Origin of the sequence: Pseudoalteromonas sp. BSi20439 (genome assembly GCF_000241165.1) — a bacterium.
Lineage (GTDB): Bacteria > Pseudomonadota > Gammaproteobacteria > Enterobacterales > Alteromonadaceae > Pseudoalteromonas.
On sequence record NZ_BADW01000064.1, the window covers coordinates 1 to 57,671 of the forward strand.

Below are 57,671 nucleotides of genomic sequence, written 5' to 3' on the forward strand. Positions count from 1 at the left end.
CTTTTTTTGGTTTGGAATAAGCCGTCAGGTTGCGGGCGGCGAGCTTCGGGTTGCGGGCTTAAAACCTAAACTCGACGCGAGACTAACTATCGCCTTCAGGCATAAAAAACCTTGTAATGTTAACCGCAAGGCTTTTAAATTTCTCGAACCTCGAACCTCGAACCTCGAACCTCGAACCTCGAACCTCGAACCTCGAACCTCGAACCTCGAACCTCTCTATATAATATTTTTTCCTTGCTCCGGATCGCGTGATTCATCGGCTTGCTCGCGAATATCATCCGTATCACTACTTACATCATCAATACTGTGTTCGTGCTCTGTGGTTTTATGTTTTTGAATATGTGATTGCTCGTTAATTTCTTCTGTTGTCTCTGTTGTCTCTGTTTTAGCTTCGCTTGCTATGGGATAAATATCTTCACCTTGGCTATTGAGCAATATACGCTCTCTGGCATTGTCAGGCATGCTTATATTATGTTGCGTAAAACTATTGATTAACTCTCGCATAAGCTGTGAGGATACTTTTACCGTGCTGTATTGTTCGCCGTTGACCCAAAAGTAAACGGTAAAGTTAATAGTGGCGGAGCCTAAGTTATCAATCAATACTTGGGGAGGTGGATCGCTAAGCACAGAGGTTTGCTGCGATATTATACTAATTGCCAAACTTTGTGCGTCGCGAATGTCATTATCGTAGCCAATACCGATTGAAAAATGACCGCGCATTTTTGGATTAGCGGTTAAGTTTTTAATGGTATTTTTATACACAGTCGCATTGGGTATTTGAATATGATTGCCATCGTAGTCAACTAAAGTGGTTGCCCGTGCAGTTACTTTTTTAACAATACCAATTCTGCCATCAACTTCTATTACATCATCTATTTTAAATGGACGCTGTACACTTAAAAGTAAACTGGCAATAAAGTTCTCAGCAATATCCCGAAAGGCAAAGCCTAAAATAAGCCCAATTAATCCGGTGCCACTCATAATTGCGACCGCGAATTCGGTGAGTCCTGCCAAGCGTAAAAATAGATAAAACCCGAGTAAAATAATTAAGGTGCTAATACCTCGCCTAGCAACTAGGTGTACTAATTTACTCTTGGTCATGTAAGTAACAGGCTTTATTAACAAGCGTGATAATGGTGTGGCAATTAAATAACTAATCACCAAAATAACAATCCCTAATAATAAAGTGGGCAGTAATTGCATGAATGTGTGTAGTAATTGCACGCTTTGATCTTTTAAAAAGCTCCAGGAAATAGAGTTTGGCTTAACGGTGTCGATTGCTGGAATTGATGTGTTATTAGCGAGTGTTGCAATTAAAGCACTGAGCATAGAGGTCATCCGTGTTAGGTCGAAGTAATTAGGGTCTGTGTTAAACAATAGCAGCAAGTCTAGGGTCTGTTGAACCTTTGCGGATTAATATTTGTTCAAATTAGGGGCAATTTAATCGCGGCGCGAGGTTTGTAACCTAGTGGGCTAAGTAAAAACCGAGCAAACCTTCCGCGTCCTGCTCACGCCCCTTACCTACATCCATGTAGGCAACAAAGAGTTAATTGCCCCTAGGCAGAACCCTTCGGGCAGCGCCTGTTTGGCATTAATGCTACGTTATCGCCTATTTATGGGGAATACCACACCACATAGGCGCTGCCTTGCCTAAATACCAAACAGACTGCTGCAAATTAAACCTTGAAAGGTCAACAGACCCTAATACCAAGCAGTATTTGTTTGGCAAACATTTTGCTACTTAATTAGAAAAAGGGAGTTAACTATGAGTGACTTTAAGCGTGGCCAAAGAGCCAAGCAGCCTAACCATATCCCTCTGCGTGGCTGGTGGGATATTACAAGGCGAATAGTAAAACAAATGAGCCGTGATAATTTATCTTTAGTGGCGGCTGGCGTGGCATTTTATGCGTTACTGGCTATTTTTCCCGCCATTGCGGCATTGGTGTCTGTGTATGCTTATTTTGCATCACCGAATGATATTAGTGTGTATTTAAGTCAGTTTATGGCGTTATTACCACAAAGCACTCAAGAAATTATTTTATCTCAAGTTTCAAGTCTTGCGCAAAAGTCACAAACTAGTTTAAGCCTTAGTGCGCTGGGTACTTTACTGTTAACTATCTGGAGTAGCTCTAAGGGCAGCCAAGCGTTGATCACAGCATGTAATATTAGTTATCACGAATACGAAAAACGCTCATTTTTAAAGGCGCAACTTGTGCGTTTGTTATTTTCAGTGGGTGCAATTGTGGTGGCTGTAATAGCACTGGTAATTATAGGTATATTACCGCTAGCGCTTAATTTACTCGGAATTAAAGAGAGTATTGATTTTTTAATCATGCTTATATCATGGCCGTTGCTGGCATTGACCTTTAACTTTGCATTATTAATTTTATACCGTTATGCGCCTCACAGAAAAGCAGCTAAATGGCGCTGGGTTACCGTGGGCTCATTCACCGCCACCGTATTATGGATTGTGGCATCTTTTGGCTTTTCATTTTATGTATCTCATTTTGCTAGTTACAACGAAACATATGGCTCTTTAGGTGGAGTGGTTATTATGCTTATGTGGCTATTTATTAGCGCTTATATCATTATTTTGGGAGCCACAATCAATGCTGCGTTAGAGCAGCAAACCGCTCAAGACAGCACCATTGGACCAGATAAAAAAAGAGGGCAGCGAGGTGCGTATGTAGCAGACCACCTCGACACAAAATAACCAGTATTAGGGCTAAATGACTTTTATTTCAAACTAATTACTTGATTTGTTGTTATCAGCTGCATAAACGAGGCTTTGTGCAGCGGCTTTGAAAACAAATAGCCTTGGCCATAATCACAACCGGCCTCAAGTAATAAATCCATTTGTAATTTTGTTTCTATGCCTTCGGCAATTACTTTTAAACCAAGCTGGTGAGCCATCATAATAATTGCTTCACATAAGGCCAGCTCTTGGCTGTTTTTTTGAATATTATCAACAAAGCGTTTATCGATTTTTAGGTAGTCGGTATCCATTTCTTGTAAGTAAGCAAGCGATGAGTAACCGGTGCCAAAGTCATCAAGGGCCAATTGCATCCCTGACTTAACCAAGGCTTTTAGGCGGCTTTGGGTCAGTTCTTCAGGATTAACCATCAAGCCTTCGGTAATTTCTGCCACAATACTCGATGCAGGTAAATTTGCTGTCTCAAGCATGCCATACCAATCGTCTATACCACTGTCTGTGGTTGCGAGCTGCACCGGCGATACGTTAATGCTTATTTGAAATTCATCTTGAATGTGTTTTTTAATATCATTAAGTGTTTGCAGTGCTTCAGTAAATACAAATTGACCGAGCGCATTTATTTGTCTAGTTTCTTCAGCTAAGGGAATAAAGTCAGCGGGGCTGATCAGGCCTTTTTCTGGGTGTTGCCATCGAATAAGCCCCTCAGCTTTATGAACGTGTAAATCATCAAGCGATACGATAGGCTGGTAATACAATTCAAACTGTTCTAGTTCTATAGCTGAGCGAAGATCTTTGAGTAGTTGCATTCTTGCGTTTGCATCTTCACGCATATCATGTGAGAAGAACTCAAAGCCATTGCGGCCGCTATTTTTGCTTTATACATAGCTTGGTCAGCGGCTTTAAGTAATTGCTCTGGATTTTGGCCATCATCTGGCGCGCAGGTAATACCAATACTGGCACTGATATACACTTTTTCATCTTCAATAAAAATAGTGGAGGCAAGGCTAAGTAGCAGTGATTTTGCTATTTTTTTGATGTTATCGCTGCCATGTAAATCACTAAATACAACAACAAACTCGTCTCCGCCAATTCGTGCTACAAAGTCAGCCTCTTTGGCCGTTTGCACAATTCGCTCAGACACTAACTTAAGTAATCTATCGCCGTAATGGTGGCCCAATGTGTCGTTAATATCTTTAAAATGATCAATATCTAATAGCATAATGACCAGTTTTTGATCTGCATTGGTAAGGTTTGCGAATCGTTGGTTTAAGCGCTCTTTTAGTTCTAATCGATTAGGCAAATCGGTTAAATGATCAAAGTGCGCTTGTCGCCAAATTAATTCATCTGCTTGTTTTTTCTCGGTTAGGTCGGTAAAAATAGCAATACGACTAGTCGGGACTTTATTTTTATCGTAAATAGTATCGATGGTTAACCATTCAACATACAGCTCGCCATTTTTACGACGATTGGTTATTTCACCTTGCCAGCGGCCTGTTTTATTTATTGACTGCCACATGTAATTATAAAACTGCTTATCGTGTTTACCCGATGATAAAATACCCACCGTTTTATTGAGTACTTCATTCCGAGAATACAAAGTTGTTTCACAAAACGCAGGGTTCACATCATAAATAACCCCATTTTCATCCGTGATTGCCATGCCTTCACTGCTGTTGTTGTAAACTAATGACGCTAAATGCAACGATTTTTGATTTTGCTTTCGTTGTGTGATGTTACTAATAACGATAATAAACTCATCGGCTTTTTTCATTGGGCTAATTTTAGCTTCATAAAACTGATTGTCTTGTTCTTGTTCAAGCTCAACAGTGACAGGGGCGTTCAGGGGTATTAAGTACCCTTGCACTTGTTTTAAATTAGCATCAGAGAATAAACACGATAATTTTTTAGGGGGTGTTGAATGGCTATAATTTAACGATTTAGTACGTCCACCGGTATCAAGAATATTGCCATTGACATCTACGCGTAAAAAAGCATCGGGTAATGCATTAAGCAGGCTATTGAGCTCGTCATGCTTATGTTTAAGGGATGCTTCAGCCGTTAAGCGAGTTTCGGCCATGTATTTAAAACGATGGTAAAGTCTATTTAGCTCAGGACTATTGGGCTGCTCATCGTCATGAGGCATATTACCGGCCGCTAAGCGGTTAACAGCCTGCGTTAAACTTTTAATCGGGGTTAAAATGCTTTTATTGACTAATCGTCTAGCCAATACGGCTAAAAGAAGAGTGGCAATTAAAAAACCTAAAACCATTCTTACAAAGTTAATATCTATCCGCTCAAGTGTTTTATCTATTGGTTGAGTAATATAAATAGAGAGCTTATTGTCATTGCCATCTCGATAGAGAGTCGTTTGATGAAAAACTCTACGGATACCATCTTTTCCTTTAAAAATGACACCTGCTTGTAAATTATGTTCTAAATCAAACTCTTCCAATTTATAACCTAATCTATCGGCTGAAAAAGGGGAGTTGGCTAAAATAAGATTATTAGAGTCAGTGATGGCGACTCGAACTTCTGTCGGTAAATTCAAGCTATTAAGTGCCGAGCTCCACCAGTCTAAAGCAATTACAGTTACTATCACGCCTTCAATATCATTGTTTTCATTAAGAATAGGGGAAGCAAAGTTAATGCTCTGGGCTTCAAGGCTGCGATCGTGCTGGAAATGGCCAATACTAAACTCTTTACTGGCGAGTGCGTTTTTAAAGTAGGGACGATCACTAACGTTGATATTAGGGGCATCATTATTTGAGGAACAAATTAAATCGCCGTCTTTGTTTACTAAACCAATATTCGCGATATTGCCATTGAGTGCCTTAACATCTAAAAAATACGAAGGGCAGCGAGAAGATAAAGACTTAATGTCTTTCTGCTTTTTTGCTAAAAACTCAGTAATATGCTCTACATCATTAATCATGCTTTGCTGCTTGATAATTAGGTACTCAGTGATAGAGCGCACTTTTTTCTCGTGCTCTTTAATAGCCGCGTCACGACTAAACCACAAGGTTACTAAAATGACAGCAGCTACAGGCATGCAAATTAGCATAAGTAGTCGATAAAGCTGATGTTTTAATGATGCAGTAAAAATAATCGTATCCAAATAAATATAGGGTAAAACTCTAACCAATAATTATACCATAAATAACCTTTAATGTACTAAGGTTATATCGCAAATATTAAATTTACTTTTATTGTATATAACTGAAATTTATTAATTAATTTTCGGGTAAAGTCATAATAATAAATTAATATTTTATACTTTTACTTAACCTATTTTAGGCAAAAAAAATGAAAATAACCAAAGTACTAACTGCTTATGCTACCCAAGATGGGGATGGTGTTAATATTCGTCGTATTCCGGGATTTGATGGTAAATATTTAGATCCATTTTTAATGATAGATGAGCTTAAATCTGACGATGAAAGTGATTATATTGGTGGCTTTCCTCCTCATCCTCATAGGGGGATCGAAACCTTTACCTATATTTTAAAAGGCGGATTTGAACATCAAGACCAAATGGGTAACAAAAAGGCGATTCGTGCGGGTGACGTACAATGGATGAGTACCGGTAGCGGTGTTATGCACAGTGAAATGCCCCTTGCCGATGCTGAACAAGGCTTACATGGCTTTCAAATTTGGCTCAATATGCCAAGTGCTCAAAAAATGCGTGAGCCGCAATACCAGGATACCACAGAGCAACCAGTACCGAGTTTTACTAATCAACAAGGTATTAGTCTTAAAGCGCTAGCAGGGACATGGCAATTTGAATCACACCAATTGGCTGCAAGCTTACAAAATTTAGCTGCTAATGGCGCTATAGCCGATGTAGTTTTGCCTGCGGGTGAAGGGCTTAATTTACCGGCTTTAAAACAGCAAAAAGTAATGATTTATATTTATACAGGCTCATTAATATCTCAGACAGGTGACGTGTTTAATGCGGGTAAGTTACTTATATTAGAACCATTGAGTGACATTGCATTACAGGCACAGAAAGCGGCGGGGGTTCTTATTTTAGCAGGTGATCCGCTTAATCAGCCAATTGCACATATGGGACCGTTTGTAATGACCACTGAAGCTGAAATTCGCCAAGCGGTTAGCGATTATCAAAATGGTTTTTTTGGCTCATTGTCGTGATAAATCGATGCGCGAATGACTTTTAAGCAAGTAGCTTTAATAACCAAGTGTATTTTTTTATCGTGTTTGCATCACCTTTAGCAGACTCAACTACAGCGCCAGCTGCAAACGCACTGGCGAGCCCCACTTTTGTTGCTGCAAAGCGTTTGGCTCTGTATTTTATAGCTGCAAGATGCTGACGTTTTAGTTCTGATCGCATAACAACTTCTTTATCTAGCTGTTGCACGCGAGCGTTCGGTGAGTTGATCAAATAATTGATTAACATAATAGTGTGTGCCTTATAATTTAAGCAGCTGCCTTAGGCTATTTAGCGTTTTAGTAAAGCCAATTTTTTTGCTTAGATAAACGGCGTTTCGCCACAGCCAAACTAAACATAAAATTTGTAGGCTGATCACCATTGCAATGCTCAGCCAGATAGAGCTAAACAGATCAAAGGTGGCAAAGCCTACAATACCTAAAAACCCCACCCACAGTAACACCAAGCCACTGGCAAAACATCCTAGTAGAATGGTGATCAGTGCTAAGGATCTTAGCGATAGCTTCCACTCTGCTATTGCCAGCTGATGTGTCAACTTTCCTTGTTGATGATAATCATCCTTGAGCTGCGCTGCATAGTCAGCAAGCTTAGCAACGTGATCTTGCCAGTCATCGGCGTGTTTTGCCGATGACGGCGAATCTGTCCCTTGTGATTCACTTGGTGTTGAGTGTTGGTTTTGCATTAGTATTACTTACGACGAAACAGTGCTGTAACTAACATACCAGCAGCAAACGCCAGACCCGCCGTTGCTAATGGGTTTTCTGATGCGAGTTGACGCGTTTTAGACGAACACTCTGCTAGTTTCTCACGAGCGGCTAACTGCTTTTCATTAAGCGTTTCAGCTGAGCTGCTTGCGCCTTTACGAACGCCACTTTCTGCCGCCGCCGCTTTGCTTGATAATGCATCAACTGCGTCATGCGCTGCTGATGTCGCTTTATCTGTTAGCGGTGCTTCAATCTCTTGTTTTGCATCAATAGGAGTTTTGCTCTTCGTTGCCGTAGCCATAATCAATCCTTAATAGTTTTTTAAAAGTAATTATTTAGATGCAATGATTAAACCAGTCTTTAACCTGTTGTTTTATATAAATTGTATTTTATTTACGAATTTTGAGTGGGTTTATAGCTGTAACTATTGCGACAATAGTTTGTAATTTTTACAAACTAGGACGTGTTGAGCATTCGAGATTGATTTTTTCTTTGTCCACTCGATTACAAACCTCGCGACACGATTAAACCGCATCTAGTTTGACCAAACTCTAATTCACAAAGGTCAGCAGGGCTCAAATAAATTGTAATTATTCACTGTTTATTCATTAAGCAAATAATGCCAACAAGCTAATAAAAAGAACGATAAAAAATTTTTTACTGGCTGATCAGATTTTTTATTTAAACAATTCAACCGCTTTAATCGGAGCCTTATTTTTTCAAGCTTCGCGGGGTGCTAAAGCTGGGTGACTTACTTGACAAAAAGGCTTGTCAAGCCCTAAACTGGAGCACTGTGGTAAAAAGTGGTGTTTAGTGGATCAAACTGGATCGGGTTAATCAAAAAGTTGATTAAAATAAATTTACAATAGGCTTTTTATGTTTCGTGGCGCAAGTTCACTGAGTTTGGATGATAAAGGACGTTTTGCGGTACCGACTAAGTACCGAGATACGCTATTGTCTGAAGATCAGGGAACGGTAATTTGCACCGTTGCACTCAATGAGCCTTGCCTTTGGTTATACCCTCTTGCTGAATGGTTAGAAATAGAAAGCCGTTTAGCAAAAATATCTAATATGAATCCTAGAGCACGACGGATGCAACGTATGTTGTTAGGTAATGCGACAGAGTATCAGCTTGATAAAAACGGTCGAATTTTGTTGGCGCCTTCATTGCGCTCACATGCAGAACTTGGCAAAAAAATTATGCTGGTGGGTTTAATGAATAAATTTGAAATTTGGGATGAAGCACGTTGGCACGAGCAAATGCGCCAAGACACTGAGCTTGAAAGGCTCGGTGATTTTGAACCGAATGACGATTTAGATAACTTCACCCTCTAGCAGCAAAATAAAAGGCAAATAACAGCTAATGACAGCGCAATTTGAACACGTATCCGTATTAATGGACGAAACCATAGATGCACTTGCAATTAAGCCCGACGGCATATACATGGATGGTACCTTTGGACGTGGCGGACATTCAGGGCAAATATTAGCGCGCTTAGGTGAAAGCGGTCGTTTGCAGGCCATTGACCAAGATCCACAAGCGATAAAGTCTGCTGAAAAGTTTGCTGATGATCCACGTTTTTCAATTGCTCATTCTCGTTTTTCAAAGTTATACGAGGTAGCTGAGCAAAACGATCTTATTGGTCAGGTTGATGGCATTTTACTTGATATTGGTGTGTCGTCGCCGCAGCTAGATGACGCAGCGCGTGGCTTTAGCTTTATGAAAGATGGTCCGCTCGATATGAGAATGGATCCAAGTACAGGTCGCAGCGCAGCGCAGTGGTTAGCTGAGGCTGAATTAGATGACATTACTCATGTGATCAAAAAGCTAGGTGAAGAAAAATTTGGTAAGCGCATTGCGCACAAAATTTTAGAAGTGCGTGAACACACGCCAATCACTACCACTAAGCAGCTCGCAGATTTAGTTGATGAAGCCGTACCGGTGAAAGATAAGTTTAAACACCCTGCAACGCGGACTTTCCAGGCTATTCGTATTTATATCAATAGCGAATTAGAGGAAATTCAAACGGCATTACAAGCGGCGATTAAAGTTCTTAAGCCGGGTGGTCGCTTAGTTGTTATTTCTTTTCACTCTTTAGAAGATCGCATTGTAAAACAATTTATTAAAAAACAGAGTAAGGGAGAAGCGATACCCAGAGGTCTGCCTTTAACCGACGCACAAATAAATAAAAACCTGACGTTAAAAGCAGTGGGTAAAGCTATTAAACCAAGTGCTGATGAAGTGGCTCGCAATCCACGCTCTCGTAGCTCAGTACTAAGGATTGCACAGAGGTTGGGATGAGTAAAAAAGCGAGCTATCGCCAACCCAATTTATTTCTTGAAATAATTAAAGGCCTAGGTGCGAACAAGATCACCTTGGCCTTGTTGGTTGTGATATTCGCATCAAGCTTGAGTGTGGTGCAAGTAACTCATCTCTCTCGAGCGCAATTAATTGAGCAAGATTCGTTGCTCCAAGAGCGTGACGAATTGGATTTAGAATGGCGTTATTTTTTAGTTGAAGAAGAGTTTTATTCACAACATGCGCGCATTGAAGAAGTGGCAACGTCACAACTCGAAATGAAGCGGCCAACCAGCCAAGATGAGCAGGTAATTATATTACAATGAGAATGCGAGGCAAAAAACCAGTCAATAACCTAATCGCATGGCGCTTTATTTTAGTGTGCGCGGTGATTTTTTTAGTGTTTGTGACCTTGGTATCGCGTGCTGCGTACTTGCAAGTAATTGAACCGGATAAAGCGCGCTCTGAAAGCGATAAACGTACGGTACGGATTGAAAAACTGCATGTGCAACGCGGGATGATTTTCGATCGTAACGGTAAAGAGCTTGCCGTTAGTGTGCCTGTGGTAAGCGTGTATGCAGATCCTAAAGCCCTGCATAAATCACTGGTTAGTAAAGTACTTAGGCAAGCACGCAAAAACGGTGAAGATCAGCAAACGCTTCGTGAAAATGTTGCTGAGTTAAATAAGCGTACCGCCCTGTATTATAAAAATGATTTACGCTGGCGTGAATTGGCTGATGTGTTGCGCATTGAGCCTAGTAAAATTAACACGCGATTACTTGATGATCCTACTCGTCGCTTTGTGTATTTAAAACGCCAAGTGACTCCCGCTGTGGCTAATTACATCGGTGATTTACGCCTACCTGGTATTCATTTATTAGATGAATCAAAACGTTATTACCCTGCTGGTGAAGTAAGTGCGCATGTTATTGGGTTTACCAATATTGATGGTAAAGGCATTGAGGGCATAGAAAAGCTTTATGAAAACGCGTTAACCGGTGAAGAAGGTCGCCGTACCATTCGCAAAGATGCGCAAGGGCGTGAAGTTGAAGTGCTTGATGAACGCGAGCGAGTAGAGCCTGAAAGCATTCAGCTAAGTATTGATCAGCGAATTCAAGCCATTGCTTATAAAGCAGTTAAATCAGCGGTATTAACTTATAAAGCGACCTCAGGTTCTGCCATGGTAGTAGATGTTAAAACCGGTGAAGTCTTGGCCATGGTCAATAGCCCATCATTTAATCCTAACAACTTAAGCGGGGCGGCTCCTCATAAACGTCGTAACCGCGCTATTACCGATTTGTTTGAACCCGGCTCAACTGTTAAGCCTCTAGCCATTTTAGCTGGATTAGACTACGGCACAATCCAACCGGATGACAAAGTTGATACCTACCCAGGCTGGATGCGCTTAGGGGGCAGCTTAGTACAAGATACCCGTAATCATGGCGAAATGACGCTGCGCGAAATTTTAAAATACTCCAGTAATATGGGAGTAACCAAAATAAGCCAAACAGTACCCAAAGAGTACTTTGTGGGCCTGTATCAAAAAGTGGGGTTTGGCAGTGATAGTGGTACTGGCATGGTAGGCGAAAGTAGTGGCTTATTTTACCCTAATCGCCGTTGGTCAGATCATGAAATTGCAGCGCTCTCGTTTGGTTACAATATTGCCGTGAGTACCGCGCAAATGGCACGTTTTTACGCCATGTTAGGGGCAGGCGGAGTTAATCGTCCGCTTACTGTACTAAAGCAAGATTCTATACCTGAAGGTGAGCGTGTCTTTCAACAAGAAGATGTTGAAGCCGTTGTCCATATGATGGAAAGCGTATTTGAAGAAGGCGGTACCGCACGTCGCGTTAAAGTGGATGGTTACCGCGCTGCTGGTAAAACAGGCACCTCTAAAAAAGCCGCCGCAGGGGGCTATGGTGACGAATATGTAGGTTATTTTGCGGGCATTGCCCCTGCCAGTAACCCGCGATTAGCCGTTGTGGTATTAATCAACGAGCCCGGTGGAGATGTTTATTATGGCGGCGCAACAGCAGGTCCAGCGTTTGCCGAAATAATCTCTAATTCATTAAGAATTTTAAACGTTGCCCCAGACAAAGACTCGGTGGCATACGTGAAGGGCAAAGATGATGGTGCGTGATTTACACACAATTTTAAAACATTTAGAAATAGATGCAGCACGTTTAATGGTAAACGAGCTGCGTTTAGATAGCCGCGATGTAAAACCAGGTGATGTGTTTGTGGCGATAAAAGGGCACCAGTTAGATGGTGGGCACTTTATTAGTAAAGCAATTGAAAATGGTGCCAGTGCAATTATTGCCGACAGACTGTGTGAATTTGAAAGTGATTTTGAGCCGCTTTATTTAGTCTCAGAATTGAATAAGAAACTGCCTGTATTGGCGAGTCAATTTTATCAACAACCGAGCAAGCACTTAGATTTAGTTGGCGTAACGGGCACCAATGGTAAATCGACTACCACAGCAATGATTGCTCATTTAGCGCAATTTTGTCATACCCAAGCCGCTATTATTGGTACCTTAGGTTATGGCCATCCAGATAACTTAACACCACTGCAAAATACTACGCCTTCAGCAGTCGATTTACAGCGTATTTTAAGCGACTTAAAAAATGAGCAACACCAATTGGTTGCTATGGAAGTGTCATCGCATGGTTTGGTACAGCACCGTGTTGATCAGTGTCATTTTAAAGCGGCGGTTTTTACTAACTTGTCGCGCGATCACTTAGATTACCATGGCGATATGCAAAGCTATGGTGATGCTAAATTGATGCTGTTTCGTGATTTTGATGCTGACCATGTCATTCTTAATCAGGATGACGGACAAGCAGAACAATGGATTGAAAAATACAGCTTTAATAGTCTTATTTGTTATGGCCGTAAAAACTTAGCCCCTAAAAATTCACAGTTTGTATATTTTTCAGATGTTCAGTATTTAGCAACCGGTATTTCGGCGCAATTAACTACTAGCTGGGGTGATGTTGCCATAAAATCACCGCTGTTTGGTGAATTTAACCTTTATAATCTAACGGCTGCGTTAGCAACGCTATTAGCGCTAGGCTATCCATTAACACAGTTAGTAGCAGGATGTGAGTATTTACAGCCGGTAGCCGGCAGGATGCAAGCATTTACAGCGCCAAGTATGCCTACTTGCGTTGTTGATTACGCGCATACGCCAGATGCGTTGGCTTTAGCGTTACAAGCGCTGCAGCAACATGTACCAGGTGGAGTGAGTTGTGTGTTTGGTTGTGGCGGCGACAGAGATAAAGGAAAGCGTGTACTAATGGCACAAGCTGCTGAGCAGTTTGCAGACAAAGTGATCATTACCAGTGATAACCCACGCTCTGAAGACCCTAATGACATTATTAATGATGTAGCTGCGGGATTAGAGCATCCAGAAAACGCTCATTTAGAGGCCGAACGCGGTGCCGCGATACAATTTGCTATAGATAACGCAAAAGCCGGTGAGGTTATTTTAATTGCCGGTAAAGGGCATGAAGACTATCAAATTATAGGCGATACACGCATCGATTTTTGCGACCGCCAATTTGTACAACAACAATTAAAAAAAGCAGTAAGAGGGTCTCAAGCATGATCCCAATGGATTTTGATTGGCTAGCTAATGTGCTAGCAACCGATTATCAAGGTGATAATCGCAAGGTGATAAATATAAACACCGACACCCGTACTTTGTGTGATGGTGAAGTGTTTTTGGCGCTTAAGGGCCCAAATTTTGATGGCCATAAATTTATTGAACAAGCAAAACAAAAAGGCGCTATAGGCGTGATTGTCGATCACGCTGTTGATACCGATATTGCTCAATTTGTAGTTGCCGATACCCGTATTGCATTAGGCACAATTGGTACAGCAGTGATGGCGCAAGTTGCACCTAAAACTATCGCTATTACTGGCAGTGTAGGTAAAACAACAGTTAAAGAAATGTGTGCCGCTATTTTATCAAGTAAAGGGGATGTATTAGCCACTAAAGGTAATTTTAACAACGACATTGGCGTACCGTTAACTTTACTCAGATTAGAGCCACAACATCGCTTTGCGGTTATTGAATTAGGCGCTAACCACATAGGTGAAATTGCGTACACCACCGCGATGACCAAACCGGATGTAGCTGTGGTATGTAATGTTGCTGCTGCCCACTTGGAAGGCTTTGGTAGCCTGCAAGGTGTGGCACAAGCAAAAGGTGAAATTTACGACGGATTAAAAGAGGATGGCATCGCCATCGTCAATTGCGATAGTGACTTTAGTCAATATTGGCTTGATAAGTTAGCAACGCGCAATATTAAATGTTTTTCGAGTAGTGAAAAGCTCGATATTTGGGCTGAAGACATCAGCCTAGATGCACAAGCTCGCGCAAGCTTTACTTTGTGCACCAAGCAACACAGTGTGCCGGTTAAGTTAGCACTGCCAGGTAAACACAATATTAGTAACGCGCTTATTGCTGCGGCGTTAACCAGTGAGTTTGACGTGTCACTTAAGGACATTGCCAGCGCGTTAGCGACCATGGGTGAAGTTAAAGGACGGGTTAACCTAATTGAAGCCAGTGATTCACTCACCATTATCGATGATACATACAATGCCAACGTAAAGTCGGTGAAAGCCGCGATTGATTTACTTAGTGATATTCAAGGTCATCGTATTTTGGCACTCGGTGATATGGGTGAACTTGGCGAAGATGCCCGTAAATATCATCAAGAAGTCGGTGAATACGCATTAGCGCAAGGCATTGATGAGTTATTTACACTCGGAGTATTAAGTAAATGTGCCAGTGATGTATTTGGGCTGCCAAATCGCCATTTCTCTAATCGTGAGCAAATGCTGCAGCAAATTCAAAACAGCATTAGCAAAGTAGATAAAAAAATTACCCTTGTCGTGAAAGGATCACGCAGTTCTCGCATGGAGCTTTTAGTAACCGATTTAGTTAATGGCCAGCAACAAGCCATCAATGGAGTATCATCATGTTAGTTTGGCTGGCTGAGTATTTAACTCAATATTATAGTGGCTTTAATGTTTTTTCGTATTTAACCCTGCGTGCCATTTTAGGTATTTTAACCGCATTGATGATGTCGTTGTATTTTGGTCCTAAGTTAATTCGTGCGCTGCAACGCATGCAAATAGGACAAACAGTACGTGATGATGGTCCGCAATCGCACCTATCTAAATCGGGTACGCCGACCATGGGTGGCTTACTTATTTTAGGGGCTATTTTTACCAGCACATTATTATGGGCAGACTTGTCTAATAAATACGTATGGGCCACTTTATTTGTAATTGGCTCATTAGGTATTGTGGGCTTTATTGATGATTACCGTAAGGTGATCCGTAAAGATCCAAAAGGACTTATTGCAAAGTGGAAATACTTTTGGCAATCGGTAATTGCACTGGTTGTAGCCACTGCGCTTTACATGAGCAGCACACAAGCAACTGAAACGTCACTGGTAGTGCCATTTTTTAAAGATGTACTGCCACAGCTGGGGCTGTTTTATATCGTGATCACCTACTTTGCGTTGGTGGGCACGTCAAACGCGGTTAATTTAACCGACGGTCTAGACGGTTTAGCCATTGTACCTACTATTTTAGTGGCTGCAGCACTGGCCATTATTGCTTACTTAACGGGTAATATTAATTTTTCGGCTTATTTGCATATTCCGCATCTACCACTGGCGAGTGAGTTGGTTGTGGTATGTACCGCTATTGTAGGGGCTGGGTTAGGTTTTTTATGGTTTAACACGTATCCTGCGCAAGTATTTATGGGCGATGTAGGCTCATTAGCACTGGGTGGTGCATTGGGGATTATTGCCGTACTTGTTCGCCAAGAGCTGTTACTGATTATTATGGGGGGCGTGTTTGTAATGGAAGCGCTATCGGTAATTTTACAAGTTGGCTCTTACAAATTACGTGGGCAACGCATTTTTAGAATGGCGCCTATTCATCACCATTACGAACTTAAAGGTTGGCCGGAGCCACGCGTTATTGTGCGCTTTTGGATAATTTCTATTGTGCTGGTACTCGCTGGCCTTGCGACATTAAAGATCCGATAAATGCAGTATTTAAACGAGATAAAAAATAAACACATAACAGTGCTCGGACTCGGTGTAACCGGTCTGGGCATTGTGCGTTTTTTATTATCTCAATCAATACAGCCTTATGTGGTCGATAGCAGAGAGAATCCGCCAGGTGTTGATTGGCTCAATCAGCACGCACCTCAATTAAAAACGCACTTTGGTGACCTAGAAAATGCGGCGCTCAGTGCTTGCGATATGATTATTATTAGTCCCGGGCTGGGCTTAAAAACACCAGCAATTGCTAAGGCAATTAACGCAGGCGTTGAAGTGATTGGTGATGTTGAGTTATTTGCGCGCATTAATAGCAAACCAGTCGTTGCTGTAACAGGCTCAAATGGCAAATCAACCGTAGTAACACTTGCCTACGAAGTATTAAAAACCGCAGGTTATAAAGTGGCACTCGGTGGTAACATCGGTACAGCTGTACTGGATTTACTTGACGGTGACTTTGATGTATTTGTATTGGAGCTATCAAGTTTTCAGCTTGATACCACACGCAGCCTAAAAACGACGAGTGCAACCGTGCTTAATATTTCAGAAGATCATCTCGATCGTTATGATAGTTACCAAGCCTATATAGATTCAAAACTAAGTATTTATAATGGTGCTGAACACATAGTGATTAATGCTGACGATAAGCAAACACACCCTGTGAATCGCACGTTAGCACCACAACTGAGCTTTGGTGAAACACAAGGCAATTACCACTTAGCAAAGCACAATAGCGAAGCGCACTTTATGGTAAAGGGCGAAGCTTATTTACCAGTAAGTACTTTAGCCGTTGTGGGTAAGCATAACTATTTAAATACCTTGGCAGTGATGGCGTTACTCAGCCCATTTACAATTACTAAGGCGCATTACAAAACCGCATTATCTCAATTTAATGGCTTAGCGCACCGTTGTCAGTTTGTGGGTGAGTTTAATGGCATTAAATACTTTAACGACTCTAAAGCCACTAATGTAGGCGCAACAGTGGCGGCAATAGATAGTTTAGCGGGTAAGCACGAAAACCTAGTCGTGATTGCTGGTGGTGATGCTAAAGGTGCGGATTTAGAGGTGTTAAAGCCTTATATTGAAAAGCATGTAAAAGCGCTGATTTGTTTTGGTAAAGATGCCAAAGATTTAGTGGCACTCAGTGCTAAAGGTCATTTAACCAATAATATGTCTGAGGCTGTGACGCTTGCAAAGCAATTAAGTAAATCGGGCGATACCGTTTTACTCGCACCTGCCTGTGCCAGCATTGATATGTATAACAATTATATGCAACGCGGCGATGATTTTGTGCAATGTGTATTGCAGGGGCAGTCATGATTGCTTTTGCGGATATTAAAGAGGCTCTCACCCCTAAACCTTCAGCGCAGCTTTATGATGTGCCACTGCTTTATTGCATGCTAATGCTGATTGGTGTGGGCTTTGTGATGGTAACCAGTGCCTCAATGCCGACAGCCGATAGACTGTTTGGTAATATTTATCATTTTACTATCCGCCATGGCATTTTTTTAGGGCTATCGTTTTGTTTATTTTGCATTAGTACTCAAGTACCTATGTCGTGGTGGAAAAAAGCTAACCCCTATTTATTACTAATCGGTTTAGTACTGTTATTAGTGGTACTTATTGTAGGACGTGAAGTCAATGGTTCGACCCGCTGGATACCCGTAGGACCGTTTAATATTCAAGCCTCGGAGCTCGCTAAGTTGTTCTTTTTTAGTTATATCGCAGGCTACTTAGTACGTAAGCGCAATGAAGTTCAAGAAAACATAAAAGGCTTTGCTAAACCCATAGCGGTATTTGCAGTTTATGCAGCACTTATTTTAATGCAGCCCGATTTAGGGACTGTGGTGGTGATGTTTGTTACTACGGTTGGTTTGTTGTTTTTAGCCGGTGCCAAGCTTTGGCAGTTTTTTGCACTTATTTTAACCGGTATTGCGCTAGTGGTTGGGCTTATTGTGTTAGAGCCATATCGTATGGCGCGTGTGGTTGGCTTTTTAGAACCTTGGGATGACCCTTTTGGCAAAGGCTACCAATTAGTGCAATCACTAATGGCTTATAGTCAAGGCGATTGGTTTGGCCAAGGCCTAGGAAACAGCGTACAAAAATTACAATATTTACCAGAAGCGCACACCGACTTTATTTTTGCTGTTATTGCTGAAGAGTTAGGTTTTATGGGGGTGCTGAGTATTTTAATGGTACTCGGTACTTTAGTATTTAGAGCTTTACTCATTGGCCAAAATGCGCTTAAAAACGGTAAAGAATATGAAGGCTATTTAGCTTTAGCTATCGGTATTTGGTTTGCATTTCAAACTATGGTTAATGTAGGCGCCAGTGCCGGTATATTACCAACCAAAGGACTAACCCTACCGTTTATTTCCTATGGTGGCTCAAGTTTATTAATGATGACCATAGCCACTGGTATTTTATTACGGGTAGATTTTGAAACGAAGATGGCAACTAAACAGGCCACGTCGGGGGGAGCTAAACGATGAGTAAAAAAATAGTCGTTGTAGCAGGGGGCACAGGTGGACATATTTTCCCGGGGATTGCGGTTGCTGATTATCTCAAACAGCAAGGTTGGCAAGTTAGCTGGATAGGCACTCCAGATAGAATGGAAGCCAGTGTCGTGCCCAAGCACAACATAGAAATTGATTTTATTGATGTAAAAGGCGTGCGAGGTAATGGTTTAAAACGCCTCATTAAAGCGCCATTCATGGTTATTAATGCAATATTGCAGGCGCGTAAAGTATTAAAACAACAACGCCCTGACGTGGTTTTAGCTATGGGCGGCTACGTGACAGGCCCTACGGGTATTGCGGCAAAAAGTCTCGGTATCCCTTTGGTAATTCATGAGCAAAACGCCGTAGCTGGTATGAGCAATAAATGGCTAGCGAAATTTGCGAATCGCGTATTAGCTGCATTTCCAAGTGCTTTTGCCAGTGGTAAAGCTGAGCTGGTGGGTAACCCTGTGCGTCAGAGTGTAGTTGATATACCTAAGCGGGAAATATCAAGTCCAATTAATATGCTTGTAGTGGGTGGCTCACTAGGTGCGCAAGTACTTAACCAAACACTGCCTGAAGCATTTAAGCGCTTAAATGATACCTGTGCCATTAATGTTTGGCACCAAACTGGTAAAGGCCATTTTGCTAGTGTGAGCGAAAGTTACCAGCAGCAACAAATGGGCGATGAACAAGTAACTGTTGCTGAATTTATTGATGATATGGATACCGCTTATGGCTGGGCCGATATTGTAATTTGTCGCGCCGGAGCGCTAACGGTTAGTGAAATTGCTGCAGCAGGTAAAATGGCGGTATTTGTACCGTTTCCACATGCGGTTGATGATCACCAAACAGCAAATGCACAGTATTTAGTAATGGCAGAAGGGGCATTATTAATGCCACAGGGGCAATTTAATCAGCGCAGCATTGTTGAACTTTTAAGTCCCTATTTAGCCGAACCTTTATTAATAACTAAAATGGCTGCTAAAGCAAAGCAGCAGGCTATTTTAGATGCCACAGCCAGCGTCGCTATGCACTGTGAGCAAGTAACAAATAAGAGAATATAAGTGAAACAGACATTAGCAAAAGAAAAATATACACGCCCTGCGATGCGCCGCATTGAAACTATTCACTTTGTAGGAATAGGTGGTGCAGGTATGGGCGGTATTGCAGAAGTATTGGCTTTTGAAGGTTACCGTATTACCGGCTCGGATATAGCGCATAGCGCCATGACCGAGCGTTTAATTCAAGCGGGCGCTGAAGTATTTATTGGCCATCATGAAAATAATGTAAAAGACGCTAATGTGGTGGTGGTTTCAAGTGCAATTGATAAAACAAACCCTGAAATTCAAGCCGCGCAAGCTGCGCGTATTCCGGTGGTTCGCCGTGCAGAAATGTTAGCTGAGCTGATGCGCTTTCGCCACGGTATCGCCATTGCCGGTACCCATGGTAAAACCACAACAACTAGTTTAATTGCCAGCATTTATGCACAAGCAGGGCTCGATCCAACCTTTATTATTGGCGGTTTATTAAATAGTGCTGGCAGCAATGCTAAAGTAGGCAAAAGCGACTTTTTAATCGCTGAAGCGGATGAAAGCGATGCTTCATTTTTGCATTTACAGCCAATGGTATCGGTGATCACTAATATTGAAGAAGATCACATGGAAACTTACGGCGGCAGCTTAGAAAAAATGAAAGATACTTATGTTGAATTCATTCATAACCTGCCGTTTTACGGGCTAGCTGTAGTGTGTATAGATTCAGACGTTGCCGCAGAATTAATACCTCGCTTTGGTCGTCCGGTGATCACTTATGGTGAATCGCAAGATGCTGACTATCGAATGAGTGAATTTAGCCAGACAGCCAATACATGCCAATTTACTGTTACTAATAAACAAGGCGAGAGTTTAACCGCCAAGTTAAATATGCCAGGTAAACACAATGCCCTAAATGCAACCGCAGCGATTGCGGTGGCAAAAGATCAAAACATAGCTAATCATGCAATTTTAGCGGCATTAGATACTTTTGAAGGCATTGGCCGTCGTTTTCAGCATTATGGTGAATTTGAAAACGAATGCGGTAATGTGATGTTAGTAGATGACTATGGTCATCACCCATCAGAAGTGGCCGCTACCATCACCGCAGCGAGAGAAGGCTGGCCTGATAAGCGTTTAGTGATGGTTTATCAGCCGCATCGCTATACCCGTACTCGCGATTTATACGAAGATTTTGTGAAAGTACTCGCTGAGGTTGATCAGTTGCTATTGCTTGATGTTTACAGCGCAGGCGAAGAGCCGATTGTGGGCGCTGATAGTAAGAGTTTATGCCGCAGTTTACGCCAGCGTGGCAAAGAGCCATTGCATGTGGCTTCAAGCTCAGAGCTTGCAGGTGTACTTGCTAACTGCCTACAAAATAATGACTTAGTACTTACGCAAGGCGCAGGTAACATAGGTCAGTTAGTTAAAAACTTAGCAGCAACAAATATGTCGATAGAAAAATTAAAGCAAGGTGAAGTATGACACAGGTAAGTTCCCAGTTCGGTAAAGTAGCGGTGCTGCTAGGTGGAAACTCAGCAGAGCGCGACGTGTCATTAAAATCTGGTCAAGCAGTCCTTAATGCACTTCTTGCCTATGGCATTGATGCGATTGCGTTTGACCCTCAAAATCGTTCATTGTGGGAATTAAAAGACTTAAATGTTGATCGCGTTTTTATTGCGCTGCATGGCCGAGGTGGTGAAGATGGCACAGTACAAGGTGCTTTAGAGTTTATGAACTTGCCTTACACTGGCAGTAATGTATTGGGTTCAGCATTAGCAATGGATAAAATTCGTTGTAAGCACTTGTTTAAATCGGCAGGCTTAAGCACAGCACCTTATGCGGTAGTTGATGCTAAAAAAGGCTTTGATGCTAAAGCAATTATCGAGGAATTTAAAAAAGTGATGGTAAAACCATCGCACGAAGGCTCAAGTATTGGTATGGCACAAGCAAGCTCTGCAGAAGAGCTTGAAGATGCGCTCAGCAATGCATTTAAGTTCGACAGCCAAGTATTGGTAGAGCAGTGGATCTCGGGGCGCGAATTTACAATTACGGTGCTTGGTGATGAAGTACAACCTGTGATTGAAATGAGCACGCCAAATGGTTTTTATGACTACCAAGCTAAATATCAGTCAAGTACGACACAATATCATTGTCCTGCTGATTTATCACAACCAGATACCCAAAAACTACAAGCAATGGCACTCGATGCGTTTGATTTAGTGGGTGCAAGTGGCTGGGGTCGCGTCGATGCAATGCAAGATCAGCAAGGCCAATTTTACTTGTTGGAAGTAAATACAGTGCCAGGCATGACAGAAAAATCATTGGTGCCAATGGCTGCAAAAGCCAATGGGGCAAGTTTTGAGCAATTAGTTGTTCGCATTTTGGAGCAAACCCTTTAATATGCATCCCTTTTTAGAGAAAGCGCAGCAACTAAAACAGCAACTTAACTGGTCGCTGATTTTTGGAGTGAGCTTTTTTCTGGCTGTGGTGATTGGGTTAATTGAAATAACCAATGGGGTTTCCCATTGGTTAGTTGCAAATAAAGATGCGCAAATTAAGCATTTAACGGTGTTGGGGAGCCCCAAATACACCGATGAAAAAGCAATAACTACCGCGATAAAAAAAGCGGATTTAAGTAGCTTTTTTGAGTTAAACGTAAAGCATGTTCAGCATTTAGTGCAAGAACTACCTTGGGTCGCAACGGTATCGGTAAGAAAGCAATGGCCTGATACTATCCAAGTTTACGTGGTAGAGCATCAAGCGGTCGCTCACTGGAACAGTGATTTATTGATTAACCAAAGCGGCGATGCGTTTGAGGCTAAAAGTGATAAATTAAGTGCCACATTACCCCAGTTATATGGGCCAGAAGGCAGTGAAAAAGAAGCATGGGTAGCGTTTAAACAGTTTGATGAAATGCTTAAAGTAAATGCACTAACGCTCACTAGCCTTGCGCTATCTGAGCGGTTTTCGTGGCAACTTTGGTTAGATAATGGCGTGCGTTTAAATTTAGGGCGCAAGGATAAAGCCAAGCGTGTACAGCGTTTTATAGACGTTTATTCACGCATAGAACAACGTGCTGATGCACAGATAGATGCAATTGATTTACGCTACGATACCGGCCTTGCAGTGAGCTATAAGCCAATGCAAGAACAGCAATTATAATAAAGAGTAAGGCATGACTAAGTCAGCAGAAAGAAACCTAGTGATTGGATTAGACGTAGGCACTTCGAAAGTAGTGGCCACGGTAGGTGAAATCACCACAGATAACAAGCTCAGCATTGTTGGCGTGGGGAGCCAAGTATCTTATGGAATGGATAAAGGCGGCGTTAACGATTTAAATTTAGTGTCTGAGTCTATTCGCCGCGCAATTGATGAAGCCGAATTGATGGCTGATTGTCGTATTAGCTCGGTTTATTTGGGCATTTCTGGCAAACATATTCAGTGTCAGAACGAAAGCGGTGTTGTCGCTATTAATAATACTGAAGTAACCGATGAAGACATTGAAAATGTAATCCATATTGCTCGCTCAGTACCAATTTCAGCTGAACGCAAAATGTTGCATGCCTTGCCACAAGAGTACAGCATTGACATGCAAGAGGGGATTAAAAACCCACTTGGCATGAGTGGTGTGCGTATGGAAGCACGTGCGCATATTATTACCTGCTCCAACGATATGGCTAAAAATATAGAAAAATGTGTTGAACGTTGTGGGCTTGAAGTTGACCAACTTATATTCACTGCGCTTGCCTCTTGTTACTCTGTACTGACGGACGATGAAAAAGAGCTGGGTGTCGCGGTGTTAGATATTGGTGGTGGTACTATGGATATCACTATTTATATTAATGGTGCACTGCGTCATTCTGCGGTTATTCCGGTGGCGGGCAACCAAGTAACCGGTGATATTGCAAAAATATTTCGCACACCTATATCACATGCAGAGTCACTCAAAGTACAATATGCCTGTGCAAGTAGCCAAATGGCGAGCAGCGAAGACACGATTGAAGTGCCAAGCGTAGGTGGGCGACCAGCAAGACTGATGTCTAGGCATACGTTGTCAGAAGTGGTTGAGCCACGTTTTAGAGAATTATTTGAGTTGGCGATGGAAGAAATTCGTCGCTCAGGATTAGAAGACCAAATTGCAGCAGGTCTCGTCATTACTGGCGGAACTGCTAAAATGACTGGCGCAATGGAAGTGGCTGAAGATATTTTTCAGATGCCAGTAAGAATAGGTAAACCAATTGGTGTAGTAGGTTTAACTGATTATGTTGATGATCCATCGTACGCAACCGCTGTAGGTTTGTTACAATACGGGCGTACTATGCAGTCGATGAATGCACAAAAGTCGAAAGCGGATGATAACAATAATTGGTGGAACCGCATCACAAAATGGTTTCAAGGCGAGTTTTAGTACTCAAGTCGGAGAGTAAATATGTTTGATATAATGGAACAACACAGCGAAGAAGCTGTAATAAAAGTAATCGGTGTAGGCGGTGGCGGCGGTAACGCAGTTGAGCACATGGTAAAACAACAAATAGAAGGTGTTCGTTTTATCGCAGCCAATACGGATGCGCAAGCATTACGTAATTCAGCCGCTGATGTAACGGTACAATTAGGTACGCAAATAACCTCTGGGTTAGGTGCGGGTGCCAACCCTGAAGTAGGTCGTCAGTCGGCTGAAGAAGACGCAGAGACCATTCGTGCCAGCCTTGAAGGTGCTGATATGGTATTTATAGCGGCAGGTATGGGCGGCGGTACAGGAACCGGTGCTGCGCCAGTTGTAGCTAAAATTGCTAAAGAACTGGGTATTTTAACTGTTGCTGTGGTAACACGTCCGTTTGATTTTGAAGGTAAAAAGCGTGCCGCTGCTGCAGAGCAAGGTATTAGCGAATTATCTGAAATTGTGGACTCGTTAATCACTATTCCAAATAACAAGTTACTAAAAGTATTGGGTAAAGGAACAACTTTACTGGATGCGTTTGCAAAAGCAAATGACGTATTGTTTGGTGCAGTACAAGGCATTGCTGAGTTAATCACTCGCTCGGGTCTAATTAACGTGGATTTCGCCGACGTACGTACTGTTATGTCTGCAATGGGCACAGCGATGATGGGAACTGCATCTGCATCGGGTCCTGATCGTGCACAAGAAGCAGCAGAAGCCGCTATTTCAAGCCCGCTTCTAGAAGACGTAGATTTAACCGGTGCTAAAGGTATCTTGGTTAATATTACTGCGGGTATGGATATCGCGATTGAAGAATTCGAAATTGTGGGTAATCACGTTAAGGCGCTAGCGTCTGAAAACGCAACGGTTGTTGTGGGTGCGGTAATTGATCCAGAAATGACAGACGAGCTACGTGTAACTGTGGTTGCAACTGGCTTAGGCGGCGATCGTCGTCCACAGTTTGGTATTGTAGATAACGGTTTCAAAAAAGCATCAGGCTCTGATGTAACTAGCTCAAGCACACAAACAAGCAGCATGTATGTACCTAGCTTCGCAAGCCAAGGCACAAGCACGACTGACGAGTCAGCAACGACTTCGCAAACTGAATCAAAGGAGCAAGGCACACCGTCTAGTTCTTCAAGTTCTTCAGCGAATACGTCGTCAAGCAGTGCTAAGAAAACAGATAAGTCTGAGGGTGGCGATTATTTCGACATTCCTGCTTTTTTACGTAAACAAGCAGACTAATTAAAAACAGTACTTTTGTGCTAAATGTGAACGAATATTGTAGTTATACCGTATTTATGTTACACTCCGCCGTCTAACTGTAATATATACTTAAAGTGAGCGAACCTATGATTAAACAGCGTACGATTGCACAAGTAGTCAAAGCCATAGGAATTGGACTTCATAAAGGTGAGAAGGTCACAATAACTCTCCGACCTGCGAGCGCAAATACTGGGATTGTATTTCGTCGTGTCGACCTTGATCCGGTTGTTGATTTTGAAACAACGCCTGAAGCCGTTGGTGATACGCAATTGTGTACCTGTTTAATAAACAAAGATGGTGTTCGCTTATCAACTACTGAGCATTTAATTGCAGCTGTTGCGGCAATGGGGATCGACAATCTGATTGTTGAACTTGATAGCTCAGAAGTACCAATAATGGATGGTAGTGCATTACCATTCATTTATTTATTACAAAAAGGTGGCATTGAAGAGCAAAATGTCGCGAAGCGCTTTATTCGTATAAAAGAAAAAGTACGTATTGAAGAAGGCGATAAATGGGCCGAAGTAGAACCTTACGACGGATTCCATATCGACTTTGAGATTGCCTTTGATCACCCTGCAATCAATGAAAGCCGCCAACGCATTGGCTTAGATATTACTGCACAAAGCTTTACTGAAGAAATTAGCCGTGCGCGTACTTTTGGCTTTATGAAAGACATTGAATACATGCATGCTAATAACCTTGCACTAGGTGGTAGCATGGATAGCGCAGTGGTACTTGATGAATTTAAAGTTTTAAATCCGAACGGTCTGCGTTACTCAGACGAGTTCGTCAAGCATAAGATACTAGACTGTGTAGGTGACATGTTTATGACAGGTCATAACCTTTTAGGTAAAGTAACTGCATTTAAATCAGGCCATGATTTAAACAACAAGCTACTACGCAAAATTATGGCAACTGAGTCAGCATGGGAGTGGGCAACCTTTGAAACGCCTGTCTCGATGCCTGCACCCGGTCTTGAATTAGCAAACGCCTAATCAGTTAATCGCTTACATACAGTTATAAAAAATGACGCTTATTAGCGTCATTTTTTTTGGCTGTTTGTCAGCATAATCAGTCAGGTATTACAGACCTAAAATGGTTTGTAACTGTTTTAACTCAGTGACTTGATACGTTGGCTTAATACCTTCAGGTAAGATTACCCCTGGGTGCTGTAACCAGCAGGTGTCTATGCCTGCATTTCGTCCACCAAGAATATCACTGCTGGCGGTATCACCTACCATTAAAATTTGCTCTTTCGGTGGATTCCCCATTAAATTAAAGGTGTGCTCAAATATCTCTTTTGCAGGTTTAGCTATACCTACTTTTTCAGAAATTACCAGCCAATCGAACATATCTTGCAGCCCAGTATGTGCTAAGCGACGTGCTTGTAGCTGAGAAAAGCCATTGGTGATAATGCCTAACTTGGCATGAGGTTTGAGGGCGTTTAATAATTCAACCGCACCGGGTAAAGGCATGCAAATTTCAGCCATTGCCGATAAAAAATCATCATTGAGCTGCTGGGCTGGTACATCAAGTTTATTTGCCAGCTCACTAAAACGAGTTACTTGCAGGTGGTTTGCGGTAATTTCGTTATTTTGATAGGCAATCCATAATGGCTTATTGGTATTTTGGTAATGATCATAATCTGCCTTGGTAAAATCCATGTCATAAGCTGCCAACATTTTTTGTAAGCCAGCAAAGGCATTAAAGCTAAATAAGGTTTCGTCGGCATCAAATAATACGTAGTTATACTTCATTAAAACATCCGTTATTGATTATATAAAGTGGGATTAAGAAAAGGCGCCATGGCGAGAGTCAGCGCTTGAGTATAGGTACTTTCTCGTGTTGCATGATGATCAGTTAATAAACCAATAGCACCCCCTTGCTGCTTGATATTGGTGGTATTAAAAGCCTTATCCATCACGTCTCCGAGCTCTTCACCTTGCAGCAATGCTTTATAAAAAACCGAAGGCAAAGGTAAGTTACTGCTTCGGCCTGTAACTTGCTGTGCGCCGTCATCAATAACAACATAGGCAAAGGTTGCTGCACCATAGCTAAATTGCGCTGCGCCACCTTCCATCGCTATGTAGTAGTCTGCTTGATGCTGTGCTTTACAGTAGTTAACTCGGTTTTGTGCACCCAAACACGTCTGCTCTTCGCCTATAGGTTGATCGGGTACATCAGAGGGGGCGTGAACGCCACCACATTCAATTACCTGCTCGGGAAAATACATCGCAAAAATGTGTTTAGCGGCATTTACTTTTACTGGGTTTTTAGACCCGACAATAATTTTAATAGCTTGCGACATACTGCTCTCATCATACTTAAAATCAGCAGTGTACGTGAGTTAGACTAAACAAAAAAGAGCAGAATGTATTTGCGATCACTTGATAAAAGAGGTGGGCAATTTCATAAGATCATCACATGTTGTTAGATCTTATGAACCAAGTACTCTCTAAGAAATGAGCGATACACTTAAATAGGAATTTCAGGTGGGGCTAATTTTGCTAAGGCGCGCTTTTTCAAAATAATATCTTTGATCAGTGGCGTAAGCACTAGTTCCATTGCCAGTCCCATTTTGCCACCGGGCACTACAAGCGTATTGATCCGCGACATAAAGCTGCCTTCAATCATGCGTAAATAATACGGGAAATCAACGTCATCAATGCCCCTAAAGCGAATAACTACAAAGCTTTCATCAAGGGATGGGATATCTTTAGCGCTAAATGGATTAGAAGTATCAACGGTTGGCACTCGTTGAAAGTTAATATGGGTACGTGAAAATTGCGGCGTTATATGATTAATGTAGTCATCCATACTGCGCACAATCGAGTCCATTACTTTTTCACGAGAATGACCGCGTTCTGAGGTATCGCGAATAAGCTTTTGGATCCACTCAAGGTTAATAATTGGCACCATGCCTATAAGTAAATCAACATGCTTAGCAACATCATGATCTTCGTCGACCACGCCGCCATGTAAGCCTTCGTAAAACATTAAATCTGTGTTTTGCTCAAGCTCTTGCCAAGGAGTAAATGTTCCTGGTAACTGGTTATAAGGCACGGCTTCATCAAAGGTATGTAAATAACGACGCAGTTTACCTTCGCCTGTTTCACCATACTTAGTAAATAAGTCTTCTAATGCACCAAAGTCATTGGCTTCTCGGCCAAAATAACTGATATGTTTACTTTGTTGTTGGGCTTCTCGAATTTTTTTGTCCATTTCAGGACGTGTATAGCGATGAAAGCTATCACCTTCAATAAATGCAGCATTGATGTCGAGGCTGCGGAAAATATGCTTCACGGCATTGGTGGTGGTTGTAGTGCCTGCTCCAGATGAGCCGGTGATTGCAATAATAGGGTGTTTAGCTGACATGTTTGTTCTCTTTTTTATGACCCGTTAGTTATAAAGACCTTACTAAGCTAGGTCAAGTGACGTCATCAGTAAATAACGTTATCATGAGGTGCTTAAAATTAAAACGAGAGAAAGCATGAAACTGATCAAACCGTTGTTAGGGCTAATAACAATTAATGCTTTAACATTAGGCGTTGCCCAAGCAAATATGCCTAAAAGTCAAATACTACTTGCCGATTTAAATACCCCGCATGGCATACGCGTAAGCATTGTTAGTGATAAAACCAGCTACAACAATCAGCCCCATTTAACCGATACGGGCCTTTATTATACGCGTGAGGTAATCAGTAATAAGCAGAGCCAAACTGATATTGCACGTTATGATTTATCATCAAAACAAACCTCTATGATCACAAATACAGCTGTAAGTGAGTATTCGCCAACAGTAACACCGAGTGGCGATAGTTTATCTGCCATCGTGGTTGAGGAAGATGGCAAACAAAAACTATGGCAATATCCGCTGAGTACAGAGCAGGCACCAAGTCGTATTTTTGATTGGATTGAGCCTGTGGGCTATCACGCTTGGGGAAATAACAACGATTTAGTAATGTTTATTTTAGGCGAGCCACATACATTACAATATACCTCGGTTGTTGCGGCTAAAGGTGAGGTTGTAGCAAATAACATTGGTCGTACACTTATTTATAATAAAGCGCAGAGGGAATTTTTATTTAGTCATAGTAAGAATGGCCAGCATCACTTAGCCCGTTTGGAACCACAAACCAAGCGGGTGAGCAACATACTTAGGCTGCCAAACCAAGTACAAGACTTCATCTTAAAAGATGAAAATACCATTGCTTACGCAATTAAAAACCGTATCTATCAACGAAAACTAACAGCAGGTTCTGACATATCGCAATGGCTTGATTTAAGCCAATATTGCGATACTGAAATTAGCCGGTTGAGTTATAAAAACCAGCAATTAGCGTTTGTATGTAGTGTTAAATAAACAATAAATTTCGGACTTTCACTCATGCATGAGTTAGTCTGACCCCCTATTAAATAAAAAGGAAAGTCACGTGGCATTTAGCGCAGACGAGTTAACAGAGCAGCTGATAAAACTAGAGTGTAGAAGTAACTTTAAAATAAAAAACATTGCTGAGTATATGCTAGCAAACTCTAAAGAAGCGTTTTACACCCATGCCGAAACGGGGAAAGGTAAAATTGTGATCCGCCCTGCATTTGAAGTGTTTAGTGATGACTTTACTGATATTGATGGGGTTGTGCGTACTCAAGGTTATTTTCATAGCAGTGAAATGACCCGTTTTCCCACTCGTATTTATAAAAGCGCACAGCCTATTCATTATGGTGTCGCTTTTAAAATTAACTCTGAACAAGCGGCAAAAGAGTTTATAGCTAAGCTAACCATGATTATTGGTGGTTAATAGAATGGTGCAGGGCTAAAGGCAAAAGGTGCAAGATAAAATCTTCAACCTTTAACCTTTATAACCCTTAATCTTTGTCTTTAATCACTAGCTCTAAAAGGGCTGCGCCTCTTAATCTCTTTGTGAATAAACTTTTTAAGATTTTATACACAAAGAGAAGGCAATGAGAAAACATCAGCCATTAGCCCGAGTTTGAGGTTTTCGGCCCGTTACCCGTCGCCCGCAGCCAGCCATCCTTTGAACTTTAACTTATTTACTATTCAAAAAGCTATTTACTGATTTGAGTTCACGGTTTTTAAGTGCAATACAGTCATTCGTACTTTCTGCAAGCTTACTTAATGTGCGCGCATAGCCAGGTACGTCATCAAGTTTAGCGTCAAAGAACGTTTGCGTTGTCGCTAAACTTTCAGCATCACAGCTAGCAGTAGTAAAGTAAGGTAAGTTAGGCACAAAAAATGGTGGCAAACTTGCTGTTACTTTATCGTAGTTGCTATATATCCAATCAATAAAGAGTGCTTGGCGTTCATCGGTGTAACTTTGCCCCGATAAAATAGTACGCATATCAGAAGCGGTTACTTCATCGGTTAAGCTATATGCAAGCACTGCTTTTTGGAGTTCAGGTTTACCAAAATAACCCATTGCTGCCAACATATTGGTACGAACTTGTGGATCTTTAGTGGTTTTAAAGGTTGCCATAAACTGATCAAGCAGCGCTTTATCACCATGAAAAGCCGCAAGACGTAAGTAAGTACCCGCTAAATAAGGGTCTACTTTTTGTGGATCTTTTAAGTAAGCAGCTGTTTGCTGCTTAGCTTTATTGATCACATTTTTATCTTCACCATCAAAGCCTAAGCGTGATACCACCGCAGCTCGCAGTTGAGCAATAGCGCCATCCTCACCCATTTTTGCTTCTAGGCCATATTTTTTAGCGGCAGGCATGACTGCATTTTGAATAAATGTAGGCCATAAATCTTTGTTGCTATCATCTTTAAAGGTACGTTGCTGAGATGCTAAATAACCTAAAGCAGTGTTAGCTACGCGTGGATGACTATCACTGGCAAATACTTCAAGCGTTTGCATCAGCTTAGCCGCAGAAATTACACCTGCGTCAAGTAAAGCGTCAGTAGCTGATAACAATGCAAGGCGCTCGCGGTCGTTTAATACGCTTGCTGCATTATCAATTAGTGCGTTAAATTGCGCATCGTCCATGACCCAGCGGTAGTAACCTAGCGCACCTTGGTCTGGATATATCCACTCTGGCTCAAAATCTAACTCTAGCGTTTGGTTTTGTTTATTAAGTAATACACTGGCAGTTTTTACTTTATCGCCTTTACCGTACTTAATGGCAACGGGTACATTCCAAAGTTGGGCTGGAGCATCAACACCGGCATTAGCAAAACGGCTTTGCGAAATAGTGAGAGTTTTACCTTGCTGATCAACCTTGATTAAAGGAAATGACGATTGTTCAATAAATGATTTTAAAACACTCGCCACATCTTTATTTGAAGCCTTACCGAGTGCTTCCCATAAATCGGCGGCTTCGGCATTTTTATATGAGAACTCTTTTAAGTAATTTTGAATACCAGCTTGAAATGCGTCTTCACCAATCCAATTTTCAACCATCGCCAGTACTGAGCTGCCTTTGCTGTATGCAAGGCCTAAACCGTCCATAATATCGGCTTCAGTTTTAATTGGTTTACGAATTGGCTTAGTGCTTAAGCGAGCATCTAACGCCATTACATTGTTTTGTGGTAAATCTAGGTGTGATTCAAACTCAGGGTTAAGTTGCTTAGTAATTTTTGCTGCCATCCAGCTAGCAAACGCTTCGTTTAACCATAAGTCGTTCCACCACTTCATAGTCACTAAGTTACCGTACCATTGGTGAGCTAATTCATGGGCAATAATAGAGACATTACGTTGCTTTTTACTACGCGTTGCAGCTTCTAAATCAACCAGAAGAATATCTTCGCGGTAAGTCACTAAACCTGAATTTTCCATGGCGCCAAACGGAAACTCTGGAACAGCCACTGAATCTAACTTTTTATATACGTAAGGAATACCAAAGTACTCTTCAAGTGCGCCCAATACTTTAGGCATATTCTCTTTTGCATACTGTGCTAAATGAATTTTACCTTGTGGAGTAATTACACGGCCAGGAATTGGCATACCCTTAATTTCTAGCTCTTCAAACGGGCCTACAGCCATAGCTACTAAGTATGATGGAATTGGTGGCGTTTTATCAAAGTAATGGGTAGTCATATCGCCATTCACTGTCGTTTTTAACTCAGGTGTATTTGAATACACTTTTTGTGAAGTGGGGGCGGTAATAGTTAACTGAAATGGAATTTTATAGCTTGGTTCGTCAAATACAGGAAACGCTCGACGGGCATCGCTCATTTCAAATTGGGTGAACAAGTACGGAACGCCTTGATCTAGGGTTTTATATAGCCCTACACTTTGGCGATTATATGGCGCTGAGAAATCAATTTTTAAAGTGTATTTACCCGGCTGAATTTGCTCTTCGCAGCTAAATTTAACTTTACCGGTTTTAAGCATTTCGCTGTTTAAGTCGCAGTTTTGCTCACCCAATAGTTGAACCATTTTGGTTGCGTAATCAACACCATTAAGTTCAATGTAGCGTGTTGGTTTAAGTACCTCCAAACTGATTTCAGTCATTCCTGTAAAAGTATCCTGACTTGGGTCGAGCGTTAAAGCGACTTTTTGTGAACTTGGCTTTGCGAGCTTTTCAATGACGAATTCATTAGCGTTAGCAGCATTTATCGCAAGCGCAACGCTCACGGTTAAGAGGCTTTTAAAAAACATAGTTATCCCTAGATTTTTGTTGTTAGAAGAGTGAGTACACTCCATCCTAACAGCTTTTTTTGCTAGAGTAAGCGAACAACAATAAGGAAAAGAGTAACAAAGTTTGTCAGTGGCTATCTCGTGCTAAAAACCGCTGCCAATGAATGTGGGAATTAATAACCCGGAGCTGTTGCAGCACCTTATTTAACAAGGCTATATCGTTAAAGTTATCATGGGGGTAATCATTAAAGCCCATTAAGTAATTGAAGCAGTCTTTAGAGCCTGCTTGCAGGGCATAAATACGAATTTGCTGTTCAAAGTTAAGCCGCAAACTACTAATCGCGGTTTTCATTCCGAGTTGATCCACGGAAGGAATTGCACATTTTTGCAAATACCCCGCACGTTCGCCCTCGCCTGAAAACCAAATGCGTACTTTTTCACTGTAGCGTCCTGTTTTTGCTGGGAGGTCAAACAGTAAACGTGTGTGTTTTTGCGCTTTTACGTAGGCTAAATAATCATTAAGTCCGGCCTTAATAAGGGCGTTATGTACAGGAATTAAACGGGGTTTAATTTTACCATGAGTATGAAAGCTAAAGCAGAGAATGCTATTTTCAACCACTAAGTCATCTAGGGTTAAATAGCCAATTTCATCACTGTAAGCGCCACTGTAGTACGCAATTAAAGGCAGCCAAAAGTGCCAGTGCTTAGCTTGTTCGCGGGCAAGCCGAGTATCACTATAAATATATCCGGTATAGAGCGTATGCAGCTCCATAGCTGAGAATGGACGACGACCAAGATGGGTTTTCAACGCAGTACCTTGACAGTTTTTATTATTTTATACCCCAACTAATCGTTGTTGTTAATTGGGGTAGTGCCAGCAAATAAACAGTTAAAACTTATTCACTTAAAGCGCGAGCTAAACCAACTGGTTCAATTTCTACGCACACTTGATCGTCATTCCAATTTAAACCAACTAATGCATCATCTGATTTAAGGTCTTCAACCCAATCATCTAAAAACTCATCTAGGTTGATTTCTACTGGGCTGTAGTCTTTCCACTCTTCTTTACATTGCTCTTTTGCTGCGTCTTCTGATTCCCACAGTAAAAGTACATCGGTGTCATCAAACTGATTTGATTCACATACAACAAAGCCACCATCTTGTGCACCCAGTGCCCAGATCTGCTCACTAACACGTACTTTTTCTACAAAGCTAACTAGTTGTGATTCAATTTCGATATCGCTCATGTGTTCACCTTTTAAAATTTGAGTCGAGGGTTGGTACTTTTAGCCGCTTGACGCTGACTAAACGCTTCATAAAACTTAACTAATTGCGATTGCGCGCTAAAATCAGTGAGTTCACGAAAGCAGATCCAATCTAGTAAGCAGTATAAACTGATGTTGAGGCATTCACAGCTTTTAAATTCATCATCGCATAAATGATCATTTAAATAGTGTAATGTTTGCGCAATTCGCTCATTTTGCAGATTAAAAAATAGTTTATCAGCTTGTGTGTCAAACCCAGAGCGCTGACATAACAATAACTCAACCAATGAATCGTTACAGGCATTTATGCTAGTTAAAAAATGCTCTTGTGGCCAAGTTAGCGGGTTCTGTTGTGTTTTTTCGAGTAAGTAACGCAGTATAGTATTTGAGTCGCTTAAGTTAAGCGAGCCATCAATTAAGATAGGGATTTTAGCTGCCGGGTTGTGCGACATCATTAAACAGCGGTCATCGCTTGAAAAAATATCGAGATTTATAAACTCAAGCTCACAGTTATTTTGTTGTGCCCAGATTCTAACACGACGCGCATAAGGGGAATAAATAGAGCCAAGTAATTGCATATTGGGGCTTTTGCCAACTCCACATAAATAAAAAGCCGCTAAAGCGGCTTTATTAATAAATCGATTGAGTTACTCAGAGCGGCTGGTTACTTCCAATAAGTGGTAACCAAACTGTGTTTGTACAGGCCCTTGTACTTGGTTAAGTGGCGCTGAAAAAACCACCTTATCAAACTCAGGAACCATCATACCAGGTCCAAACTCACCTAATGCACCACCATCTTGACCAGACGGGCAATTAGAGTGCAATTTAGCCAGCTCTGCAAAGTCTTCACCTTGCTCAATTTTGTCTTTAAGGTCTAAACATTGTGCTTCACTGTCCACGAGTATGTGCCTTGCACTTGCCACTGCCATAAAATCTCCTATTTATAAGTTTAGTTTTTTATCTACTAAGCAATATCTTAGTAAGGTTAAACTGAAAACACAAAGTTAAAATGCACTTTTGATGGCGCTTTCTAATTTTGCTGAATCGGGCGTAACGCGGCTGTTAAAGCGTGTCACTGTTTGGCGATCTGCCGAAACCACGTATTTATAAAAATTCCAGTTTGGTGAACTAGTTTGCGCGTTCAAATGTTTAAAAACTGGGTTGGCGTCGCTGCCACGCACTGCGCTGGTGGCTAACATAGGGAAAGTAACGCCGTAATTCACATAACACACTTTAGCTGTATCTTTTTCGTCATTTTCTTCTTGAAAGAAATCGTCAGATGGAAAACCTAACACCACCAACCCTTGATCTTTATATTTTTTGTAAAGCGCTTCTAACCCTTCGAACTGAGAGGTAAAGCCGCAATTGCTAGCGGTGTTTACAATCAACAGTGGCTTATTTTTAAATTCACACAAGTTAAGAGTCTCGGTTGAACGAAGCTTTCTCAGTGACACATTTGTGAAGTCATCGCAGGTATCTGTCTTTGCTGAAGGACTATTAGTGTCTGCTGCGTTGGTGGTTACAGATACACAGCCTAGAGCCAATGTTAATCCGAATATTAATTTTCTTATCATGCGGTTACCTTGAATGCGATTCGATGGGTGTTTATGTAACTTATCATACGCTACTATAGGCGAAATTGATCAATTTTACTTATTTTCTATGACTATACGTTTAGCAAAACCTGATGATTTAACTGCTATTGTTGCCATTTACAATGAAACTATCCCTAGTCGAATGGTGACCGCCGATACCGAAGAGGTAACTGTTGCTGACAAACAGCCTTGGTTTGATGGCCATACCGCTCAACGACCTATTTTCGTGTACTGTGAAAATGACCAAGTATTAGCCTGGGTTAGTTATAAATCGTTTTATGGGCGCCCAGCTTACGATGGCACCGTTGAACTAAGCATCTACATTACGGCGGCAGCCCAAGGAAAAGGGTTGGGTAAAAAGTTGATGCAATTTGCACAACAACAAGCACAAAAGCTCGATATTGAAGTGTTACTCGGGTTTATTTTTAGCCATAACGAACCAAGCATTAAATTATTTAAGCATTTTGATTTTGCCGTATGGGGAGAGTTGCCCAATGTTGCAAGGATGGATAACCAGCTGTACAGCCTGACTATTTTTGGTAAGCATTTAATGTAATCCCACAACTATAGGCAAGCAAAAATTACATTTATGTAGACGATTATGCCAAACCAAAAGTTCTATACTATGCTGAAAAGGTGTTTAATTAATTCTTAAAAGTGTACATAAATGGCGCAAAAAATACTTATTATTGATAGCAGTAGCATGATTGCTATGCGCTTAAAAGTACTGCTTGAGCTAATTGGTTGTGAAGTTGAATTAGTTCATTATTCTATGTTTGATCAAAGCAGCAACATAGATGCATACGATATGCTTGCCTTTTCACAAGGGACACCAACAACTCTGGTTGCTTCGCTGGTAAAACAAGCGACCCACCAATCATTTTTACTTTTAGCGCCCAAGGCTGAAAGTGGTGAACTGCTTGATGCATTTGGTAAATTAAACGAGCTTGTTCCAGATGCCACTATTATTTATCCATTTTTTTCTAATAAAGAAATCACTTCATTTATTGAAGATCTATTAGAAATAGGCCCTGATCATATTTTTAAACTGCCTACAATTTTGTTGGTTGATCATGTTAGTGAGCGTTTAGAAATGCTAAAGAGTAGTTTAGTGGGTGCACATATAGAGGTATACACAGCTACAAATCATGATGAGGCGCTTAATATTGCCAAACTCAGAATGATTGATATTTTAATTAGTGATTTTAGTTTAAAAGAAGGGCTTGGCTTAGATATATTTACCAGCCTTAAGCAGATACAGCCGCATAGCCGCTGCTTATTATTAACCTCGCGTCCTGCTCAGGTTTCTATGATTGAAGCGATTCGCCAAGGTGTTGAAGACGTTTTAATTAAGCCACTCGATGACAATGTGTTATTACAAGCAGTACATAAGTTGTGGCAAACCGAACTGCTAAAACGTCATAACGCAGAGCTAGTTGAAAGGCTACAAGATACAGTCGATGTTCTGATTGAAAAAGACAGTTTGCTGCAAGTAATTTTTAAAAACACCCCCGATCCAATTTTACTTTTTGAACGTAAAGGCAAAATAGTAGAGGCTAACGACGCGTGCTTAAAACTGTTTAATTTACCGTTTAAAAAGCTCATTGCTCACTCGTTATTTCACTTTTTAGATGACGATTCAGTAAAGGCAATTAAAGATAAAATATCTACTTTAAACAGTAATCGGCAATTTAGTTGCGACTTACACATAGTCAATAAAGATGGCAGTAAAATTCCACTTGTTGGCTCATTTAATGAAATTGATCATCATGGTGAGATAGCATTAGCGGTTATTTTTAAAAACGTAACCCATTTAAAACAAAAAGAAGATTTACTACTTGAGGCGAAAGATCTTCTAGAAGAGCAGGTCAGAGCGCGGACTTCGCAACTTGAGCATGCGAAAAACATTGCTGAAGCAGCTAATTTAAGCAAATCAGAGTTTTTGGCGAATATGTCACATGAGCTAAGAACCCCCATGCATTCAATACTAAGTTTTTCACGCTTTGGCATCAGTAAGCTTGAAGATGATGATTTTAGTAAAGATAAACTTTTAAAATATTTAACCCGAATAGAATCAAGTGGGCAAAGGCTACTGTCATTACTTAACAATCTACTCGATTTGTCGAAATTAGATGTAGGTAAATTCCCATTTAACCCGCGAGCATGCGATTTAACGACTATTGTTAAAACAAGCATTGATGATGTGGCTGGGATTGCCATAGAAAAAGATATTAAGATTGCATTTAAATCAGAAAACCCACCTGTTATTGCGCAATGCGATGAAGAGCAAATTAATCAGGTACTTAGAAACGTATTGAGTAATGCATTAAAATTTAGCAAAGAACATAGCACTATCGAAGTTGTCATGAAAACAGACAATGGTTGTGCAAATATTGAAGTAATAGATAGCGGAATAGGCATACCTGAAGACGAACTTGAAACGGTTTTTCAAAAGTTTGTGCAAAGCAGCAAAACAAATAGTGGCGCAGGTGGTACTGGATTAGGGCTTACCTTGTGTCGTGAATTTGTTTCTTTACATCAAGGAACTATAAAAGCCTGTAATAACCCTCAAGGTGGGGCAACTATTAGTATTCAAGTTCCTTTAGAAATAAACCTCGATGAATATTTAGCCGATGAGCAATTAGCGAAAAATAGTAGCTAATAATTGAATTGTTTTAATGAACACGATTTATATGGATGAGAAATTATGGCTTTAACTAAAATTCTTGCAGTCGACGATGAACCATTTAACCTCGAAATAATTGAAGAAATTCTAGAGGAACTTGACTTTGAGCTCAGGCTCGCCTCAAGTGGCCAAGAGTGTTTAAGTATGGTTGAAGAGTATATGCCTCAGGTTATTTTACTTGATGTCAGCATGCCAAAAATGAATGGTTACGAGGTATGTAAAGAGCTTAAAGCGAACCCTATTACGCATGACATTATTGTGATGTTTGTATCTGCAAGGGGAACGGTTGAGGAGCGTATGGAAGGGTATTCTGTCGGCGCTGAAGATTATATTGTAAAACCGTTTGGGCACGATGAACTAAAGCAAAAGTTACAGAAACTCAATCAGGTTTTACTAGAAAAACAGCAACTGGAAAAACAGGTAAAAGAAGCAACCTCTACCGCCTTTAATGCCATGGCTAACAGTAGTGAAATGGGGCAGATAGTTAACTATGTTGAACATATTGGATTTATTAACGATGTAGAGGAGTTAGGCAAGGCGTTAGTGGAGTGCTTACAGGCATTTAACTTGCAAAGTAATATTGAATTTAGATGTAACGATATCAAATCGCACTTTGCATTAAATGGCGTGTGTTCACCCATTGTTATTGAGTTATTTGAAATGCTTAAAAGCAAAGGGCGATTGCATGAATTTTCTCATCGAATTTTAGTTAATTACGAGCTTGTGAGTTTGCTGATTTTAAATATGCCAGAACACGACGAGCAAAAACACGGGCGAATTCGTGACCATATTTGCTTTATTGTTAGTGTAACTGAGCAGCAGTTGCGGGCTATTACCACTAAGCAAATGTTGGTTTCGCAGCAAGAGCGATTAAACAAAGTGGCGAGTACTGTTCACAGTAAGTTTCATAGTTTAATTGGATTGCTTAACGACAGCCGGATAAATAACGAAAAAGTGTTTAAACGACTTCAAGAAGAGCTAGAAGAGCGGATCCCAACCATGGGACTCGATGAAGACCAAGAAGTGTTTATTTATAGAAAGGTCGATGAAACAATACAAAATTCGGTGGCACGCCAAGAATCTGTTGATCAGGTTAAAAAAGCGTTCTCAGAGATAGAGCAAGATCTCGCTTTATTGTTGAAAGGCTAAAGGTGCGGGTTACGGGCTGCGAGGCGCGGGGTAAACTCCTTGCTACGATTGATACATTAACTTGTAGCAGCGACTTTATGTCGCGTCTTTTAAAGGTTAAATACGAAAGGTGTGCGCTACAGATTAACTAAAATCTGTACTTTAATTGTGGCTTCTCATTTACTCCTCATTTTCTTCTCTGTGTTAAATCATATATTAGTAAATTATGCACAAAGAGAGCTAAGAGATCGCAGAGGAGGTTAAAAGGGTAAAAGGCTTATGCGTCTCTGGGTAAGCCTTTTTCAACTATACGAATTAACCGTGCTGTTTTACGTAGCTTTTGCCTTTGTTTATCGTGTTGCTGTGCGAGTGCCCAATTTATATGTTCACCCACCATATCACTTACCGTTTGGCGTTTATCTTCGAGCGCAGCAATAATTGCCGGGCTAAAATCTGCGTTGCCTAAGCCAACGGCTATATTTCGTAGCCAACGTTCATGGCCAATGCGGCGGATTGGACTGCCCTCGGTATTTTTTAAAAAGGTAGTTTCATCCCAAGCAAATAACTCGAGTAAATCTTTGTTTTTTAATTGTGTACGAGGATGAAAGTCAGCCTCATCAGTAATTTTTCCGTAGCGGTTCCATGGGCATACCAATTGGCAATCGTCACAGCCATAAATGCGATTTCCCATTAATGCTCTGTATTGCTCAGGAATAGCACCTTGATGCTCTATAGTTAAATACGAAATGCACTTACGCGCATCAACCACATAAGGTTCTACAATAGCACCAGTAGGGCAAAGTGTTATGCAGGCAACGCATTTGCCGCAGCCCTCAAAAGTGTTTTCGTTATCAATAGGTAAAGGTAAGTCGACAAAAAGCTCACCTAAAAAGAACCAAGAACCCGCCTCTTTATTTATTAATAAAGAATGCTTTCCGCGCCAGCCTAATCCCGCTTTTTCAGCGAGTTGACGTTCAAGTACAGGGGCTGAATCAACAAAAGGTCTAAAGCTATAGTCACCCACATGTTGTTCAATTTTTTTACCTAACTGTTTGATTCGGTTGCGCATCAACTTATGATAGTCACGGCCAAGCGCATATCGGCTGATATAGGCTTTTTCGGTATTTTTAAGGTTTTTGGCGAAGCCAGAATCAGGTGGGAGGTAATTCATTTTAACTGAAATAACCCGCTGTGTTCCGGGTACTAACTCATTAGGGCGAGCGCGCTTCATCCCATGTGCCGCCATATAATCCATTGAGCCATGAAAACCCGCATCAAGCCATCGCTGCAGCTGTGCTTCATGCTTAGTTAAATCAATGTCAGTAATACCCACTTCACTAAAGCCAAGTTCTTGACCCCATAGCTTTATTTGCTGGGCTAGCTGTTCATAATTTAGATTGACGTCGCTCACATGCTTCACACAGTTATATTATAAGCCGCGTAATTTAGCATAATCGCGGCTTGGGTAAAACTAGTCTGATGCTAGTCTACAAAACGCTTTAACTGTTGTTGGGTTTGTTGACTCAGTTTTTGTGATTGCTCAGAGTCATGCAATGCGGTGTCTATTTGTTGCTTTGCTTGTTCGCCAAGCGCCACAATTTGTTCAACCGATTCATGGGTTTGGTTTTGGGTATCTTCGAGCAAATGAACCGCGTTAGCTATTTGCTGTAATTGCTGCTGATTATGCTCAAATTCATTGAGCATTTTTCCAAAACCTTCTGAGGTATCGTTGATTGCAGCTTGTGCATTATTAGAGTGACTAATTAACTGCTGAGACTCTTTATTGGTTTCATTAACCAGCTCATTCATTTGAGTAATAAAATCACTAATTTGGCGGGTTGCATCACTTACTTTAACCGATAGGGTACGAACTTCATCGGCAACCACGGCAAAACCTCGCCCAGCTTCTCCGGCGCGGGCTGCTTCAATTGCCGCATTAAGCGCTAATAAGTTAGTTTGATCAGAAAACTCTTCTACCATTTTCAAAATGCTGCGAATGTTTTCACTATTCTCTTTTAAGCCTGCAATCGTTTTCGAAAAACTACCTAGCATTTCATTAATAAGTCTCACCTGTTCAACCAGTTTAGACAGTTCGCTTGCAGAGAGCTTAACAAAGCTAAGGTGTTCATTATTTACCTGATGTACGCTATCAGTGTTACTTACTATATCTTGCAGGCTTTGGGTAATTTGGTTGCTGGCATTAATTATGGTGTGGCTTAAATTAATTTGCTGTTCGCTTAGCTGCTCGGTGTGCTGCATTGATTGCGTTACTTGGCTATTACTTTGCACGCTTTCCTGAGCGCTGCTGTAGGTCGTACTTAATAAGCTGTTTAAATGCGTAGTAAACTGATTATATTGTTCACTTAAATCTCTAAATTCATCAAAAGTAAAATGAGGAAGTTTGGCAGCTAAGTTGGCATCTTGTTGATTAATATTGATCAGCGTATCACGCATGGCTTTTACCGGGCGCACAATTAAAAAGCGCATATAAAAAATAGTAAAAATAAACCCTGCAATAATTAGCAAAGTAAGCGCCCAAAACAGCCCTGTGTTTTGCTGGGTCTCAGCTAAGCTACTATGTAACCAAAATAATGTAATAGCTTGAAATAAAAATACAAAGCTTAAATTACCCACTATTTTTCGGGTTAAAGTAAAAAACAAAGTTTGTTCTAAAAAATTATAAATACGCATGTAGCTACTCATTAAATAGTGACCTACTAAATTATTGTTTTTATAGCATAAATAGCAATTAAATAATTAGTTATAGTTCATTTAATTGCGCTAAATAATGCTTAGTTCGTTCAGGGTCGTTAGTAAAAATGCCATCTATGCCACAGGCAAGCATCAGTTTAATATCTTCAACTTCATCAACGGTGTAGGCAAACACCTGTAAGCCGCGCAATTTGGCATCGTCAACAAACGACTTGTTCATAAAGTTTTTGTCAACATGAATGCTAAAGGCCTGTAAGTCCTCAGCAAACTTTGCATACTGCAATGGAATTGATGCAGTAAGTGTGCCAATTTTAAGCCAAGGTAAGCGGCTCTTTAGCCAGTGTAGTTGATGATGATTAAATGATGAAACTAAAATATTGTCAGCGGATATTTTGTTTGCGGCAATATTCATTTCCAGTTGGGTGGCAAACTTTTCTAGTTCAAAGGTATGTTTTAGCTCTAAATTAAGTAAGGTTTGGTTGTTATTCCAGTCAATTAATTGCTGCAGGGTAGGTACTTGCTCGCCATTTCCCGCATCAAATTGTTGAATTTGCTGAGCGCTTAGGTCGCACACTTTACCCTTACCATTAGTGGTTCTATCTAGGTAGGTATCGTGAATAATCACGTAGTCATCAAGTGCGCTTTGTACATCAACCTCAATGCCATCTACATTCGCTTTTAACGCCGCCATAATGGCGCTTTGCGTATTTTCAGGAAAGTGTGTGCTTGTGCCTCTATGAGCAAATATTTTCATGGCTGCTTTTTCCGTGAAATTGACCAAGTTTCAAAGCACGCAGCACTAACAATCAGTGCGCCGCCAATCAGGGTCATCACTGAGGGGCGTTCGTGCAGAATAATTATAGCCAGTATTGTGCCATAAAGAGGCTGTAAGCAAGAAATCAATCCAGCGGTCGCTGCTGATAAATTTTTTAAACTTGCTGCAAATAACGAATGTGGCATTGCAGTAAAAACCACACCCGCAATAAGCAGCAATATTAAATCAGCATCATTAATTTGTGTTATGGACACTTCAATAAAAGCACACAGCATCAAGCTTGCGACTAACGTTTGATAAAACATGGTTTGCGGCCCACCATATTCGCTAAAGTAGCGTTTATGGGTAATATTACGAATAGCAAAAAACAATGCTGATACCACCCCCGTTACAACACCTAAGGTGATGTCATCGCCTAAATTAACGTTAGGGATCAATAAATAAATACCAGTAATCACCACTACAGCACTTATTATATCTTTTGTCTTGGGCTTACTTTTATTAAATAGAGGCTCTAAAAATACCGTGATCACCGGATAGGTAAAAAAGGCTAACATGCCCACGGTAATTCCTGCCAATTGCATGCCAGCAAAGTAGGTTACCCAATGAATTCCCACAGCAATGCCCAATAAAATGGCAATCACATAATCTTTAGCGCGATGCAGCTTAATCGGTTTTTTTTGCAAGGTCAGCAGCACACAAATTGCCACCCCAGCAATAGCCGCGCGATAAGCGGTAATATCTAATGCATTTAAACCAATTAGCTTTGCGAATAAGGCGGTACCGCCAAATAAAAGGACGGCAATGTGTAAGTAAATTAAGCTTTGTTGTTGGGACTGCATGATGTTTCCTTGCGCTGCTTTTAATGCAGTTTAACATTACTATTAATTACTTAAGATGAAATTTTTAAAAGCCTTAATAATTAATATGCAACCATTAAGGGGTTAACTTTTTAAGTGTAATAGCGATTGTAAAATCAAAACTACGCGTTACTATGCTATTTATAACTATAAAAGTAACGAAAAGTGCTAAAAGCGCAGCTAAATGCACTCAAAGAGGCTCGAATGACCGCATTAATAAAAATCACCACTGAGCAAAACGTGGCAATACTTACCATGAATACCGCTGAAAACCGCCATAACCCTAGTTTTATAGCTGAACTTAATCAACACTTAGATAGCATAGAAGCCAATGGCGATATTAACGCCGTGGTATTAACCTCAAACAGTGATAAAAGCTGGTCATTGGGAATAGATTTACAGTGGATGGCAAGTCCAGATAACACGCCTACAGTTATTGCTGATTTTATGAATTCGATAGGGCAGTTATTTAAACGCATAGTGACGTTTCCTATGCCTATCATTGCTGCATTAAACGGCCACACTTATGGTAATGGCTCGGTGCTGGCATGTGCCTGTGATTTTCGGTTTATGAAATCTGACAAAGGCTTTTTCTGCTTTCCTGAAGTTGATGTACTGGTACCGTTTGTACCGTCTATGTTTCCGATTATTAATAAAGCGATTAATCCGCAATTTTTTAACCGCTTAGCTATGACTGGCGAGCGTGTTGACGCGCATAAACTGCTACAACAAAATGTGGTAGAAGCGATTTTTGCTGATGAGCAAGCCTTGCAAACGGGTGTGTTAGAGTTTGCGCAAAGCTTTAATAAAAACCGTTGGATATATGCTCAAAACAAAACCCAAATGAACAAACCAATACTCGATGTTATGGCTGCACAAGACTCGGCTTTTATTGAAAACATCAGCACGCTATTGTGGAAGAAACTACAGCAAAAGTAAGCTGTTTTTATAAAAGTGAGTAAACATCAGCATAACTAATTTACTCACTTTCATGTGCATTAATTAAGTAGGTGTTAAGTGTTATTTAGCTACATTGCTACAAAATGCAAAAGCTAATAACGCTTTATTAAAAGTTTAATGGCTTTTACCTGTCTCATTTCGAGTATATGAGTTAAAATGCTTACATAACCAACTAACAAGATAGTGAATGTCAAACCAAGATCCAAATCTCAGTCGAGAACAAGAAAAGTACGAAAACCCAGTCCCTAGTCGTGAGTTTATACTTACTCACCTTCAAGAGCGTTCAAAACCTGCTAATTACACGCAACTATGCGAAGAACTCGCGGTCAACGATGAAGAACGACAAATAGCATTTAAGCGCCGACTTCGTGCCATGGAGCGCGACGGGCAATTGTATTTTAATAAATTTAAATGTTATGCCCTGATTGACGAAGCCGGTTTAACCAAAGGCAAAGTTGTCGGTCATAGAGACGGTTTTGGCTTTTTAGAAGTTGAAGGCGAGAGCAAAGACTGGTTTATTGCCAAGCATCAAATGAATATGGTGCTACATGGCGACATTGTTCTTGCGAAAGGCACTAAGCGTGGTTCAGGCTCAAAATGCGATGCCCGTATTATTAAAGTGCTTACTAATGAGCGAGCGCCTATTGTTGGCCGCTATTTTGTTGAGCATGGTATTGCTGTGGTGGTTGCTGAAGATCCGCGCATTACCCAAGATATTATTATTTTACCGGGTAACGAAAAAGGCGCACGCCACAACCAAATGGTGCAAGTGCAAATAACTCAAAATCCAAGCCGTAATATGAATGCGGTAGGTAAAGTGATTGACGTACTGGGCGAGCATTTAGCGCCGGGTATGGAAATTGAAGTTGCGCTGCGTAATCACGATATTCCACACGTGTGGCCTGAAGAAGTTGAGCAGCAAGTTGCCCACTTAGGTGAATTTGTTGAAGAAGCCGATAAGCAAGGCCGTGTTGATTTACGCGGCTTACCACTTGTCACTATTGATGGCGAAGACGCTCGCGACTTTGATGATGCAGTTTATTGTGAGCCTAAAAAATCAGGTGGCTGGCGTTTATGGGTAGCCATTGCCGATGTATCCCATTATGTAGGTATGAACACGCCGCTTAACAAAGAAGCGATAGAGCGCGGTAATTCAGTGTATTTCCCTGAGCAAGTTATTCCAATGCTGCCAAAAGTATTGTCTAACGGTTTGTGTTCGCTTAACCCTGAGGTTGATCGCTTGTGTATGGTTGCAGAAATGACCGTATCGCAAGAGGGTAAGCTGTCGGGCTATAAGTTTTACGAAGCACTAATGAATTCGCATGCTCGTTTAACCTACACCAAAGTAAATGCCATTTTACAAAATGATGAAAAGCTCCGTAAAGAATACGCAGCTGTAGTGCCACATTTAACTGACTTACAGCAAATGTACATGGCATTAAAAGCAGCACGCCAAGAGCGTGGTGCAATTGAATTTGAAACACTCGAAACCCGTTTTGTATTTAACGCACAGCGTAAAATAGAATCTATTGTGCCAGTTATTCGTAACGATGCTCACAAGCTGATTGAAGAATGTATGATTTTAGCCAATGTATCGGCGGCTAAATTACTTGAGAAACACGAAGCAAGTGCGTTATTTAGGGTGCATGATGAACCCGATAGCGAAAAACTGGGTAACTTTACTCAGTTTTTAACTGAGCTAGGTATTGAAAGCACGCTAAGCGATGAACCTACCCCGAAAGAGATCACTCATGTATTGGCTCGTTTAGGGGACCGTCCTGAAGCTGAACTTATTCAAACTATGCTACTGCGCTCAATGAAGCAAGCGGTATATCAGCCAGATAACATAGGTCACTTTGGTTTAGCATTATCAGCTTATGCGCATTTTACCTCGCCAATTCGCCGTTACCCCGATTTAGTGGTACACCGTGCAATTAAAGCGGTGTTAAAAGCGCAAGGCCAACAAACGTCAGGTGAATATGCCTACAGCGATGATGAAGTCGATCAACTTGGTGAGCAGTGTTCTACCACTGAGCGCCGCGCAGACGATGCCACCCGTGAAGTAGCCGATTGGCTAAAATGTGAATACATGCAAGATCATGTAGGCACGGAGTTTAACGGGGTTATTTCATCGGTTACTAATTTTGGTTTATTTATTCGTTTAGATGATTTGCAAATTGATGGATTAATTCATGTTACCAATTTAGGTGATGAATACTTCCAACATGATGCGGCTAAACATTGCTTGGTGGGTGAACACACACATACGGTTTATCGTTTAGGCGATAAAGTAACTGTACAAGTTGCCTCGGTAAGCTTAGATGATCGCCGAATTAACTTAACGCTTAAAGGCGATGTGGCTCAAGATCGTTATGCGCGTCGTCGTGCGCCAAAAAAGAATGCCCCAGCAAGCGTTCGCTCGCAACTTAAAGCCGGTAAAATACCGGGTAAAAAGTCAGCAAGCGACAGTAAAAAACCAAAAGGTGGAAAAAAGCCTGCAAGTAAAACTAAAGCAGCGGGTAAATCTAAAGTAACAGCGGATGACACCACCGCGAAGAAAAAACCAAAAAGAAAGCGGTCAAAAAGCCTAAAAGACCAGGTAAAAATGCCCGTAAACGTAGTAGCCCAGGAGCAAACAATTCGTGAGTAATGAATTAATTTTTGGCTTTCACTCTGTTGAAGCAATTTTAGCAAAAGAGCCAGAGCGCTTTATAGAAATATATGCCCTTAAGGGACGCGATGATAAGCGTTTATCGCCTGTGATTGAGCAAGCGCGTCAGTTTGGTATTTCAGTACAGTTTATGCAACGAAAAGCGCTTGATAACAAAGCGAAAGATGAACAGCATCAAGGCATTATTGCCAACGTAAAAGCGGCGCGAGTGTTTAATGAAAAAGATCTCGATGAGATCATTGAACGCGAAGACACGCCATTTTTACTGGTACTTGATGGCATTACCGATCCGCATAATTTAGGCGCTTGCTTACGTAGTGCCGATGCAGCGGGTGTACATGCGGTGATTGTTCCTAAAGACAAATCAGCAAAGCTTAATGGCACAGCACGTAAAGTAGCCTGTGGCGCAGCAGAAACGGTACCGCTTATTCAGGTAACTAACCTTGCACGTACATTGCGTGAAATAAAAGACGCGGGCGTTTGGGTTGTAGGTACTGCCGGTGAAACCGACACACATGTATTTGATGCCAGCTTAACAGGCCCAATGGCGATTGTGATGGGTGCTGAAGGCGAGGGCATGCGCCGCTTAACGCGTGAGCATTGTGATGTGCTCGTTAAAATCCCAATGGCAGGCACGGTTTCAAGTTTAAATGTATCGGTAGCAACCGGCATTTGTTTATTTGAAGTGTTACGCCAGCGCGCAGAAACAAATTAAGCCTAAGCTAATCACATAGGCATTAAAAAGCCGAGATTGATTACATCAATCTCGGCTTTTTTGTACTTTTAAGTTAGCGCTTTATTAAAAGCTGTAAGAGTAACCCATTTGTACTGAGCGTGGCTTACCAGGTTGAATACCGCCATTTGCGCGGTTAGCAATGTAGGTTTTATCAAACAGGTTATCAACGCTTAGGTATACTTTTTGATTTTCATCAATTAAGTACTTAGCAGCTAAATCCCATACAACACGGCTATCAATCGCATTTAAGCCTGAGTCAGAAAGGTCAGCATGTGCATCCGATACGTAACGTATTTGGCTATTAACAACAAAGTTATTCACTTCGGCACCAAATGATAAAGCAACTTGGTTTTCTGGTACGTAAGGCATTGCATCGCCTTTTTCTACAGAGCCCCAAATTTCTGAATCAAATGTGTTTTTAAACTCTGAATCAGTGTAGGTGTAAGTCAGTTTAACTGGGAACGCAACTGATGCAGTATTAAACGTACGACCAGCGCTAAATTCAAAGCCTGATACTTCTACTTCACCGTAGTTGTATTGGTCGCCAATGTTGTCGTCGCTACAGCCTACTGACGCGGTACAGTTACCATGCATGTTGTCGTAATCAGAGTAGAATGCAATCACTTCACCGTTAAAGCCGTTTGCATTAAAACGAGAACCAAACTCAATGTTGACGCTTTCTTCTTCGTCTTGGTCAGCATTGCCTGGCGCTGCGGGTGCATAACCTTTTTGAATGCCTGCAAGTAACGTTACGTTGTCGTTAAGTGTGTAAGTAGCACCTAAAGACGGTACTAAAATTTCAGTATCGTTTGAAATGTCTTTCGTTAAGCCTTGGCTACGAGTTGGATCTGATTTAGCCCATTCTTCACGGGTAATAGTAATGTCTTCATAACGCAGACCTGCACTCACTACTAATGCATCCATTGTCCATTCGTCTTGAATAAATAGGGTGCTTGCTTTGGCGCTGTCTAAGCGGTTGCTATTAGAGCCTGGTGCGCCTTGTGAGGTAAGAGTCATGCTTAAATCTTGATTAAGCGTGTATTTGTCTTCCCACTGGAAACGATCCATTTCATCTTCGTGGTAACGTACGCCAACTGTAATGTAGTGATCGCCCGCTGGAATGTGTAATTCAGACTGCACACCTTTAGCTTGGTAGTCGCGGTTATTAGCTTTAACACCTATGTTTTCGATGCCTTCAGCCGTTGGGCTTGCTTCAAATTCACTGTATTGCTCAAGGTAGCTTTCGCTTACTTTACTGGCTTTGTACCAGTTACGGTGGAAGTCATTTAAGTAAGCGGTTGCTAAAAATTCGTAACCTTCACCAAAGCGGTATGCATAGTTTACTTGGTATGCATTATGACGGGTGTTCATCTCATCATTTTGCGATGCCGCATAACGACGGTTAGGATTTTCTTGGTAATCTGCGTTAGTTAAGCCCATGTACGTTTCGTCTGATGTTTCTTCAGAGTACTTAGCTTTAAACTCAATGTTGTGGGCATCGTTTTCACCAAAGGTATGGCCAAATTTTACCAGTACGTCATTTTTTTCAAAACCAGTGTTGTCATCGCCTATAGGTAATTCTTTAAAACCATCAGCGCCGTAAGAAAACACTTCAATTAAGCCAGCAGTGTTATTTTTTTCTTTAGCGAAGTAAGCGTGACCTTTATAGTAACCATCGCTACCAAGTGCCGCGTCAACCATACCCATAGAGCTATTTGCTTCAGTTGGTAAGCTGCGAGAAAGTAAATTTAATACACCACCGGTAGTGCGCGGGCCATATTTAACTGAGGCAGCACCTTTTAATACTTCAATTGATTCCATACGACCCATAGTTGGGAAGTAATAAGCCGATGGTGCAGAATAAGGAGCCGGTGCAACGAGTACGCCGTCTTCCATTACTGAAATTTTATCGTTACGGCCAGTACCTGTGCCACGCATACCAATGTTAGGACGCAGACCATAGCCATCTTCTTCTTGAACGTATACACCTGGTACAGATGCTAATACGCGAGAAATATCGGTAAATTCGAATTTTTGCAATTCTTCATCAGAGATAAATGTAGCAGATCCTGGAATATCGTTAATTGCTGCTTGTGAGCCAATAACGGTAATTTGTTCAAAGTTGCGTTCAACGCCGCCGGCATCTTTTGCCATTGCTGTAGCACTTAAAGACAGCGCTACGGCTGCAGTTAACGAGGAAACTAAAAATTTATGTGACATTGATTACCCTAAAAATAGTTCAACTACTAAAATTGGCGTAATTTAAACATGTTAACGAATGAGAATCAATATTATTAAGTTTTAGTTATATTTACATTTGTCGTAAAAACACGCTATTTTTATAACATTTTTAACTAAGTGTTTATTCTAATCTTATAAAATTAGGATAATGTATTGGCTGGTGGCGGTTAATTTAACCTGAACTCTGTGTGGGATAGATTTATTATCCAGAGTTCAGGTTATTTAAGCAGTGGGATAGCCTAAGCGCAGCTTAATAAATTCGGCGAGTTTAAATACCGCGTTTTCAGGTTCGCTGGCGGTTTTTACTAAACTAATACCTATGCTACCAAGCGCAGGTAAATGTTTAGTGTGTAAGTGATAGGCTAAATCGTTAGGTACGGTACTTTTTGCGAGCACTGTTATACCTAAGCCTTCTTTTAATGCGGCAATTAAACCGGTTAAATCGGCATTACTGTAAACAATACGATATTTAATGCCTGCTTTTTCAAGCGCCTGAGTTGCTCTGCGTCGGTAAATACAGCCCTCAGGCGCGGTCACTAAGGTTACCGTTTCATTTTGTGCCAGTGATAGGTCGCCCACCCACACTAATTGGTCTTGAATAAAAATAGGGAATTTTTCTGAGTCTAGTTGCTCGTTAAGCGCTAACACTAAATCAAATTGATCTTGGCGCTCATCAGAGAGCAGGTGTTTACTTAAACGTGATTTTACTTCAAGTGATACCTCGGGGTAGAGCGCCACAAAATCGCCAATAATGGAGGGCAAAATACGCGCGGCAAATTCGCTAGGGATCCCCAAGCGCACTTTACCGGTTACACTTTCTGAGGTGAACAACTGCAAAATGGCATCGTTATGCTGCACCATTTGCTTTGCCATAGGCAGTAATAACTCGCCATATTGGTTGAGCACTTGTCGTTGCCCCTGCTTTTTAAATAATTTATAGCCGAGTAAGTCTTCTAAGCGTTTTACTTGTAAGCTCACCGCAGGTTGCGAAAGGCCAAGTAAATCGCCTGCTTTGGCAAATCCACCAACCTCAACCACCATAACAAAAGTTCGTAAACTGTCGGTTGAAATATTTTTCATATTTAAAATTACTATTTATATGGCTATATATATAAGTATTATTTATCAATTGATAAGTAATTACAATTTGTTGTTGTAAGGCTTGCGCAATATACTTTTGCTATTAAAGATTGATAGGTATTTGTTATGACTTTTAACCCGATTATGTTTGCCCGCCATAGCAACGCTAACAGCGCGGTTATTAATGCCTTACAAGCCGATAGCAGTCACGTTGTTATTGACTTTAGTGGTAGTGAAGCATCGGTATTTTTAAGTGCTATTTTAGGTCATGACCTCACCAAACTTACCGCTAGTGGCTTTGGCTTTAAAGGCACACTGGATGGTGATTTAAATTCTGATTTTAGCTACGCCGTTTACTACTTTAGCGAAACCGCCTTTCGATTTGTACTTCCAGTTAATGCTAGCCTGCAATTACAAGCGCTCATTAACGAGCAGCAGCTTAGATACGATATAGACTTTGTGGTACGCACCGACTTAGCGACCTTTACTTTAAAAGGCGACAATGCATTTGATACCTTAGTTGAGGCATTTAAACTAACCCCAGGGTTACGCCTTGCTGACGCGCAGCTTTGCTATGGCGCGCAAAGTGGTGATGTGTTTGTTACTGCAGTAGATCAAAACAACGAACAGCAGTTTATTGTTATTGCTAAAACTGCCACGCTTGATAAGTGGCAACAGTATATGCAGCAACAGGGCTTTAGTGTTACCAACACTCAAGCAGCCTAACGGATAAAAAGTTAAAGATTACAATTTGGTAGGCTTATTAATGGCTACCATGTTATTCCCCCTCATTTAATTGAGGCCACGCCCACACACATGGGTTAATTTAAAAGTGAAGGAATATTATGACTTCTAAAACAGTATTACATGCAAAGCATCTTGAAGCCGGCGCAAAAATGGTTGATTTTCATGGCTGGGAAATGCCAATTAACTACGGCTCACAAATAGAAGAACACAACGCTGTACGTAACGATGCGGGTATGTTTGATGTGTCGCACATGACCATTGTTGATATACAAGGTGAGCAAGCACAAGCGTTTTTACGCAAGCTAGTAGCTAACGATGTTGCTAAGTTAACCGTACCAGGTAAAGCGCTTTACACTGGCATGCTTAACGAGCAAGGCGGCGTAATCGACGACTTAATTATTTACTACTTTAGCGAAACATTTTATCGCTTAGTGGTTAACTCAGCGACCCGTGAAAAAGATTTAGCACATTTAGCTAAGGTGTCGAGCGATTTTGCTGTAACGGTTACTGAGCGCCCAGAATACGCCATGATTGCGGTTCAAGGCCCTAATGCACGTACTAAAACAGCCCAGGTATTAAACGCAGACCAGCAAGCTGCAGTAGAAGGCATGAAGCCATTTTTTGGTGTTCAAGCCGGTGATTTATTTATTGCTACAACAGGTTATACTGGCGAAGACGGTTACGAAATTGTAGTACCAAACGAGCAAGCCGCCGATTTATGGCAGCAATTGCTTGATGCCGGTGTGGCGCCTGCGGGCTTAGGTGCGCGCGACACACTGCGTTTAGAAGCAGGTATGAACCTTTACGGCCTAGATATGGACGAAAGCGTATCACCACTGGCAGCTAACATGGCATGGACTATTGCATGGGAGCCAGAAGATCGTGACTTTATTGGTCGTGATGTTTTGGTAAAACAACGTGCAGAAAAAAGTACTCACAAGCAAGTAGGTCTTATTCTTGAAGAAAAAGGCGTACTACGCAGTGGTTCTAAAGTAATTGTTGATGGTGGCGAAGGTGTTATTACATCTGGCACATTCTCACCAACATTAGGCTATAGTGTTGCATTAGCACGTGTACCACGTTCAACTGGCGACACAGCTCAAGTAGAAATGCGTAAAAAATTAGTTAACGTAAAAGTAGTTAAGTCGGGCTTTGTACGTAACGGTAAATCAATAATCTAAATAATTTGGTTATACCAATAAATAAGTTAGCCTTATTCATTGGTATTCTCCCAATCTAAACCAAAGGATGAAAAAAATGAGCAATATCCCTAGCGAGTTAAAATACGCACCTTCACACGAGTGGGTTCGTAACGAAGGCGACGGCACTTACACTGTTGGTATTTCTGAGCATGCGCAAGAACTACTTGGCGACATGGTATTTGTTGAATTACCAGAAGTAGGCGACGAAGTAGATGCTGGCGAAGACTGTGCAGTAGCAGAGTCAGTAAAAGCGGCATCAGACATTTACGCGCCAATTAGCGGTGAAATTGTTGCCATTAACGAAGAGCTAGAAGATGCGCCTGAAACAGTAAACAACGACGCATACGGCGACGGTTGGTTATTCCGCATTAAAGCGTCAGAAGAGTCTGAGTTAGATAACTTATTAGACGCTGAAGGTTACGCGCATACAATTGACGAAGACTAATCGTTAATTAATAAAAGCCCCTCTATGTTAAAACATTGGGGCTTTTATGATTAAAGCGCTTATTTTTCCATACAAAGTGAGCCGCTAAATCATACATATTTTTATTATTGCTAGTTACCCATTAGTAATAATCACATTTTTTTGGATCATAGGAATCTGGACACATGTCAAACGCCAAATCTCTTGAACAATTAGAGCAAAAGCAAGATTTTATTCGCCGCCATATTGGGCCAAGCCCAGCGCAAGTAAACGACATGCTTAGCGCTCTTGAAGTATCGAGCGTTGAAGAGCTGATCGGTCAAACTGTACCTGCTGGTATTCGTCTTGAGCAAGGTCTTAATATCGGCGAAAGCCGCACCGAAGTTGAAACACTAAGCTACTTAAAATCAGTAGCAAGCAAAAATAAAGTTTTCAAATCGTATATTGGCCAAGGCTACCACCCAACTCACGTACCGCACGTAATTTTACGTAACGTACTTGAAAACCCGGGTTGGTACACAGCGTACACACCGTATCAGCCAGAGATTGCACAAGGGCGTTTAGAGTCACTATTAAATTTCCAGACTATGACCCTAGATATTACCGGCCTAGATTTAGCAAGTGCCTCACTGCTTGACGAATCAACCGCTGCAGCCGAGGCTATGGGCCTTGCAAAACGTGTATCTAAAGCTAAAAAAGCCAATGCGTTCTTTATTGCCGACGACGTACACACGCAAACCATTGACGTAGTGAGCACCCGTGCAGAGCAATTTGGTTTTGAAATTATTGTAGGTAAAGCCGCCGATGCTGTGAACCACGATATTTTTGGTGCGTTATTTCAATACCCGTCAACATCAGGCGAAATTGTTGATATAACTGACCTAATAGCTGGCGTACAAAGTAAAAAAGCGATTGCCTGTGTAGCTGCCGATATCATGAGCTTATTACTATTAAAAGCACCAGGTAAATTAGGCGCCGACGTAGTACTGGGTTCAGCACAGCGTTTTGGTGTACCTATGGGTTACGGCGGTCCTCATGCCGCATTTTTTGCAACACGTGATGCATACAAACGTTCATTACCAGGTCGTATTATTGGTGTATCAAAAGACCGTTTAGGTAACGATGCATTACGTATGGCAATGCAAACCCGCGAGCAACATATTCGCCGCGACAAAGCCAATTCAAACATTTGTACTGCGCAAGTATTGCTAGCGAACATGGCTGCGTTTTACGCGGTATACCATGGCCCGCAAGGCTTAAAAACCATTGCACAACGCATTCACCGTTTTGCTGATATTTTAGCAACCGGCTTAAAAGCAAAAGGTGTGGCACTTAAACACACTACTTGGTTTGACACATTAACAGTGGTTGATGAAAACAAAGCCGACGTGATTGCGCGTGCTGTGGCTAAAGGCGTTAACTTTGCTGCTAACCATGCGGGTGAATACTCAATTTCAGTATCAGAAACCACAACCCGTGCAGACGTTGCTGAGTTATTTGATATTATTTTAGGCGAAGGCCATGGCCTAAGCGTAGATGCGATTGCCGCTGATGTTGAAGCAAATGGCAGCGAGTCTATTCCTGCAAGCTTAGTGCGTGATGATGAAATACTAACGCATCCAAACTTTAACAGCTACCACAGCGAAACAGACATGCTTCGCTATATTAAGCGCCTTGAAAACAAAGATTTAGCGCTTAATCATTCTATGATCTCGTTAGGTTCATGTACCATGAAACTAAACGCGACCGCTGAAATGATCCCAATTACATGGCCTGAATTTGCTAACCTTCACCCATTCTGCCCGCTAGACCAAGCAGAAGGTTACCAAGTAATGATTAACGAACTACACGATTGGCTAGTTAACATTACCGGTTACGACGCGGTTTCATTGCAACCAAATTCAGGTGCACAAGGTGAATACGCAGGCCTTATCGCAATTCGTAAATACCACGAGTCACGAGGGGATGCGCACCGTAACGTATGTTTAATCCCAAGTTCTGCACACGGTACTAACCCAGCTTCGGCACAAATGGCCAGCATGAAAATTGTGGTTGTTAACTGTGATAAAAACGGCAACATCGACATGGAAGACTTAAAAGCAAAAGCTGAAGAAGTCTCTGAAAACCTATCATGTGCCATGGTAACGTACCCATCTACCCACGGTGTATACGAAGAAACGATTCGTGAATTATGTGAAATTGTTCACCAGCATGGTGGCCAAGTTTACATGGATGGCGCAAACATGAACGCGCAAGTAGGTGTTACTAGCCCAGGCTTTATTGGCTCAGATGTATCGCACTTAAACTTACATAAAACCTTCTGTATTCCACACGGCGGCGGTGGCCCAGGTGTTGGCCCAATTGGTGTTAAATCGCACCTTGCGCCATTTATGCCAAACCACAGCGTAATTAACGTACCAGGTACTAATGAAGGAAATGGTGCAGTATCGGCAGCGCCTTACGGCTCTGCAGCTATTTTACCTATTTCATGGGCTTACATTGCCATGATGGGCTCTGAAGGCTTAAAACAAGCGACAGAAATGGCGATTGTAAATGCTAACTACCTAAGCAATGAACTTAGCAAGCACTTCCCAATTTTATACCGTGGCCGTAACAATCGCGTTGCCCACGAATGTATTATTGACCTACGCCCATTAAAAGAAGCCTCAGGCATTACTGAAATGGACGTTGCTAAGCGCTTACAAGATTATGGTTTCCACTCACCAACAATGTCGTTCCCAGTAGCGGGCACATTAATGATTGAGCCAACTGAATCTGAGTCTAAGGGCGAGATTGACCGCTTTATCGAAGCGATGGTATCGATTAAAGGTGAAATTGATAAAATCATTTCTGGTGAATGGTCTATCGAAAACAACCCATTGGTATTTGCACCGCACACACAAGCTGATGTGTTAGGTAATGAATGGGACCGTGCGTATGACCGTTTTTACGCTGCATTCCCAGTACCAGCAGTTGCTAAAGATAAGTTCTGGCCAACGGTTACACGTATCGATGACGTATACGGCGACCGTAATTTAGTATGTGCATGTCCTCCGATTGAGACATACCGCGACTAATTTTTGAAATGATCAGAGTTATTATAGTTTGGGAATGATAATTATAGATTGGGAATTCTTTTCCCAAACTATAACTCTTGAAAAGGTGAGCGAATTAGCTCACCTTTTTTGTTTTCAGCTGTAGTTGTTATGTTGAAACAACTTTTGTGTTAATCTCAATTGAAGAATAATAACTAAATTTAAATTACGGAATAGTAGTTCCTGATGGAGTAACGGTTTAAATGTTAAGGGTTTTATGTTTTGTTCTTTTTTCTGCCAATTTAGCAGCCAGTGAAGTAAAAAGTGAAATAGATAAGGTTCTTTATGGTTATACAACTAGAGCTGAATCGAGGGCTATTTTAGAAAAATTAGAACAAGGAATACCATATAAAAATGTGCTTGATGATGCCCGAGTAATGACATTTAAGTGTTGGTTCTCTGATGTAGCTACACCGAACGGACTTATCACCTATAAACACTTTTTAAAACAAGCGAGCTCGATCATTCAAAAGTCGAGCGTTCAAGTTCTAAAACACGAGTTCATAGCATGTAAAGCCGCCCAAGAATACATTCAAGGCCATTACCAAGCAGCGACAACTCTTTTAAAGCCTATAACCAAAAACTCTGAACACGCTAAAAGCCCAAAAGAGCTAAACGTCATTGCTACAGCTAACATTATATTAAATCGCATTTACTTAGCT

General features: G+C 41.3%; 50 protein-coding genes and 1 pseudogene (1 of these 51 running past the window's edge). 31 read left to right on the plus strand and 20 right to left on the minus strand.

What is annotated here, in order from left to right:
* Positions 1-216: 216 nt before the first annotated feature.
* Entirely contained in the window at positions 217-1,329 is a 1,113-nt protein-coding gene (locus P20439_RS05885) for a mechanosensitive ion channel family protein (protein ID WP_008465268.1), read from the minus strand.
* 436 nt (positions 1,330-1,765) lie between these two features.
* Between P20439_RS05885 and P20439_RS05890 the strand changes: the two genes are divergently transcribed.
* The gene (locus P20439_RS05890; protein WP_008465271.1) at positions 1,766-2,713 is read left to right on the plus strand and encodes a YihY/virulence factor BrkB family protein; all 948 of its coding nucleotides are present in this window, start codon (positions 1,766-1,768) and stop codon (positions 2,711-2,713) included.
* A gap of 23 nt (positions 2,714-2,736) precedes the next feature.
* Here P20439_RS05890 and P20439_RS05895 read toward each other — a convergent pair.
* Positions 2,737-5,774 (minus strand): annotated as a pseudogene (locus P20439_RS05895) (EAL domain-containing protein).
* A 242-nt stretch (positions 5,775-6,016) separates the two neighbouring features.
* Between P20439_RS05895 and P20439_RS05900 the strand changes: the two are divergent.
* The gene (locus tag P20439_RS05900) at positions 6,017-6,862 is read left to right on the plus strand and encodes a pirin family protein (RefSeq protein ID WP_008110704.1); all 846 of its coding nucleotides are present in this window, start codon (positions 6,017-6,019) and stop codon (positions 6,860-6,862) included.
* 22 nt (positions 6,863-6,884) lie between these two features.
* Here P20439_RS05900 and P20439_RS05905 read toward each other — a convergent pair whose 3' ends face one another.
* Genes P20439_RS05905 through P20439_RS05915 form a run of 3 tightly spaced genes read right to left on the minus strand, consistent with a single transcriptional unit; the run spans position 6,885 to position 7,904 of the window.
* The gene (locus P20439_RS05905) at positions 6,885-7,127 is read right to left on the minus strand and encodes a hypothetical protein (protein ID WP_008110702.1); all 243 of its coding nucleotides are present in this window, start codon (positions 7,125-7,127) and stop codon (positions 6,885-6,887) included.
* Between the two features lie 13 nt (positions 7,128-7,140).
* The gene (locus P20439_RS05910; RefSeq protein ID WP_008110701.1) at positions 7,141-7,581 is read right to left on the minus strand and encodes a hypothetical protein; all 441 of its coding nucleotides are present in this window, start codon (positions 7,579-7,581) and stop codon (positions 7,141-7,143) included.
* A gap of 5 nt (positions 7,582-7,586) precedes the next feature.
* Positions 7,587-7,904: a hypothetical protein gene (locus P20439_RS05915; RefSeq protein WP_008110700.1), complete on the minus strand. Its 318-nt coding sequence runs from the start codon at positions 7,902-7,904 to the stop codon at positions 7,587-7,589.
* Positions 7,905-8,479: 575 nt separating this feature from the next.
* On the opposite strand from P20439_RS05915, the gene mraZ reads away from it, so the two are divergent.
* The 16 genes from mraZ to lpxC all read left to right on the plus strand — a co-directional run bounded on the left by mraZ (position 8,480) and on the right by lpxC (position 26,226).
* Positions 8,480-8,938 carry a division/cell wall cluster transcriptional repressor MraZ gene (gene mraZ / locus P20439_RS05920; RefSeq protein WP_008110699.1) on the plus strand — a complete coding sequence of 153 codons (459 nt, stop codon included), beginning with the start codon at positions 8,480-8,482 and terminating at the stop codon, positions 8,936-8,938.
* A gap of 28 nt (positions 8,939-8,966) precedes the next feature.
* A complete protein-coding gene (rsmH, locus tag P20439_RS05925; RefSeq protein WP_008110698.1) occupies positions 8,967-9,905 on the plus strand; it encodes a 16S rRNA (cytosine(1402)-N(4))-methyltransferase RsmH in 939 nt (312 codons plus the stop codon).
* Positions 9,902-10,228, plus strand: coding sequence for a cell division protein FtsL (gene ftsL / locus P20439_RS05930; RefSeq protein ID WP_008110697.1), 327 nt, complete (start codon positions 9,902-9,904; stop codon positions 10,226-10,228). Before rsmH ends, ftsL begins: the two co-directional genes overlap by 4 nt.
* Positions 10,225-12,042: a peptidoglycan glycosyltransferase FtsI gene (locus P20439_RS05935; protein WP_013464053.1), complete on the plus strand. Its 1,818-nt coding sequence runs from the start codon at positions 10,225-10,227 to the stop codon at positions 12,040-12,042. The genes ftsL and P20439_RS05935 overlap by 4 nt, the downstream gene beginning before the upstream one ends.
* Positions 12,035-13,513, plus strand: coding sequence for a UDP-N-acetylmuramoyl-L-alanyl-D-glutamate--2,6-diaminopimelate ligase (murE, locus tag P20439_RS05940; RefSeq protein WP_036933037.1), 1,479 nt, complete (start codon positions 12,035-12,037; stop codon positions 13,511-13,513). The genes P20439_RS05935 and murE overlap by 8 nt, the downstream gene beginning before the upstream one ends.
* Positions 13,510-14,898 carry a UDP-N-acetylmuramoyl-tripeptide--D-alanyl-D-alanine ligase gene (murF, locus tag P20439_RS05945; protein WP_008465281.1) on the plus strand — a complete coding sequence of 463 codons (1,389 nt, stop codon included), beginning with the start codon at positions 13,510-13,512 and terminating at the stop codon, positions 14,896-14,898. The genes murE and murF overlap by 4 nt, the downstream gene beginning before the upstream one ends.
* Positions 14,892-15,974 (plus strand): phospho-N-acetylmuramoyl-pentapeptide-transferase, encoded by a 1,083-nt coding sequence (gene mraY, locus P20439_RS05950; protein ID WP_008110692.1) that lies wholly within the window; start codon positions 14,892-14,894, stop codon positions 15,972-15,974. Before murF ends, mraY begins: the two co-directional genes overlap by 7 nt.
* On the plus strand, positions 15,975-17,309 hold the full coding sequence (gene murD, locus P20439_RS05955) for a UDP-N-acetylmuramoyl-L-alanine--D-glutamate ligase (protein WP_008465283.1): 1,335 nt from the start codon (positions 15,975-15,977) through the stop codon (positions 17,307-17,309).
* Positions 17,306-18,481: a cell division protein FtsW gene (ftsW, locus tag P20439_RS05960; RefSeq protein WP_008465286.1), complete on the plus strand. Its 1,176-nt coding sequence runs from the start codon at positions 17,306-17,308 to the stop codon at positions 18,479-18,481. The genes murD and ftsW overlap by 4 nt, the downstream gene beginning before the upstream one ends.
* Positions 18,478-19,554, plus strand: coding sequence for an undecaprenyldiphospho-muramoylpentapeptide beta-N-acetylglucosaminyltransferase (gene murG, locus P20439_RS05965; protein ID WP_008465288.1), 1,077 nt, complete (start codon positions 18,478-18,480; stop codon positions 19,552-19,554). Before ftsW ends, murG begins: the two co-directional genes overlap by 4 nt.
* A 42-nt stretch (positions 19,555-19,596) precedes the next feature.
* Entirely contained in the window at positions 19,597-21,006 is a 1,410-nt protein-coding gene (gene murC, locus P20439_RS05970; RefSeq protein ID WP_217694239.1) for a UDP-N-acetylmuramate--L-alanine ligase, read from the plus strand.
* Positions 21,003-21,923: a D-alanine--D-alanine ligase gene (locus tag P20439_RS05975; RefSeq protein ID WP_008465292.1), complete on the plus strand. Its 921-nt coding sequence runs from the start codon at positions 21,003-21,005 to the stop codon at positions 21,921-21,923. Before murC ends, P20439_RS05975 begins: the two co-directional genes overlap by 4 nt.
* Position 21,924: 1 nt before the next feature.
* Positions 21,925-22,686 carry a cell division protein FtsQ/DivIB gene (locus P20439_RS05980; RefSeq protein ID WP_008465294.1) on the plus strand — a complete coding sequence of 254 codons (762 nt, stop codon included), beginning with the start codon at positions 21,925-21,927 and terminating at the stop codon, positions 22,684-22,686.
* A gap of 13 nt (positions 22,687-22,699) precedes the next feature.
* On the plus strand, positions 22,700-23,932 hold the full coding sequence (ftsA, locus tag P20439_RS05985) for a cell division protein FtsA (RefSeq protein ID WP_008110678.1): 1,233 nt from the start codon (positions 22,700-22,702) through the stop codon (positions 23,930-23,932).
* A 21-nt stretch (positions 23,933-23,953) separates the two neighbouring features.
* Complete coding sequence (ftsZ, locus tag P20439_RS05990) at positions 23,954-25,207, plus strand: cell division protein FtsZ (RefSeq protein ID WP_008110677.1); 1,254 nt, start codon at positions 23,954-23,956, stop codon at positions 25,205-25,207.
* 107 nt (positions 25,208-25,314) lie between these two features.
* Positions 25,315-26,226: a UDP-3-O-acyl-N-acetylglucosamine deacetylase gene (lpxC, locus tag P20439_RS05995; RefSeq protein WP_008110675.1), complete on the plus strand. Its 912-nt coding sequence runs from the start codon at positions 25,315-25,317 to the stop codon at positions 26,224-26,226.
* Between the two features lie 87 nt (positions 26,227-26,313).
* On the opposite strand, the gene yjjG is transcribed toward lpxC, so the two are convergent.
* The 3 genes from yjjG to P20439_RS06010 form a co-directional block, all read right to left on the minus strand.
* The gene (gene yjjG / locus P20439_RS06000) at positions 26,314-26,988 is read right to left on the minus strand and encodes a pyrimidine 5'-nucleotidase (protein WP_008114796.1); all 675 of its coding nucleotides are present in this window, start codon (positions 26,986-26,988) and stop codon (positions 26,314-26,316) included.
* 11 nt (positions 26,989-26,999) lie between these two features.
* Entirely contained in the window at positions 27,000-27,539 is a 540-nt protein-coding gene (yjjX, locus tag P20439_RS06005; RefSeq protein ID WP_008114794.1) for an inosine/xanthosine triphosphatase, read from the minus strand.
* A gap of 167 nt (positions 27,540-27,706) precedes the next feature.
* Positions 27,707-28,606: a phosphoribulokinase gene (locus P20439_RS06010; RefSeq protein ID WP_008465298.1), complete on the minus strand. Its 900-nt coding sequence runs from the start codon at positions 28,604-28,606 to the stop codon at positions 27,707-27,709.
* A 115-nt stretch (positions 28,607-28,721) separates the two neighbouring features.
* Here P20439_RS06010 and P20439_RS06015 point away from each other — a divergent pair, with 115 nt between their 5' ends.
* Positions 28,722-29,594, plus strand: coding sequence for a hypothetical protein (locus P20439_RS06015; protein WP_008114790.1), 873 nt, complete (start codon positions 28,722-28,724; stop codon positions 29,592-29,594).
* Between the two features lie 70 nt (positions 29,595-29,664).
* Positions 29,665-30,030 carry a hypothetical protein gene (locus tag P20439_RS06020; RefSeq protein ID WP_008114788.1) on the plus strand — a complete coding sequence of 122 codons (366 nt, stop codon included), beginning with the start codon at positions 29,665-29,667 and terminating at the stop codon, positions 30,028-30,030.
* A gap of 249 nt (positions 30,031-30,279) precedes the next feature.
* Here P20439_RS06020 and P20439_RS06025 read toward each other — a convergent pair whose 3' ends face one another.
* The 6 genes from P20439_RS06025 to P20439_RS06050 form a co-directional block, all read right to left on the minus strand.
* Positions 30,280-32,853: a M1 family metallopeptidase gene (locus P20439_RS06025; RefSeq protein WP_008465301.1), complete on the minus strand. Its 2,574-nt coding sequence runs from the start codon at positions 32,851-32,853 to the stop codon at positions 30,280-30,282.
* A 106-nt stretch (positions 32,854-32,959) separates the two neighbouring features.
* Positions 32,960-33,640, minus strand: coding sequence for a hypothetical protein (locus P20439_RS06030; RefSeq protein ID WP_008465303.1), 681 nt, complete (start codon positions 33,638-33,640; stop codon positions 32,960-32,962).
* Between the two features lie 88 nt (positions 33,641-33,728).
* The gene (locus P20439_RS06035) at positions 33,729-34,079 is read right to left on the minus strand and encodes a DUF2750 domain-containing protein (RefSeq protein ID WP_008114782.1); all 351 of its coding nucleotides are present in this window, start codon (positions 34,077-34,079) and stop codon (positions 33,729-33,731) included.
* Positions 34,080-34,090: 11 nt separating this feature from the next.
* Positions 34,091-34,675 carry a glutathione S-transferase family protein gene (locus P20439_RS06040; protein WP_008465304.1) on the minus strand — a complete coding sequence of 195 codons (585 nt, stop codon included), beginning with the start codon at positions 34,673-34,675 and terminating at the stop codon, positions 34,091-34,093.
* A gap of 69 nt (positions 34,676-34,744) precedes the next feature.
* The gene (locus tag P20439_RS06045) at positions 34,745-35,026 is read right to left on the minus strand and encodes a peptidylprolyl isomerase (protein WP_008114778.1); all 282 of its coding nucleotides are present in this window, start codon (positions 35,024-35,026) and stop codon (positions 34,745-34,747) included.
* A gap of 75 nt (positions 35,027-35,101) precedes the next feature.
* Positions 35,102-35,671: a glutathione peroxidase gene (locus P20439_RS06050; protein WP_008465306.1), complete on the minus strand. Its 570-nt coding sequence runs from the start codon at positions 35,669-35,671 to the stop codon at positions 35,102-35,104.
* Positions 35,672-35,759: 88 nt separating this feature from the next.
* Here P20439_RS06050 and P20439_RS06055 point away from each other — a divergent pair, with 88 nt between their 5' ends.
* From P20439_RS06055 to P20439_RS06065, 3 genes are all read left to right on the plus strand, one after another.
* A complete protein-coding gene (locus P20439_RS06055) occupies positions 35,760-36,248 on the plus strand; it encodes a GNAT family N-acetyltransferase (protein ID WP_036933039.1) in 489 nt (162 codons plus the stop codon).
* 111 nt (positions 36,249-36,359) lie between these two features.
* Positions 36,360-38,354, plus strand: a complete 1,995-nt coding sequence (locus tag P20439_RS06060; RefSeq protein ID WP_008465310.1) for an ATP-binding protein — start codon at positions 36,360-36,362, stop codon at positions 38,352-38,354.
* Between the two features lie 45 nt (positions 38,355-38,399).
* Positions 38,400-39,527, plus strand: coding sequence for a PleD family two-component system response regulator (locus P20439_RS06065; RefSeq protein WP_008115345.1), 1,128 nt, complete (start codon positions 38,400-38,402; stop codon positions 39,525-39,527).
* Positions 39,528-39,783: 256 nt separating this feature from the next.
* On the opposite strand, the gene queG is transcribed toward P20439_RS06065, so the two are convergent.
* The 4 genes from queG to P20439_RS06085 all read right to left on the minus strand — a co-directional run bounded on the left by queG (position 39,784) and on the right by P20439_RS06085 (position 43,835).
* Positions 39,784-40,917 carry a tRNA epoxyqueuosine(34) reductase QueG gene (queG, locus tag P20439_RS06070; protein ID WP_036933034.1) on the minus strand — a complete coding sequence of 378 codons (1,134 nt, stop codon included), beginning with the start codon at positions 40,915-40,917 and terminating at the stop codon, positions 39,784-39,786.
* A gap of 71 nt (positions 40,918-40,988) precedes the next feature.
* The gene (locus tag P20439_RS06075) at positions 40,989-42,209 is read right to left on the minus strand and encodes a methyl-accepting chemotaxis protein (protein WP_036933036.1); all 1,221 of its coding nucleotides are present in this window, start codon (positions 42,207-42,209) and stop codon (positions 40,989-40,991) included.
* A gap of 58 nt (positions 42,210-42,267) precedes the next feature.
* Entirely contained in the window at positions 42,268-42,972 is a 705-nt protein-coding gene (locus tag P20439_RS06080; protein WP_008465314.1) for a glycerophosphodiester phosphodiesterase family protein, read from the minus strand.
* Entirely contained in the window at positions 42,969-43,835 is an 867-nt protein-coding gene (locus P20439_RS06085) for a DMT family transporter (RefSeq protein ID WP_008465316.1), read from the minus strand. Before P20439_RS06085 ends, P20439_RS06080 begins: the two co-directional genes overlap by 4 nt.
* A gap of 222 nt (positions 43,836-44,057) precedes the next feature.
* Here P20439_RS06085 and P20439_RS06090 point away from each other — a divergent pair, with 222 nt between their 5' ends.
* From P20439_RS06090 to rlmB, 3 genes are all read left to right on the plus strand, one after another.
* Positions 44,058-44,792, plus strand: a complete 735-nt coding sequence (locus P20439_RS06090) for an enoyl-CoA hydratase/isomerase family protein (RefSeq protein WP_050947005.1) — start codon at positions 44,058-44,060, stop codon at positions 44,790-44,792.
* A gap of 208 nt (positions 44,793-45,000) precedes the next feature.
* Positions 45,001-47,463: a ribonuclease R gene (rnr, locus tag P20439_RS06095; protein WP_008465320.1), complete on the plus strand. Its 2,463-nt coding sequence runs from the start codon at positions 45,001-45,003 to the stop codon at positions 47,461-47,463.
* Entirely contained in the window at positions 47,456-48,199 is a 744-nt protein-coding gene (rlmB, locus tag P20439_RS06100; protein WP_008112440.1) for a 23S rRNA (guanosine(2251)-2'-O)-methyltransferase RlmB, read from the plus strand. Before rnr ends, rlmB begins: the two co-directional genes overlap by 8 nt.
* An 84-nt stretch (positions 48,200-48,283) precedes the next feature.
* Here the strand turns inward: rlmB and P20439_RS06105 are convergent, their stop codons facing one another.
* Positions 48,284-50,440, minus strand: coding sequence for a TonB-dependent receptor domain-containing protein (locus P20439_RS06105; protein ID WP_008465322.1), 2,157 nt, complete (start codon positions 50,438-50,440; stop codon positions 48,284-48,286).
* Positions 50,441-50,683: 243 nt separating this feature from the next.
* Complete coding sequence (locus tag P20439_RS06110) at positions 50,684-51,541, minus strand: LysR family transcriptional regulator (RefSeq protein WP_008465324.1); 858 nt, start codon at positions 51,539-51,541, stop codon at positions 50,684-50,686.
* 126 nt (positions 51,542-51,667) lie between these two features.
* Between P20439_RS06110 and P20439_RS06115 the strand changes: the two genes are divergently transcribed.
* The 5 genes from P20439_RS06115 to P20439_RS06135 all read left to right on the plus strand — a co-directional run.
* Positions 51,668-52,267, plus strand: coding sequence for a hypothetical protein (locus tag P20439_RS06115; protein ID WP_008465326.1), 600 nt, complete (start codon positions 51,668-51,670; stop codon positions 52,265-52,267).
* Positions 52,268-52,386: 119 nt separating this feature from the next.
* Complete coding sequence (gene gcvT / locus P20439_RS06120) at positions 52,387-53,469, plus strand: glycine cleavage system aminomethyltransferase GcvT (RefSeq protein WP_008465327.1); 1,083 nt, start codon at positions 52,387-52,389, stop codon at positions 53,467-53,469.
* A 76-nt stretch (positions 53,470-53,545) separates the two neighbouring features.
* Positions 53,546-53,935 carry a glycine cleavage system protein GcvH gene (gene gcvH, locus P20439_RS06125; RefSeq protein ID WP_008112430.1) on the plus strand — a complete coding sequence of 130 codons (390 nt, stop codon included), beginning with the start codon at positions 53,546-53,548 and terminating at the stop codon, positions 53,933-53,935.
* Positions 53,936-54,099: 164 nt separating this feature from the next.
* Positions 54,100-56,991: an aminomethyl-transferring glycine dehydrogenase gene (gene gcvP / locus P20439_RS06130; protein ID WP_008112429.1), complete on the plus strand. Its 2,892-nt coding sequence runs from the start codon at positions 54,100-54,102 to the stop codon at positions 56,989-56,991.
* A gap of 221 nt (positions 56,992-57,212) precedes the next feature.
* A protein-coding gene (locus tag P20439_RS06135; protein ID WP_008465330.1) for a diguanylate cyclase crosses the window boundary here: on the plus strand, positions 57,213-57,671 show its 5' portion. The gene runs 1,368 nt beyond the window's last position; 459 of the gene's 1,827 nt are visible here — the first part of the coding sequence; its start codon is at positions 57,213-57,215; the stop codon falls past the right edge of the window.

Coding starts and splice junctions, on each gene's coding strand:
- P20439_RS06105 (WP_008465322.1), bottom strand. CDS start 50,440: ATGTCACATAAATTTTTAGTTTCCTCGTTAACTGCAGCCGTAGCGCTG.
- ftsA (WP_008110678.1), top strand. CDS start 22,700: ATGACTAAGTCAGCAGAAAGAAACCTAGTGATTGGATTAGACGTAGGC.
- P20439_RS06025 (WP_008465301.1), bottom strand. CDS start 32,853: ATGTTTTTTAAAAGCCTCTTAACCGTGAGCGTTGCGCTTGCGATAAAT.
- P20439_RS06045 (WP_008114778.1), bottom strand. CDS start 35,026: ATGGCAGTGGCAAGTGCAAGGCACATACTCGTGGACAGTGAAGCACAA.
- P20439_RS06075 (WP_036933036.1), bottom strand. CDS start 42,209: ATGAGTAGCTACATGCGTATTTATAATTTTTTAGAACAAACTTTGTTT.
- rsmH (WP_008110698.1), top strand. CDS start 8,967: ATGACAGCGCAATTTGAACACGTATCCGTATTAATGGACGAAACCATA.
- P20439_RS06115 (WP_008465326.1), top strand. CDS start 51,668: ATGACTTTTAACCCGATTATGTTTGCCCGCCATAGCAACGCTAACAGC.
- murD (WP_008465283.1), top strand. CDS start 15,975: ATGCAGTATTTAAACGAGATAAAAAATAAACACATAACAGTGCTCGGA.
- gcvH (WP_008112430.1), top strand. CDS start 53,546: ATGAGCAATATCCCTAGCGAGTTAAAATACGCACCTTCACACGAGTGG.
- P20439_RS06060 (WP_008465310.1), top strand. CDS start 36,360: ATGGCGCAAAAAATACTTATTATTGATAGCAGTAGCATGATTGCTATG.
- P20439_RS05935 (WP_013464053.1), top strand. CDS start 10,225: ATGAGAATGCGAGGCAAAAAACCAGTCAATAACCTAATCGCATGGCGC.
- P20439_RS06110 (WP_008465324.1), bottom strand. CDS start 51,541: ATGAAAAATATTTCAACCGACAGTTTACGAACTTTTGTTATGGTGGTT.
- P20439_RS06040 (WP_008465304.1), bottom strand. CDS start 34,675: ATGCAATTACTTGGCTCTATTTATTCCCCTTATGCGCGTCGTGTTAGA.
- rnr (WP_008465320.1), top strand. CDS start 45,001: ATGTCAAACCAAGATCCAAATCTCAGTCGAGAACAAGAAAAGTACGAA.
- murF (WP_008465281.1), top strand. CDS start 13,510: ATGATCCCAATGGATTTTGATTGGCTAGCTAATGTGCTAGCAACCGAT.
- mraY (WP_008110692.1), top strand. CDS start 14,892: ATGTTAGTTTGGCTGGCTGAGTATTTAACTCAATATTATAGTGGCTTT.
- ftsL (WP_008110697.1), top strand. CDS start 9,902: ATGAGTAAAAAAGCGAGCTATCGCCAACCCAATTTATTTCTTGAAATA.
- P20439_RS05900 (WP_008110704.1), top strand. CDS start 6,017: ATGAAAATAACCAAAGTACTAACTGCTTATGCTACCCAAGATGGGGAT.
- P20439_RS05980 (WP_008465294.1), top strand. CDS start 21,925: ATGCATCCCTTTTTAGAGAAAGCGCAGCAACTAAAACAGCAACTTAAC.
- yjjX (WP_008114794.1), bottom strand. CDS start 27,539: ATGTCGCAAGCTATTAAAATTATTGTCGGGTCTAAAAACCCAGTAAAA.
- P20439_RS06065 (WP_008115345.1), top strand. CDS start 38,400: ATGGCTTTAACTAAAATTCTTGCAGTCGACGATGAACCATTTAACCTC.
- yjjG (WP_008114796.1), bottom strand. CDS start 26,988: ATGAAGTATAACTACGTATTATTTGATGCCGACGAAACCTTATTTAGC.
- P20439_RS06080 (WP_008465314.1), bottom strand. CDS start 42,972: ATGAAAATATTTGCTCATAGAGGCACAAGCACACACTTTCCTGAAAAT.
- P20439_RS05910 (WP_008110701.1), bottom strand. CDS start 7,581: ATGCAAAACCAACACTCAACACCAAGTGAATCACAAGGGACAGATTCG.
- P20439_RS05905 (WP_008110702.1), bottom strand. CDS start 7,127: ATGTTAATCAATTATTTGATCAACTCACCGAACGCTCGCGTGCAACAG.
- mraZ (WP_008110699.1), top strand. CDS start 8,480: ATGTTTCGTGGCGCAAGTTCACTGAGTTTGGATGATAAAGGACGTTTT.
- P20439_RS05975 (WP_008465292.1), top strand. CDS start 21,003: ATGACACAGGTAAGTTCCCAGTTCGGTAAAGTAGCGGTGCTGCTAGGT.
- P20439_RS05890 (WP_008465271.1), top strand. CDS start 1,766: ATGAGTGACTTTAAGCGTGGCCAAAGAGCCAAGCAGCCTAACCATATC.
- gcvT (WP_008465327.1), top strand. CDS start 52,387: ATGACTTCTAAAACAGTATTACATGCAAAGCATCTTGAAGCCGGCGCA.
- P20439_RS06090 (WP_050947005.1), top strand. CDS start 44,058: ATGACCGCATTAATAAAAATCACCACTGAGCAAAACGTGGCAATACTT.
- P20439_RS06015 (WP_008114790.1), top strand. CDS start 28,722: ATGAAACTGATCAAACCGTTGTTAGGGCTAATAACAATTAATGCTTTA.
- murG (WP_008465288.1), top strand. CDS start 18,478: ATGAGTAAAAAAATAGTCGTTGTAGCAGGGGGCACAGGTGGACATATT.
- P20439_RS05915 (WP_008110700.1), bottom strand. CDS start 7,904: ATGGCTACGGCAACGAAGAGCAAAACTCCTATTGATGCAAAACAAGAG.
- P20439_RS05885 (WP_008465268.1), bottom strand. CDS start 1,329: ATGCTCAGTGCTTTAATTGCAACACTCGCTAATAACACATCAATTCCA.
- gcvP (WP_008112429.1), top strand. CDS start 54,100: ATGTCAAACGCCAAATCTCTTGAACAATTAGAGCAAAAGCAAGATTTT.
- ftsZ (WP_008110677.1), top strand. CDS start 23,954: ATGTTTGATATAATGGAACAACACAGCGAAGAAGCTGTAATAAAAGTA.
- ftsW (WP_008465286.1), top strand. CDS start 17,306: ATGATTGCTTTTGCGGATATTAAAGAGGCTCTCACCCCTAAACCTTCA.
- murC (WP_217694239.1), top strand. CDS start 19,597: ATGCGCCGCATTGAAACTATTCACTTTGTAGGAATAGGTGGTGCAGGT.
- P20439_RS06085 (WP_008465316.1), bottom strand. CDS start 43,835: ATGCAGTCCCAACAACAAAGCTTAATTTACTTACACATTGCCGTCCTT.
- P20439_RS06050 (WP_008465306.1), bottom strand. CDS start 35,671: ATGATAAGAAAATTAATATTCGGATTAACATTGGCTCTAGGCTGTGTA.
- P20439_RS06055 (WP_036933039.1), top strand. CDS start 35,760: ATGACTATACGTTTAGCAAAACCTGATGATTTAACTGCTATTGTTGCC.
- P20439_RS06010 (WP_008465298.1), bottom strand. CDS start 28,606: ATGTCAGCTAAACACCCTATTATTGCAATCACCGGCTCATCTGGAGCA.
- lpxC (WP_008110675.1), top strand. CDS start 25,315: ATGATTAAACAGCGTACGATTGCACAAGTAGTCAAAGCCATAGGAATT.
- P20439_RS06035 (WP_008114782.1), bottom strand. CDS start 34,079: ATGAGCGATATCGAAATTGAATCACAACTAGTTAGCTTTGTAGAAAAA.